Source organism: Jiangella sp. DSM 45060, from assembly GCF_900105175.1.
Lineage (GTDB): Bacteria > Actinomycetota > Actinomycetes > Jiangellales > Jiangellaceae > Jiangella.
Genome location: NZ_LT629771.1, coordinates 4,595,554 through 4,652,680 on the forward strand (window position 1 = coordinate 4,595,554; position 57,127 = coordinate 4,652,680).

Annotated in this window: 49 protein-coding genes, 1 tRNA gene, 1 pseudogene and 2 riboswitches (2 of these 53 running past the window's edge); of the genes and pseudogenes, 26 read left to right on the plus strand and 25 right to left on the minus strand. The window is 71.3% G+C overall.

Going from position 1 to position 57,127, the window contains the following annotated elements; genetic code table 11:
* Positions 1–185, minus strand: the beginning of a protein-coding gene (locus tag BLU82_RS20475; RefSeq protein ID WP_092622936.1) for a hypothetical protein. It extends 409 nt beyond the left edge of the window; the window shows 185 of its 594 coding nt (coding positions 1–185); the start codon lies at positions 183–185; its stop codon lies off the left edge, out of view.
* A gap of 51 nt (positions 186–236) precedes the next feature.
* The gene (locus tag BLU82_RS34295) at positions 237–410 is read right to left on the minus strand and encodes a hypothetical protein (RefSeq protein WP_157741154.1); all 174 of its coding nucleotides are present in this window, start codon (positions 408–410) and stop codon (positions 237–239) included.
* Between the two features lie 226 nt (positions 411–636).
* Here BLU82_RS34295 and BLU82_RS20480 point away from each other — a divergent pair, with 226 nt between their 5' ends.
* Positions 637–861, plus strand: coding sequence for a hypothetical protein (locus tag BLU82_RS20480; protein WP_092622937.1), 225 nt, complete (start codon positions 637–639; stop codon positions 859–861).
* A gap of 399 nt (positions 862–1,260) precedes the next feature.
* On the opposite strand, the gene BLU82_RS20485 is transcribed toward BLU82_RS20480, so the two are convergent.
* The gene (locus BLU82_RS20485; RefSeq protein WP_172885659.1) at positions 1,261–3,906 is read right to left on the minus strand and encodes a LuxR C-terminal-related transcriptional regulator; all 2,646 of its coding nucleotides are present in this window, start codon (positions 3,904–3,906) and stop codon (positions 1,261–1,263) included.
* A gap of 190 nt (positions 3,907–4,096) precedes the next feature.
* Positions 4,097–6,646: a LuxR C-terminal-related transcriptional regulator gene (locus BLU82_RS20490; RefSeq protein WP_092622939.1), complete on the minus strand. Its 2,550-nt coding sequence runs from the start codon at positions 6,644–6,646 to the stop codon at positions 4,097–4,099.
* Positions 6,647–6,864: 218 nt separating this feature from the next.
* On the opposite strand from BLU82_RS20490, the gene BLU82_RS20495 reads away from it, so the two are divergent.
* Positions 6,865–7,065 (plus strand): hypothetical protein, encoded by a 201-nt coding sequence (locus tag BLU82_RS20495; protein WP_092622940.1) that lies wholly within the window; start codon positions 6,865–6,867, stop codon positions 7,063–7,065.
* Between the two features lie 51 nt (positions 7,066–7,116).
* Here BLU82_RS20495 and BLU82_RS20500 read toward each other — a convergent pair whose 3' ends face one another.
* Positions 7,117–8,079: a TIGR03557 family F420-dependent LLM class oxidoreductase gene (locus BLU82_RS20500; RefSeq protein ID WP_092622941.1), complete on the minus strand. Its 963-nt coding sequence runs from the start codon at positions 8,077–8,079 to the stop codon at positions 7,117–7,119.
* Between the two features lie 398 nt (positions 8,080–8,477).
* Between BLU82_RS20500 and BLU82_RS20510 the strand changes: the two genes are divergently transcribed.
* The 3 genes from BLU82_RS20510 (at position 8,478) to BLU82_RS20520 (ending at position 11,512) form a co-directional block, all read left to right on the plus strand.
* Positions 8,478–9,107, plus strand: coding sequence for a methyltransferase (locus tag BLU82_RS20510; protein WP_197682354.1), 630 nt, complete (start codon positions 8,478–8,480; stop codon positions 9,105–9,107).
* Positions 9,104–10,501 carry a ferric reductase-like transmembrane domain-containing protein gene (locus BLU82_RS20515; RefSeq protein ID WP_197682355.1) on the plus strand — a complete coding sequence of 466 codons (1,398 nt, stop codon included), beginning with the start codon at positions 9,104–9,106 and terminating at the stop codon, positions 10,499–10,501. Before BLU82_RS20510 ends, BLU82_RS20515 begins: the two co-directional genes overlap by 4 nt.
* Before the next feature lie 117 nt (positions 10,502–10,618).
* Positions 10,619–11,512, plus strand: a complete 894-nt coding sequence (locus tag BLU82_RS20520; protein WP_197682356.1) for an aminoglycoside phosphotransferase family protein — start codon at positions 10,619–10,621, stop codon at positions 11,510–11,512.
* 65 nt (positions 11,513–11,577) lie between these two features.
* Here the strand turns inward: BLU82_RS20520 and cobF are convergent, their stop codons facing one another.
* The 6 genes from cobF to BLU82_RS20550 all read right to left on the minus strand — a co-directional run bounded on the left by cobF (position 11,578) and on the right by BLU82_RS20550 (position 19,474).
* Positions 11,578–12,360, minus strand: a complete 783-nt coding sequence (gene cobF / locus BLU82_RS20525) for a precorrin-6A synthase (deacetylating) (protein ID WP_092622944.1) — start codon at positions 12,358–12,360, stop codon at positions 11,578–11,580.
* Complete coding sequence (gene cobN, locus BLU82_RS20530; RefSeq protein ID WP_092622945.1) at positions 12,357–15,941, minus strand: cobaltochelatase subunit CobN; 3,585 nt, start codon at positions 15,939–15,941, stop codon at positions 12,357–12,359. Before cobN ends, cobF begins: the two co-directional genes overlap by 4 nt.
* Positions 15,938–16,663 carry a ferredoxin gene (locus BLU82_RS20535; protein WP_092622946.1) on the minus strand — a complete coding sequence of 242 codons (726 nt, stop codon included), beginning with the start codon at positions 16,661–16,663 and terminating at the stop codon, positions 15,938–15,940. Before BLU82_RS20535 ends, cobN begins: the two co-directional genes overlap by 4 nt.
* The gene (locus tag BLU82_RS20540) at positions 16,660–17,421 is read right to left on the minus strand and encodes an ABC transporter ATP-binding protein (RefSeq protein WP_092622947.1); all 762 of its coding nucleotides are present in this window, start codon (positions 17,419–17,421) and stop codon (positions 16,660–16,662) included. The genes BLU82_RS20535 and BLU82_RS20540 overlap by 4 nt, the downstream gene beginning before the upstream one ends.
* Positions 17,418–18,392: an iron chelate uptake ABC transporter family permease subunit gene (locus tag BLU82_RS20545; RefSeq protein ID WP_092626078.1), complete on the minus strand. Its 975-nt coding sequence runs from the start codon at positions 18,390–18,392 to the stop codon at positions 17,418–17,420. The genes BLU82_RS20540 and BLU82_RS20545 overlap by 4 nt, the downstream gene beginning before the upstream one ends.
* 86 nt (positions 18,393–18,478) lie before the next feature.
* Complete coding sequence (locus tag BLU82_RS20550; RefSeq protein WP_092622948.1) at positions 18,479–19,474, minus strand: ABC transporter substrate-binding protein; 996 nt, start codon at positions 19,472–19,474, stop codon at positions 18,479–18,481.
* Between the two features lie 56 nt (positions 19,475–19,530).
* A riboswitch (cobalamin riboswitch) is annotated at positions 19,531–19,710 on the minus strand.
* A gap of 77 nt (positions 19,711–19,787) precedes the next feature.
* Here BLU82_RS20550 and BLU82_RS20555 point away from each other — a divergent pair.
* Genes BLU82_RS20555 through BLU82_RS20565 form a run of 3 tightly spaced genes read left to right on the plus strand, consistent with a single transcriptional unit; the run spans position 19,788 to position 22,824 of the window.
* A complete protein-coding gene (locus BLU82_RS20555) occupies positions 19,788–20,666 on the plus strand; it encodes a sulfite reductase subunit beta (RefSeq protein ID WP_092622949.1) in 879 nt (292 codons plus the stop codon).
* Positions 20,663–21,313, plus strand: coding sequence for a precorrin-8X methylmutase (locus BLU82_RS20560; RefSeq protein ID WP_092622950.1), 651 nt, complete (start codon positions 20,663–20,665; stop codon positions 21,311–21,313). The genes BLU82_RS20555 and BLU82_RS20560 overlap by 4 nt, the downstream gene beginning before the upstream one ends.
* Positions 21,310–22,824 (plus strand): precorrin-2 C(20)-methyltransferase, encoded by a 1,515-nt coding sequence (locus BLU82_RS20565; protein ID WP_092622951.1) that lies wholly within the window; start codon positions 21,310–21,312, stop codon positions 22,822–22,824. The genes BLU82_RS20560 and BLU82_RS20565 overlap by 4 nt, the downstream gene beginning before the upstream one ends.
* On the opposite strand, the gene BLU82_RS20570 is transcribed toward BLU82_RS20565, so the two are convergent.
* Complete coding sequence (locus tag BLU82_RS20570) at positions 22,776–23,543, minus strand: cobalt-precorrin-4/precorrin-4 C(11)-methyltransferase (RefSeq protein WP_092622952.1); 768 nt, start codon at positions 23,541–23,543, stop codon at positions 22,776–22,778. The genes BLU82_RS20565 and BLU82_RS20570 overlap by 49 nt on opposite strands.
* Entirely contained in the window at positions 23,540–24,754 is a 1,215-nt protein-coding gene (gene cbiE / locus BLU82_RS20575) for a precorrin-6y C5,15-methyltransferase (decarboxylating) subunit CbiE (RefSeq protein ID WP_197682357.1), read from the minus strand. Before cbiE ends, BLU82_RS20570 begins: the two co-directional genes overlap by 4 nt.
* A 51-nt stretch (positions 24,755–24,805) precedes the next feature.
* Positions 24,806–24,940, plus strand: a riboswitch (cobalamin riboswitch).
* Positions 24,941–24,985: 45 nt separating this feature from the next.
* Between cbiE and BLU82_RS20580 the strand changes: the two genes are divergently transcribed.
* The 4 genes and pseudogenes from BLU82_RS20580 (at position 24,986) to cobA (ending at position 29,998) form a co-directional block, all read left to right on the plus strand.
* On the plus strand, positions 24,986–27,013 hold the full coding sequence (locus tag BLU82_RS20580) for a magnesium chelatase subunit D family protein (protein WP_092626080.1): 2,028 nt from the start codon (positions 24,986–24,988) through the stop codon (positions 27,011–27,013).
* On the plus strand, positions 27,013–27,627 hold the full coding sequence (gene cobO / locus BLU82_RS20585) for a cob(I)yrinic acid a,c-diamide adenosyltransferase (protein WP_092622954.1): 615 nt from the start codon (positions 27,013–27,015) through the stop codon (positions 27,625–27,627). Before BLU82_RS20580 ends, cobO begins: the two co-directional genes overlap by 1 nt.
* A pseudogene (locus BLU82_RS20590) lies at positions 27,621–28,970 on the plus strand (cobyrinate a,c-diamide synthase); the annotation flags it as partial. The gene cobO and the pseudogene BLU82_RS20590, both read left to right, overlap by 7 nt.
* Before the next feature lie 50 nt (positions 28,971–29,020).
* Positions 29,021–29,998, plus strand: a complete 978-nt coding sequence (gene cobA, locus BLU82_RS20595; protein ID WP_092622956.1) for a uroporphyrinogen-III C-methyltransferase — start codon at positions 29,021–29,023, stop codon at positions 29,996–29,998.
* A 3-nt stretch (positions 29,999–30,001) separates the two neighbouring features.
* On the opposite strand, the gene BLU82_RS20600 is transcribed toward cobA, so the two are convergent.
* Positions 30,002–30,748: a cobalt-precorrin-6A reductase gene (locus tag BLU82_RS20600; RefSeq protein ID WP_092626082.1), complete on the minus strand. Its 747-nt coding sequence runs from the start codon at positions 30,746–30,748 to the stop codon at positions 30,002–30,004.
* Positions 30,749–30,922: 174 nt separating this feature from the next.
* Here BLU82_RS20600 and BLU82_RS20605 point away from each other — a divergent pair, with 174 nt between their 5' ends.
* On the plus strand, positions 30,923–32,152 hold the full coding sequence (locus tag BLU82_RS20605) for an IS256 family transposase (RefSeq protein ID WP_092622249.1): 1,230 nt from the start codon (positions 30,923–30,925) through the stop codon (positions 32,150–32,152).
* 567 nt (positions 32,153–32,719) lie between these two features.
* On the opposite strand, the gene BLU82_RS20610 is transcribed toward BLU82_RS20605, so the two are convergent.
* Both BLU82_RS20610 and BLU82_RS20615 read right to left on the minus strand, forming a co-directional pair.
* Positions 32,720–33,499, minus strand: coding sequence for an IclR family transcriptional regulator (locus BLU82_RS20610; protein ID WP_157741155.1), 780 nt, complete (start codon positions 33,497–33,499; stop codon positions 32,720–32,722).
* Positions 33,500–33,619: 120 nt separating this feature from the next.
* Positions 33,620–35,884, minus strand: coding sequence for a BNR-4 repeat-containing protein (locus tag BLU82_RS20615; RefSeq protein WP_092622958.1), 2,265 nt, complete (start codon positions 35,882–35,884; stop codon positions 33,620–33,622).
* A gap of 192 nt (positions 35,885–36,076) precedes the next feature.
* Here BLU82_RS20615 and BLU82_RS20620 point away from each other — a divergent pair, with 192 nt between their 5' ends.
* The 10 genes from BLU82_RS20620 (at position 36,077) to BLU82_RS34300 (ending at position 44,860) form a co-directional block, all read left to right on the plus strand.
* Complete coding sequence (locus BLU82_RS20620; protein ID WP_092622959.1) at positions 36,077–37,387, plus strand: sugar ABC transporter substrate-binding protein; 1,311 nt, start codon at positions 36,077–36,079, stop codon at positions 37,385–37,387.
* On the plus strand, positions 37,384–38,340 hold the full coding sequence (locus BLU82_RS20625) for a carbohydrate ABC transporter permease (RefSeq protein WP_092622960.1): 957 nt from the start codon (positions 37,384–37,386) through the stop codon (positions 38,338–38,340). The genes BLU82_RS20620 and BLU82_RS20625 overlap by 4 nt, the downstream gene beginning before the upstream one ends.
* Positions 38,337–39,200, plus strand: a complete 864-nt coding sequence (locus BLU82_RS20630; protein WP_092622961.1) for a carbohydrate ABC transporter permease — start codon at positions 38,337–38,339, stop codon at positions 39,198–39,200. Before BLU82_RS20625 ends, BLU82_RS20630 begins: the two co-directional genes overlap by 4 nt.
* 5 nt (positions 39,201–39,205) lie before the next feature.
* The gene (locus BLU82_RS20635; RefSeq protein WP_092626084.1) at positions 39,206–40,303 is read left to right on the plus strand and encodes an ABC transporter ATP-binding protein; all 1,098 of its coding nucleotides are present in this window, start codon (positions 39,206–39,208) and stop codon (positions 40,301–40,303) included.
* Between the two features lie 61 nt (positions 40,304–40,364).
* Positions 40,365–41,117, plus strand: a complete 753-nt coding sequence (locus BLU82_RS20640) for an SDR family NAD(P)-dependent oxidoreductase (RefSeq protein WP_092622962.1) — start codon at positions 40,365–40,367, stop codon at positions 41,115–41,117.
* A gap of 4 nt (positions 41,118–41,121) precedes the next feature.
* Positions 41,122–42,267 (plus strand): mandelate racemase/muconate lactonizing enzyme family protein, encoded by a 1,146-nt coding sequence (locus BLU82_RS20645; RefSeq protein WP_092622963.1) that lies wholly within the window; start codon positions 41,122–41,124, stop codon positions 42,265–42,267.
* A gap of 2 nt (positions 42,268–42,269) precedes the next feature.
* On the plus strand, positions 42,270–43,223 hold the full coding sequence (locus BLU82_RS20650) for a 2-dehydropantoate 2-reductase (protein ID WP_092622964.1): 954 nt from the start codon (positions 42,270–42,272) through the stop codon (positions 43,221–43,223).
* The gene (locus BLU82_RS20655; RefSeq protein ID WP_092622965.1) at positions 43,220–43,672 is read left to right on the plus strand and encodes a heme-binding protein; all 453 of its coding nucleotides are present in this window, start codon (positions 43,220–43,222) and stop codon (positions 43,670–43,672) included. Before BLU82_RS20650 ends, BLU82_RS20655 begins: the two co-directional genes overlap by 4 nt.
* Before the next feature lie 44 nt (positions 43,673–43,716).
* Positions 43,717–44,478 carry an SDR family NAD(P)-dependent oxidoreductase gene (locus BLU82_RS20660; RefSeq protein WP_092622966.1) on the plus strand — a complete coding sequence of 254 codons (762 nt, stop codon included), beginning with the start codon at positions 43,717–43,719 and terminating at the stop codon, positions 44,476–44,478.
* 121 nt (positions 44,479–44,599) lie between these two features.
* Positions 44,600–44,860 carry a hypothetical protein gene (locus tag BLU82_RS34300; protein WP_157741156.1) on the plus strand — a complete coding sequence of 87 codons (261 nt, stop codon included), beginning with the start codon at positions 44,600–44,602 and terminating at the stop codon, positions 44,858–44,860.
* A gap of 76 nt (positions 44,861–44,936) precedes the next feature.
* Here the strand turns inward: BLU82_RS34300 and BLU82_RS34305 are convergent.
* Both BLU82_RS34305 and BLU82_RS20665 read right to left on the minus strand, forming a co-directional pair.
* Positions 44,937–45,007, minus strand: a tRNA-Glu gene (locus BLU82_RS34305).
* A 540-nt stretch (positions 45,008–45,547) separates the two neighbouring features.
* Positions 45,548–46,333, minus strand: coding sequence for a phytanoyl-CoA dioxygenase family protein (locus BLU82_RS20665; protein WP_092622967.1), 786 nt, complete (start codon positions 46,331–46,333; stop codon positions 45,548–45,550).
* Between the two features lie 104 nt (positions 46,334–46,437).
* Here BLU82_RS20665 and BLU82_RS20670 point away from each other — a divergent pair, with 104 nt between their 5' ends.
* Positions 46,438–47,331, plus strand: coding sequence for an AraC family transcriptional regulator (locus BLU82_RS20670; RefSeq protein ID WP_092622968.1), 894 nt, complete (start codon positions 46,438–46,440; stop codon positions 47,329–47,331).
* Here BLU82_RS20670 and BLU82_RS20675 read toward each other — a convergent pair.
* Positions 47,315–48,106 (minus strand): phytanoyl-CoA dioxygenase family protein, encoded by a 792-nt coding sequence (locus tag BLU82_RS20675; protein ID WP_157741157.1) that lies wholly within the window; start codon positions 48,104–48,106, stop codon positions 47,315–47,317. The genes BLU82_RS20670 and BLU82_RS20675 overlap by 17 nt on opposite strands.
* A gap of 108 nt (positions 48,107–48,214) precedes the next feature.
* Here BLU82_RS20675 and BLU82_RS20680 point away from each other — a divergent pair, with 108 nt between their 5' ends.
* Positions 48,215–49,423 carry a DUF4185 domain-containing protein gene (locus BLU82_RS20680; RefSeq protein ID WP_092622970.1) on the plus strand — a complete coding sequence of 403 codons (1,209 nt, stop codon included), beginning with the start codon at positions 48,215–48,217 and terminating at the stop codon, positions 49,421–49,423.
* Here the strand turns inward: BLU82_RS20680 and BLU82_RS20685 are convergent.
* From BLU82_RS20685 to BLU82_RS20710, 6 genes are read right to left on the minus strand one after another with little or no spacing between them, the layout of a single operon-like run.
* A complete protein-coding gene (locus BLU82_RS20685; protein ID WP_092626086.1) occupies positions 49,420–51,393 on the minus strand; it encodes a bifunctional aldolase/short-chain dehydrogenase in 1,974 nt (657 codons plus the stop codon). The two genes, BLU82_RS20680 and BLU82_RS20685, sit on opposite strands and share 4 nt — an antisense overlap.
* A complete protein-coding gene (locus tag BLU82_RS20690; RefSeq protein ID WP_092622971.1) occupies positions 51,393–52,505 on the minus strand; it encodes a 2-oxo acid dehydrogenase subunit E2 in 1,113 nt (370 codons plus the stop codon). The genes BLU82_RS20685 and BLU82_RS20690 overlap by 1 nt, the downstream gene beginning before the upstream one ends.
* Positions 52,506–52,517: 12 nt before the next feature.
* Positions 52,518–53,588, minus strand: a complete 1,071-nt coding sequence (locus BLU82_RS20695) for an alpha-ketoacid dehydrogenase subunit beta (RefSeq protein WP_092622972.1) — start codon at positions 53,586–53,588, stop codon at positions 52,518–52,520.
* Entirely contained in the window at positions 53,585–54,592 is a 1,008-nt protein-coding gene (locus BLU82_RS20700; RefSeq protein WP_092622973.1) for a thiamine pyrophosphate-dependent dehydrogenase E1 component subunit alpha, read from the minus strand. The genes BLU82_RS20695 and BLU82_RS20700 overlap by 4 nt, the downstream gene beginning before the upstream one ends.
* Positions 54,589–55,509 (minus strand): class II fructose-bisphosphate aldolase, encoded by a 921-nt coding sequence (locus BLU82_RS20705; protein ID WP_092622974.1) that lies wholly within the window; start codon positions 55,507–55,509, stop codon positions 54,589–54,591. Before BLU82_RS20705 ends, BLU82_RS20700 begins: the two co-directional genes overlap by 4 nt.
* Positions 55,510–55,525: 16 nt before the next feature.
* The gene (locus BLU82_RS20710; protein WP_092622975.1) at positions 55,526–56,509 is read right to left on the minus strand and encodes a carbohydrate kinase family protein; all 984 of its coding nucleotides are present in this window, start codon (positions 56,507–56,509) and stop codon (positions 55,526–55,528) included.
* Positions 56,510–56,637: 128 nt separating this feature from the next.
* Here BLU82_RS20710 and BLU82_RS20715 point away from each other — a divergent pair, with 128 nt between their 5' ends.
* A protein-coding gene (locus tag BLU82_RS20715) for a sugar-binding transcriptional regulator (RefSeq protein ID WP_157741158.1) crosses the window boundary here: on the plus strand, positions 56,638–57,127 show its 5' portion. The gene runs 485 nt beyond the window's last position; the window shows 490 of its 975 coding nt (coding positions 1–490); it begins with the start codon at positions 56,638–56,640; the stop codon falls past the right edge of the window.

Sequence of the window (57,127 nt, forward strand, 5' to 3'; positions counted from 1 at the left end):
AGCTGCGCCAGCTCGGGGCGGCTCTCGACGAGCTCGCCGGCCTGGCGCAGCATGCCGCGTGGATCGGTGGCCAGTCGCTTGCCGGCCAGCATGCTGCCGACCGCGATCGCCAGCTTCAGCCGCTTCCTGCGGCCGAGAATGTAGCCAGTGGCCGCCGCTAAGGCGACCCGGGTAGCCGTGTTCATCGCACCCTCCTTCGGGTGTGGGTTCGTGTCTTCGCCGGCGTTCGCCGCCAGTCAGGCGGCCAGCCGCAGCAGCCGCTGGAGCATCGGGATGCTCGGGTACAGGTCCTCCTCGACCCGCTCCATCAGCAGCTCCGCGTATTCGGCGATGTCGTCGTCCGTGAGCAGCGCCTCGATGTGGTCGAGCATCGTCGGCGAGGGGTACTGGTCCGCCCCGACCTTGCGCATCAGCGCAGCGAGAACCGCCTTCCGGACCGCTTCCTGATTCCGCGTCGGCATATGCCCTCCAGAGCCGATCGAATGTCTCGACGCTGGGCGATTACCACCCCACGACTGCGGCAAACGGGTCGATACGGACCTTCCGGGCGGACATCTCAGCGGCGCATGCGATGGGCGGCGACGGGGTACCCGGGCGGGCAACGCGCATCGACCGGATCGACCACGGGAGGTCGCCATGCCCAGCAAGTCGGCGAACGTCAAGAACGAGAAGCAGTACGAAGCCCTGAAGGACAAGGGCATGTCGAAGGAGCGGGCGGCACGCATCGCCAACTCCCCCGGCGCGTCGAAGCGCGGCGGGAAACAGAGCGGCTCCGGCGGCGACAGCTCGCAGGGCGGCACCACCGCGCAGAAGAAGAAGGCGGGCCGCAAGGGCGGGAAGGCGGCCGCCCGCAAGAGCTAGCCACGCGAGCCCACCCGGTTGCCCTGGACCACGTCCGGGTCACCGGCCCGCCGCCGGGCGGCACGACCCGCGGGTAGCCCAGGCGGTCGCGCCTATCGGCCACCTCGGACGTGCGCCGACAACTTGTCCGCGGCACGCGCGAAATGGCGCTCGTCCGGCCGGAGCGGCGTACGGCGAGCGGGCGACGAGGGCGCCGGCCGGCACGATGTATGACCTCACGGACTCCTGGACGACCGTCAGATCGTCGACAGGAAGGACTTCTGCTCGGGGGCTCATGGCACGCCACTTTCCTCTCGACACCTACTCCTTGAGTGTCTTCCCCGAGCTCAGCGCATGTCCGAGCGCGATAGGCGGCCTCTATCGTGCGCCGGCCGTGCCCCTCCGCTCGGCGGCGAGTGGTCAGAGCAGTCCGCGAGAGCGTGCCACCCGGATGGCGGCGAACCGCCCCGTGACCCCGAGCTTGCGGTACACGGCGCTGAGATGTGTCTTGGTCGTGTTGATGCTGACTCCGCGCGCTTCCGCGATCTCCCGCACGGAGAGCGGAGAGGGCAGATCCCGCAGCAACTCGAGTTCGCGGGGACTGAGCGTCCGGCTGGGCGACGAGGCGTCGACGGCTCGGCAGGTCCTCTGTGGCAGCTGGTCGCGCAGGTCGGCGGCGAACGAGTCCGCATGTCCGAAACGCCCCTGGTGCTCGACCAGGAGCGGCCCGACATCGCCCCAGGCTTCGATGAACGGCCGGCGGAAGTTCCGTGGCGCTGCCCAGTCGAGAGCCCGTCGCAGGGCTTCGAACGACAGCGCGTCGTTGCCTTGTGCGGCGTCGATGACGGCCGTCAGCACGTTGGCCACGACCACCGTTGTCGCCACGTGCACGGCGACCTCGCCGCGGACGACCGGTGCGAGAGCATGGTGCGCCTCACTGATGCGGCCCCGCGCGTATGACAACTGTGCCCGCATCGTGAGCGACTCCGCGCTGTCGGGGAGGTGCCGGGTCGCCCTCTCGACGGCGTCGACCGCCCACGCGGGCTCGCCCACCGCCAGGGCGAGCCGGATCTCCTGGGGTGTCGCATAGCCCATCAGTGCCGGCGACACCTCGTCGATGTGCCGTCCCTGCCAGATGGCCCGGAAGTCCGCCACCGCGCGGTGGCGTGCGGGACCGGTCGTGGCCTCGAAGGTGGCGAGGGCGTACATGCTGCGCACGCCGACCTCGACCTCGACGTTGCCCCGGCCGTCGAGGCAGTGCATGGCCTTGTCCGCGTAGTCGGCCTGAGCGCGGTCGTCGCCGGTCTGGAACGCCGTCCATGCGGCGAGTAGGTAGGCGTAGGCGAGCCGGGGCGAGTCCGCCCAGCCGCGCGACGTCGCGAACTCGATCGCCTGCCGCGTCCAGGACATCGTCGCCGGGAAGTCGCATGCGGCCCCGTTGATGCCGGACAACTGCGACAGCGCGGAGAGAACGAAGGGGTCGTACCGCCCGGCTCGTGCCAGCGCCAGCGCCTTTTCGAGATCGGCGATCGCACCGGCGTAGTCGCCGCCGCGCATCCGAGCGGGAGCACGGTGGACCAACATGATCAGGTCGACGTCGGCGTCGCCGGTGCGCTCCCGGTCGGTGAGTCCCGTCTCGCGCAGCGCGCCGGCGACATCGCCGCCCAGCAGCGCGCGTTGCACGACGGCTGAACCCTGCATGGCCGCCAGCAGGGGATCGCTGGGTGTCGTCTGCTTGTCCAGCACAGTGAACCATCGGTCGACGGCCGGAAGCTCTGCCAGGTCGAGCGCGGCGAGAACGGCGACGGTGGCGACGGCGGTGTCGTTGCGAACGGCCGGCGCGGCTCGCGCGAGCGCGTCACGCACGACTGGCGCGTGGCCGGACAGGATGAGCCGGAGCCCATGCGCACGGACCAGGTCGGTCAGGTAGCGGTCGTCGCCGGCCCGCACCGCGTGTTCGAGGGCGACCAGCGGCTGGTCCTGTGCGACGAACCACCGGGCGGTCGCGGCGTGCTGCGCGCGTGGAGCGTCGACGTCCTCTCGGGCCAGTGTCGCCATCAGGTAGCCGCGCATGAGGCTGTGGTAGCGATACCAGGACGTGTCGCCGGATTGAACGACCAGTGCGTTCGCCCTGCAGAGCTGGTCGAGCAGTCTGCCGGCATCGACCCGTCCGGACAGCTCGGCGGCCAGTTCGACGGACAGCTGCTCCGGAGCGCACGTCCTGAGCAGGAAGTCGTACTGATCCGCCGGCAGGTGCTGCACGATCTCCGCGAACAGGTAGTCGCCGACAGCGCCCTGGTTCCCTTCGAAGTCCGAGATGAAGGCGCCCGTGTCCGGCGCCGCGGCCAGCGAGACCGCCGCGAGCCGCAGACCTGCGGCCCAGCCCTCCGTACGCGCGACCAGACGGGTGATGTCCGCCTCGCCCAGCGGCCTGCCGAGCCCGGCGAACATCGCCGCCGCCTCGGGCTCGGTGAAGGCGAGGTCGGCCGAACCGACCTCATGGAGCGCCCCGTCGAGTCGCAGGCGATGCACGCTCAGGCCCGGTACGGATCGGCAGACCAGGACCATGCCGACATCGGGCGGGAGTTCGGCCAGGAACAGGTCCAGGCCTGCGGTGACGTCGGCATTCCGGATGCGCTGGAGATCGTCGAGCACAAGCCATCGCACCGGACGCACAGCGTGGAGCGCGTCGCTCAGCGCGGAGATGAACTGCGGCTCGACGCCTTGGCGCGGTGGGCTCAGGCCGTCCAGCCGACGCCGCGCCGCTCCGGACGAGGCCTCGATCAGGGCGTCGATCACCGCGGACCACAGCTCGTACGGGCGATCGTCACCGTCCTCGATGGACAGCCACGCCACGGGTTGGCCGCCTTCCTGGGCAGAGCGTGCCCAGTCGGCGACGAGCATGGTCTTGCCGGAACCGGCCGGGGCACACACCAACGACACCGGATGCGCGCCGAGACCGGTCTCGATCAAGCGTGACCGCTGGACCAGACCCTCGGGAACGCGCGGCACACGCAGGCGGGTGGGCGTCACGAAGGCTCGCGCACCCGCCTGCTCGTACGCCATGCGATCCCGCCCCTCCCGGTCGGTTCGCGTCGGGGCAGCGGAGCCGTGCGACCCAGGACGAACCTCATGACCTGCGGACATCCCGAGCCTAGCGTGATCGCTCAGCCGATGTGGCGAAGTACGGGCCCTGGTGATCGCCGCGGCCGGCCACCGCACGAAGGAACGCCGCGGGCCACGGCGCGGGCGCCGGTCACACCAGGCCGATCTCCCGGGCCAGGTAGACGGCTTCGCGTCGCGAGCCGACGCCGAGTTTCCGGTACACGGATTTCAAGTGCGACTTCACCGTGTTGATGCTCACGACGTGGGCGTCGGCGATCTCGCGCAGCGACAACATCGACGGGAGGTCGCGCAACATCTCGAGCTCCTTGTCGGTCAGCACGAAGCCCGTCCCGCCCTTGTCCTGCTGCTGGGCGTCGGCGCAGGCCAGGACGTCGGATGCGAACGACTCGTAGTGGCCGAAGCGCCCGCGGTTGCGGACGAGGAGTTGACGAATCGAGGGCGCGGCGTCGAGCACGCCGCGCATGAGGTGGCTCGACTCCGCCTGCCGCAGCAGGTTGAGCAGTGCGTCGAGTGTGCGGGCCGGTTCGCCGGCGGCATCGGCCAGATGCGCCGTGAGCGCCCAGGCGACCGCACTCGTCCATGGCGCCAGGCATTCGTCGGCGACGACCAGATCGAGTTCCTGCCGGGCTACGCCCTCGTGTCCCTGGTAGACGCGCTTCATCGCCTTGAACACCTGCACGTCCGGTGTGTCCGGGATGACCTCCTCGGCCCGGCGGATGATCGCGCCGGCCAGATCCAGCTCATGCGAACGGAGGCTGACCATCAGCTGGAAGCAGGCATCGGCGGCGACACCTGGCGACGGAAGCAGCGGCCACAGCTCGCTGGACGCCTGAAGGTGTCCGACGACGGTGAGATCCAGCCCCGCGCCGGGCGTCGTGGCGGTCAGGTCGTGGAGGCAGCGAGCGGCAGCGGCGCTGAGCGGATCGGTGTCCGCGTCGGCGACGTCGAGCGCCGACCGTGCGCACTCCGCGGCGACGGAATCGTGGCCGCTCTGCCATTCGGCGAACGCCAGCTGGGCGTGGAACTGCGCCAGGCGGGGATGCCGTCCCCAGCCACGCCGGTGGGCCAGCTCGATCGCCTCGGTTGCTCGTGCGCGGGCGGTAGCGAGATCGGACCTGAACGCGCTGACGGCGCACTGCGCACCGAGTGTCTGGAGCATCAGGAAGTCCAGCCCTCTGTTCCGGCTGATCTGTGCGATCGCGCAGGCCGCGTCGTCGGCCGAGGCCAGGTCACCGGTCATCGCCAGTGCCATGCTGGCCAGCGACCGCCCGAGGAGCGCGACGTCCGGGTCCTCACCTGCCACCAGGTCCAGCGCCGCGAGCGCCTCGTCCACCTCGTCGCGGCTGATCGCGCGGTTCCTGGCCGCCGCCAGCGCGATGATCGCGCGGAGCGCGAGGCGCCGTGCCGCGTCGTCGCCGGAAGCGTCCAGCAGGGCGAGGTCGAGTTCAGCGGCCGACAGTTGCTGATCGATCGCGGCGATCAGCGCCGCCACGCCCGTCACCGAAGGACGGGCCTGCAGCCAGGCCGGTAGCGAGCGCACGATGTCGCTCATCGCCTGGGGGCCGTCGGACATGACGATGCGCGAGCACGACCGCGTGATGGCCGACTCGACGCGTGGCCAGTCCGTCGCCGCTGCGGCGTGCTGGACGGCGTTGCGAACGTCGCCGGCCCGTTCGAACCAGTCGATCGCGACGGTGAGCCGGCGCCGGTGCCGGGACTCGTCGCGCCGGCGCGACTCGGCCCGGAGATAGCTGCGCAGGAGTGGATGGAGTTCATACCAGTCCGGTTCGTCGCGAACGGTGCCGACCAGTGCGTTGTTCTCGACCAGCTGCTCCAGCAGCAGACCGGCGTCCGGCCGTCCGGTCAGCAGGCGGGCGAGGTCGAGGTTGACGCGCGCGGCGACCGACACGTCGAGCAGGACGTCGATGCTGTCGGAGGGCAGCCTGGACAACACCTCCGCGACGAGGTAGTCGCTCACGGTTCGGTCCGTACCGGCGAAGTTCCGGACGAACGCGGGTCGATCATCGTGATGGGCCATGGCCAGCGCGGCCAGGCGCAGGCCCGCCGCCCATCCGCCGGTTCGTCGCAGCAGCGCGTCGAGGTCGTCGTCGGACAGCGTGACGTTCTCGACCGCCAGCAGTGCCTCAGCCTCGTCCCGATCGAAGACCAGGTCGGCGAGCCGGTACTCCTTCGCCGCGCCCTCCAGCAATCGCGTCGACAGCAGCCCGTGCGGCGTGTAGCGGGCGCCTACGGCGACGCGCAGCGACGGCTGGGCCGCGGCGAGCAGACGCTCGAGCTGCTCGCGGGTCTGCGCCTGCGACAACTCCTGGGCGTCGTCGACCAGCACCCAGATCGACTCCGGCCAGGGGCGCGGCGAAGCCAGCCGCTCGGGCACGGTGTCGTTCGCCGGCAGATGCACCACGTCGCTCAGGACCGTCGCGATCGCGCGGCTGCTCGCCGGCGGCGCGCCTGCCCGGATCGCGGCCAGCAGACCGGGCCAGAGGTCGCCCGTCGTGCCTGCGGGCAAGGCGAGCACGACGTCGCCCGAGGTGCGCCGCCGGCTGAGCCATTGCTCGAGCGTCGTGGTCTTACCGGCGCCGGGCGGCGCCGACAGGGCGATGATGTTCGCTCCCCCATCGACGTCGGCCGCGATGCGATCGAGCAGACGGCGTCGTTCCACTCGAGCGGTTGTCGTGTCTGCGGATGTCACGCTCGGTCACCTCCCACCAGGAATGACCTGTGCTCTGCCCGCATACAACCGTCCAGCGTGGGGCCGCCACCAGGAACTCGACCGATTCCGGCGCATTTCCAGAGCTCTTTCACCCGCCAGGGGTGAGGGAGAGCCACCGAACCTGGAGCACGGTGACGACACCGGCACTCGCTGCGGGGAGGTGGGCCGTGCGGTACGAGTTCCTGGTGGCCGGCACCGTCTCGGAGACCGTCGAGGCCGCGTTCCCCGAGCTGACCGTGGTCAGGGCCCGGGCCGGCGGCACCTCGCTGTACGGCCCGGTCGAGGACGACGCACGCGTCCGCGAGCTCCTGACGCGGTTCGAGGACCTCGGCATCACGGTCGTCGAGATGCGCCAGCTGCCCGACTGATCGTGAGCCACGTCTGAGGTGCCGGGGTCGATCGCCAGAACCTCACGCCCGTCAGCGGCCGGCCCTCAGCGCCGGAAGGATCTCCGCGCCGTAGAAGTCGAAGAAGGCGTCCTGGCCGGGCCCGATCTGATTGACGAACACGTCCTGGTATCCGGCGTCGACGTACTCGCTGATCGCCGAGATGTGGCGGTCGGCGTCGGGTCCGCAGGCGTGCGAAGCGGCGATCTGGTCGGGGGTCACCATGCTCGACGCCTGCATGATGTGCTCCGGTGTCCGCAGCACCTGGGCCAGCTCTCCTGGCAGTTCCTCGTTGGGCCAGAAGTGGTGTGCCGTCCGTGCCGCCTCGTCCGCGTCGGTTCCGTAGCACACCTTCACGCCACCCTGGGCCGGCTTGCCCGCTCCCCCGGCCGCCTCGAACGTGCTGATCAGCTCGGCGTCGGGCATGGTGCAGATCAGCCCGTCCCCGATGCGTCCGGCCAGGTCGGCGGCGCCCGGCGCGAAGGCCGAGACGTAGACCGGTGGCGGCGTCTCCGGCCGCGTGTACAGCCGGGCGTGTTCCACCCGGTAGTGCTCGCCCCTGCGGGTGACCACCTCGCCCTCCCACAGCGCGCGCATGACCTCGACGGCCTCCTCGAGCATGGCCAGTCGCGTCGCGGCGAGTGGCCACGATGCGCCGGTGACCTGCTCGTTCAGAGCTTCACCGGTGCCGACGCCGAGGACGAACCTCCCCTCCAGCAGCAGCGAGGCGGTGGCGGCCGCCTGCGCGATGATCACCGGATGGATGCGCGTGGTCGGGCAGGTGACCGCGGTGGTGATCGGAAGATCCGTCTCGCGCGACAGCGCACCGATCACTGACCAGACGAACGAACTCTGCCCTTGCCGATCCGTCCAGGGGTGGAAGTGATCGGAGATCCACAGCGCCTCGAAGCCCGCCTCCTGCGCCCGGGTCGCCTGCCGGATCAGCTCTGACGGCCCCCAGTCCTCGCTGGCCAGGAAGTAACCGAATCTCGTCATGTGCGGGCTGCCGTCAGTCGTCGGGTCACGTCGGGCACAGTGTGGGTGGTCATGTCCCCTCCTCGAGACGCACGGCTCACGAGCGGCCGGTACCCGACGCCGGCCACAGCATCCGTCCGCACGAGCACACCTTCACGCTGCGCACCAGCGACGGCGACGAGTTCGTCTTCGACAGCTTCGAGTGCGCCATCCACCGCTGTGCACCGACCTGCGCTCATTGCGGCTGCAGAGTCATCGGCCACGGCATCCAAGCCGGCGAGCGGGTGTACTGCTGCGCCAACTGCGCACAGGAGAGCGGCGTCGGCTCTGTCAGCGACAACGCCGAGCACGCACAGCTCTGACCCGGCAACCTCACCGCCCGGCCGAGTCGACGCCGGCCCGCTGGGTATCGGTGTGACGTGGACGGAGTGCGCGTCGAGCACATGGCCTTCGGATCGCTGTCGATCACCTTCGACGCGACGGTGTTGCGGCCGCGGCCGTGGACGGTCCACCAGGCCCGGTGGGCGGCCGACCTCATGCGCGACGCGCCACCCGGTCCGGTGCTGGAGTTGTGCGCCGGCGCCGGTCAGATCGGGCTCCTGGCCGTGGCCGGCAGCGACCGCCACCTGGTGCAGGTCGATGCCGACCCCGTGGCCTGCCGCTACGCCGGTGTCAACGCCGAACGGTCGGTTCACACGCGGCGCGGCGGCGTCGAGGTGCGCCGAGCCCGCGTCGACGACGCGTTGCGGCCCGGCGAGCGGTTCGCGCTGATCATCGCCGACCCTCCATGGGTGCCCACGGTCGCCGTCGGCCGGTATCCGGACGATCCGGTGCACGCCATCGACGGCGGCGCCGACGGTCTCGAGGTGATGCGACGCTGCCTGACGGCGATCGGCCGGCACCTCGCGCCGGGCGGATCGGCCGTCGTGCAACTGGGGACGCTTCAGCAAGCCGTGACGGCCGGGGAGGACGCGCAGCCGCTGCGGCTGCTCGCGCTGCGGTCGTACCGGCCACGCGGCGTGCTCGCGCTACTGCGACGATGTCGATGAACCCCGAGGAACGCCTCGGCTCGGTGGTGATCTCGCCTGCCACTTCGGATCTTCTGCGCGACAATGTAGCGATGCGGCGCCACTTTCAGTTGAGCGGCGTGTTCTGGGTGGCCGGATACCTGGTCTTCGTTCTGGCGCCGCTGTTTGCGCTGCTCACCGGGGCCGTGGGTCCGGCTCGAGATTTCTGGACCGAGTTCTCTGCCGCGATCGGCTATGCCGGGCTGGCCATGATGGGCCTGCAGTTCGGTCTCACCGCCCGGTTCCGGTGGGTGACCGAGCCGTGGGGCGAGGACGTGCTGTATCACCTGCACCGGCAGCTCTCCTTGGTCGCCGTCGCCCTGGTCATCGCCCATCCGGTCATCCTGTTCATCGTCCGGCCGGAACTGATCGAGCTACTGAACGTCGTCGATGCGCCCTGGCGCGCACGTTTCGCCGCGCTGTCCGTGGTGTCGCTGCTGGTGCTGCTTCTGACCTCACTGTGGCGGGCACGTCTGCGGATCCGCTACGAGACATGGCATCACCTGCATGTCGTCCTTGCGGTCACCGCCGTGGTCACCGGTCTGTTGCACATGGTGGGCTGGGGTTTCTACCTGACCGATCCGTGGAAGCGGGCGCTCTGGATCGCCCTGACGGCGCTCTGGATCGGTCTGCTGGTCCATGTGCGCGTCGTCAGACCGCTGTTCATGCTCCGCAAGCCGTACACGATCACCGAGGTGCGTCCCGAACGCGGCGACACGACGACGCTCGTGATGCGGCCCGCCGGGCACGACGGCTTCCGCTTCGAGCCCGGCCAGTTCGGCTGGCTCACGGTCTGGGGCCATCCGTTCGGCATCACCGGTCACCCGTTCTCCTTCTCCAGCAGCGCCGAGGCGCGCGACGGATCGGTCGAGATGTCGATCCGCGGACTGGGCGACTTCTCACGCACCGTCAGGGACATCCCCGCCGGGAAGCGGGTCTACCTGGACGGCCCCTATGGTGCGTTCACGATCGGCAACCCGGCGGACATGCACGTGCTCATCGCCGGTGGCGTCGGCATCACGCCGATGATGAGCATGATCCGTACACTGGCCGACCGACACGACGACTGGCCCGTCGTCCTGCTCTACGGGGCCACCGACCAGGAGTCGATCACGTTCCGTGAGCAGCTCGAGGAACTCGCCGGACGGCTGGCCCTGACCACCGTCTACGTGCTCACCGACCCGCCGTCGGACTGGACCGGCGAACAGGGCTTCATCACCCCGGACGTCCTGCGGCGGCACGTCCCGCCGCCGTACGACGAGCACGAGTACTTCATCTGCGGGCCACCGCCGATGATGGACGCGATGGAGGCAGCGCTCGCCCACCTGGGCGTACCGATGTCGAAGTACCACTCCGAGCGCTACAGCTTCGCCTGAGGGAGTCCCAGTGCGCCGCATACTCGCCGACCGGCTCGCCATGGCGACGGCCGTCGTCATCGTGCTGATGTCTGTGGTGTTCGCCCTGGTGCGCGTCGCGAGCTGACGCAGGCGCGCATGGGGCGGCTGCCCACGACGGGAGGGCACAAGCAGATGGAGGCAGCGGCGGCGCGGCGTGCGGTGGACGCAGCGATATCGACGGTCTCATCGCTCGACTTGACGGTCAACGACGCGGTCGTTCTCAGCGACTCCAATCGGCTCGTCGTTCACCTGACGCCATGCGACATCGTCGCTCGAGTCACACCCGTGACACATTTCGCGAGCGCAGAGCGAGAAGTCGAACTCGTGAAACGGCTCATGCAGACGGACAGCCCAGTTGCCGCGCTCGAGGCTCGCGTCCACCCACGCGTCTTCGTGCGTGGCGGCTTCAAAATCACCCTGTGGACCCACTACGAGCCAGTGCAGGCTCGAGTGCCCCCGCCGGCCGATTACGCGCAGGCGCTCGAGAGTCTTCACGCCGGCCTGCGGCAACTCGACCTCACGACACCGCACGTCATGGATCGCGTCGCCGCTACTCAACGAGACGTCGCGAGCCGTGACGTCACCCCCGATCTTGCCGATGCGGACCGGGTGCTGCTCGCCAACACGCTGCGCGATCTGCGCCAGTCGATCGTCGACCGGCGCCCTCCCGAGCAGCTACTCCACGGCGAGCCGCACCCGTGGAACGTGCTCAACACGAAGAACGGGCCACTCTTCATCGACTTCGAGAACACCGCCGAAGGGCCAGTCGAGTACGACATCGCGTGGGTGCCCGAAGAGGTCGGCGAGCGCTATCCGAACGCTGACGAAGACGTGGTGGGCGACTGCCGAGGCGTCGTCCTGGCGATCATCGCAACCCACCGCTGGAGCCGCGATGACCAACACCCCAGCGGGAGGCCATCAGGATTTGCGTTCCTCGACGCTCTGCGGGACGGTCCGCCCTGGCCGGCGCTCGACGATGTCACCTGGTAGCGCCCCGCCGTATGGATCGCGCTGTGGTCGCACCCGAGCGCCTCTGGGCCAATCCGAGGCGCTGGTCACGTGAGGGTGACGGACCGGTCGGCGGCGAGCGGCCCGCGGGCACCACGCAGCAGGTAGACGTCCATGAGCCAGCCGGCGGCGGACTTCACCGCGGCGCGTGCCTCGTGGATCTCGGCGAGGACGTCGCCGACGCGTCCGGCGACGAGCCGCTCGTGCGGCGTGCCGAGGTTGGCGCCCCACCAGATGTCCCAGTCGCGCAGGTCGTCCAGGTCGAGGCGCGCGCTCAGCATGACCAGGACGTTGTCCGCCCCCGCGGCGACGGCCTCGCACAGCCGGCGCGCGGTCGTGACGGTGACCGGCCGGCCGATGTCGTGGAGCACGATCCGGTGCCGCGCGGCCAGGAGCTGCAGGCTCGAGACACCCGGGATGACGTCCCACTCGAAGCCGGCGTTGCCGCGCGCGAGCACCTTCTCGACGATGCGGATGGTGGAGTCGTAGAAGGCCGGGTCGCCCCAGACGAGGAACCCCGCGTCGCCGTCGTGGTCGAGCAGCACCCGCTCGTACGCCGCCGCGCGGGCGTCGTGCCAGTCGGTGACGGCGCCGAGGTAGTCGCCGGTGGCCGCGACCGACCGGTCGCGTTCCGGGTCGGGCACCGCCACGACGCGGGCGGCGCCGACGTGGCGGTCGAGCAGCGCCTGCCGGGCGGCGAGCAGCGGGTCGTCCGGGCCCTTGTCGGCGACCACGAAGTACGCCACCGAGCGCATCGCCGCGACCGCCTCGAGCGTCACCTGCTCGGGGTCGCCCGGGCCGACGCCGATGACGCGGACCCGCCTCGTCACGCGCGGTCCTCCAGGTCGCCCTCGACGTCGAGGTAGACCTGCCGCATGGCGTCGAGCACCGCGGGATCCGGGTCGGCCCACAGCTCACGCTGGGCGGCCTCGTCGAGCCGCTCGATGATGCCGCGCAGCGCCCAGGGATTGGCCTCCTTCAGGAACGCCTGGTTCTGCTCGTCCAGCACGTACTCCTTGGCGAGGGCCTCGTACATCCAGTCGTGGACGACGCCGGTCGTGGCGTCGAAGCCGTAGAGGTAGTCGACGGTCGCGGCGAGCTCGAACGCGCCCTTGTAGCCGTGGCGCCGCATCGCGCCGATCCAGCGCGGGTTGACGACGCGAGCGCGGAACACCCGCGTGGTCTCCTCCTGCAGGCTCCGCGTGCGGACGGCGTCGGGCGTGGTGGAGTCGCCGACGTACGCCTTGGGGTCCGCGCCGCTCAGCGCGCGCACGGTCGCGACCATGCCGCCGTGGTACTGGAAGTAGTCGTCGGAGTCGGCGATGTCGTGTTCCCGGCTGTCGATGTTCTTGGCGGCGACGGCGATGCGCCGGTAGTTGGCCCGCATGTCGTCGGCGGCCGGGACGCCGTCGAGGTCGCGGCCGTAGGCGAAGCCGCCCCAGGCGGTGTAGACCTCGGCGAGGTCCTGGTCGTCGCGCCAGTTGCCGGCCTCGACGACCTGCAGGATGCCGGCGCCGTACGAGCCGGGCTTCGAGCCGAAGATGCGCGTCGTCGCGCGGCGCGCGTCGCCGTGGCCGGCCAGGTCCCGCTGCGCGTGAGCGCGGACGTAGTTGCGGTCGTCGGGCTCGTCAAGTTCGGCGACCTGCCGGATCGCGTCGTCGAGAATGCCGATGACGTGCGGGAACGCGTCGCGGAAGAAGCCGGAGATGCGCACGGTGACGTCGATGCGCGGGCGGCCGAGCTCGTCGAGCGGCACGACCCGCAGGCCGTCGACGCGGCGCGAGGCCTCGTCCCACGACGGTTCGACGCCGATCAGCGCCAGCACCTCGGCGATGTCGTCGCCCGACGTGCGCATCGCGGACGTGCCCCAGACGGACAGCCCGACCGATCGCGGGTACTCCCCCGTGTCGGCCAGGTGCCGCTCGATCAGCGAGTCGGCCATGGCCCGGCCGGTCTCCCACGCCAGCCGGGACGGCACCGCCTTGGGGTCGACGGTGTAGAAGTTGCGGCCGGTCGGCAGCACGTTGACCAGCCCGCGCAGCGGCGAGCCCGACGGCCCGGCCGGGACGAACCCGCCGTCGAGGGCGTGCAGGACGGCGCCGATCTCGTCGGTCGTCTGCGCGAGCCTCGGGACGACCTCGGTGGCCGCGAACTCGAGGATGCGCACGACTACGGGGTCGTCGTGCACCGTCACGGCCGCCGCGGGGTCCCAGCCGTGCTCCTCCATGGCCTGGACCAGGGCCGCCGCCTGTGCCTCGATCGCGTCGACGGCGCCCAGCCCGGCGCCGTCCTTCAGCCCGAGGGCCGCGCGCAGACCGGGCAGCGCTCCGGCGTCGCCGCCCCAGATCTGCGTCGCGCGCAGGATCGCGAGCACCAGGTCGACCCGCGTCTCGCCCTGCGGCGCCTGGCCGAGGATGTGCAGGCCGTCGCGGATCTGCGCGTCCTTGACCTCGCAGAGCCAGCCGTCGACGTGCAGGATGAAGTCGTCGAACTCCTCGTCGCCGGGACGTTCCTCCAGGCCGAGGTCCTGGTGCAGCTGGGCGGCGTGCATCAGCGTCCAGATCTGCGCACGGATGGCCGGCAGCTTGGCCGGGTCCATCGCGGCGATGTTCGCGTACTCGTCGAGCAGCTGCTCGAGCCTGGCGATGTCGCCGTACGACTCCGCGCGGGCCATCGGCGGGATCAAGTGGTCGACGATGGTCGCGTGGGCCCGGCGCTTGGCCTGGGCGCCCTCGCCCGGGTCGTTGACGAGGAACGGGTAGATCAACGGCAGGTCGCCGATCGCGGCGTCGGTCGCGCACGCCGCCGACAGCGCGGCGTTCTTCCCAGGCAGCCACTCCATCGAACCGTGCTTGCCGAGATGGACCACGGCATGGGCGCCGAACCCGTGCGCCAGCCACCGGTACGCGGCCAGATAGTGGTGCGACGGCGCCATGTCCGGGTCGTGGTAGATCGCGACCGGGTTCTCGCCGAAACCGCGCGGCGGCTGGATCAGCAGCACCACGTTGCCGGCCCGGATCGTGGCCAGCACGAGCTCGCAGTCGTCGTTGACGAACAGCTCACCAGGCGGCGCGCCCCACGTCTCGGTCACGGCGTCGCGCAGGTCGGGATGCAGCGCCGCGAACCACTCGGCGTACTGACCGGCGCCGATACGGACGTGGCTCTCGTTGAGCTGCGCACTGGTGAGCCACTCCTCGTCCTGACCGCCGGCGGCGATCAGCGCGTGGATCAGCGCGTTGCCGGCCTCGGTGTCGTCCTCGAGGTCCAGCCCAGGCACGTCGCCGGGAGCGCCGAGGTCGTAGCCCTGCTCGCGCATCGCGCGCAGCAGGCGCACGGCCGAGACCGGGGTGTCGAGGCCGACGGCGTTGCCGACGCGGGAGTGCTTCGTGGGGTAGGCCGAGAGCATCACCGCGATCCGGCGGCCGGACGGCGGCACGTGGCGCAGCCGGGCGTGTGCGACGGCGATGCCGGCCACCCGGGCGCAGCGTTCCTCGTCGGCGACGTAGCGCGGCAGCCCGTCCTCGTCGATCTCCTTGAACGAGAACGGCGCGGTGATGATCCGGCCGTCGAACTCCGGGATCGCGATCTGGCTGGCCGAGTCCAGCGGGGTGACGCCGTCGTCGGACGCCGCCCAGTCGGCCCGGCTGGAGGTGAGGCACAGCCCCTGCAGGATCGGGATGTCCAGCGCCTTCAGCCGCTCGACGTCCCACGACTCGTCGTCGCCGCCGGCGCTGACGGTGCCGGGCCGGGTCCCGCCGGCCGCGAGCACCGTGACGATCAGCGCGTCAAGGGTGCCGAGCTCGGCGAACAGGTCGTCGGGGGCGGCCCGCAGCGACGAGCTGAAGATCGGCACCCCCACCGCCTCGCCTGTGGCGTCGACGGCGTCGGCGAGGGCGTGCGCGAAGCCGCTGTTGCCGCTCGCCTCGTGGGCCCGGTAGTAGAGGATGCCGATGCGCGGCCGGTCGTCCGCGACCTCCGCCCGCTCCGCCACGCCCCACTCGGGCAGCACCATGGGCGGCTCGAAGCCGGTCCCGGTCAGCAGCACGGTGTCGGAGAGGAACGCGTGCAGCTGCGCGAGGTTCGCGGGCCCGCCCTCCGCGAGGTAGCGATGCGCGTCGGCCGCGATGCCCACCGGCACGGTCGAGTGGCTCATCAGCTCGGCGTCAGGGGGCTGCTCGCCGCCGAGGACGACGACCGGCGCACCGGCCGCCCGCACGGCGTCGAGTCCGTCGCGCCAGGAGTCCGCCGTGCCCAGGATGCGGACCACGACCAGGTCGGCGGTCTCGATCGCGGCCGGGAGATCGGCGACGACGTCGAGGCGCGCGGGGTTGGCCAGCGCGTAGTCGGCGCCGCTCGCACGGGCCGACAGCAGATCGGTGTCGGACGTGGACAGCAACGCGATGCGCGTCATCGTTCCTCCTCGGGTTTCACGGTTCTGGCCAGCCGCCGGTCCTGGACCGGCCGGCCGGCCAGCAGGTGCTGCTCGACGATGTCGCGGCAGGCCTCGGTGCCCACCCGCCCGTACCAGACGTCGTCGGGATGGACGACGAGCACCGGCGCGTGATTGCACGGGAAGAGACAGCCGGTCTGGGCGACCAGCACGTCGTCGTCGCCGAGCCCCGCCTCGTCCAGCGCGCCGCCGAAGGCGGCCGCCGTCTCGTCGGCGCCTCGGGCGGTGCATCGCGGGCCGCGGCACACCAGCACGTGGTGGCGGTGTCCCGGGACGTCCGCCCAGCCCGGCGACTCCAGCGGCGCCTCCGCGCCACCGACCCGCCCGTCCGCGGACGCACGCGCCTCCTCGACCAGGGCGTCGAGCCGGACGTGGTCGATCGCTCGCAGGACGCCGGGCGCGACGATCAACTCGGGCGCCGGCCCGGTCCGCTCACGCCGCCAGTGCGCGGCGACGCGGCGCAGCCACGACCGCGCGACCGCCCGGCGCGCCAGGCACACCCCGACGAGGACGACCGAGCGACAGCCCTGGTCGGCCAGCCGGCTGAGCTCGGCGGACAGCGACGGCTCGCCCAGCTGGAGGAACGCGAGGGTGCGGCCCTCGCGCGCTGCGGCGAGGGCAGCCAACTCGTCGCGGACCGCGTCCTCGCGGACCGACATCGCGACCAGGACGACGGCGCTCATCGTTCCCACACCACGTGCAGCCGGTCGGCGCCGGCGTGGTGCTCGACGTGAGCGGTGACCCCGTAGACGTCGGCCACCAGCTCGGACGTCAGGACGTCGGCCGCCGGCCCCTGCGCCACGACGCGTCCGGCGTCCAGCACCACGAGCCGGTCGCAGAAGGCCGCCGCGAGATCCAGGTCGTGCAGGGCCGCGATGGTGGTGAGGCCCAGGCCGCGCACGGTCCGCATGAAGTCGATCTGGTGACCCAGGTCGAGGTGGTTGGTCGGCTCGTCCAGGATCAGCGTCGCCGGCTCCTGCGCGAGCGCCCGCGCGAGCTGGACGCGTTGTCGTTCGCCGCCGGACAGCGTCTGCCAGCGGCGGCCCGCCAGGCCGGCGACGCGGCCGATGCGCATCGCCGCCGCGATCGCCGCCCCGCCCTCTGCGGTCCGGGCCGGCCAGCGACCCCGATGCGGGATCCGGCCCAGCTCGACGACCTCGCGGACGCTCAGGTCCAGGTCGGTCGAGGCGTGCTGTTCCACCAGTGCCACCCGGCGAGCCCTGGTCCGCGCGTCCATGGCGTGCAGGTTCCGGCCGTCGACCAGCACCGAGCCGTCCGCAGGGGCGCGCAGTCCGGACAGGACGTGCAACAGCGAGGTCTTGCCCGAGCCGTTGGGGCCGAGCAGCCCGGTGACGGTGCCCGGCTCGCAGGTCAGGCTCACCCCGTCGACGACGCGGCGGCCGGCGACGTCCCAGCTCACCGCGTGGACGACGATCCTCATGCGCGCCTCCTGGCCCGGCGCAGCAGGACGGCGAACACCGGCGCGCCGACGGCGGCCGTGACGACACCCACCGGGATCTCCTGGCTGCTCACCAGCGAACGGGCGGCGGTGTCGGCCCAGACGAGCAGCGTGGCGCCGCCGAGCGCGCTGGCCGGCAGCAGACGGTGGTGCCGGACGCCGATCAGCATGCGGGCGATGTGTGGCACGACCAGCCCGACGAAGCCGATCGCGCCGGTGTAGGACACCAGGCAGGCGGTGAGCAGCGCCGTCACCACCATCAGCAGCCAGCGCAGCCGGTGGACGTTCACCCCGAGGGAGCCAGCCGCGGACTCGCCGAAGGCGAACGCGTCGAGGTCCGACGCGAACGCCATGATCACCACGGCCGCCACCAGCGTCACGGCGACCAGGAAGATCGCCGAACCCCAGCGCACGCCCGCCAGCGACCCCAGCGTCCAGCTCAGCACCCGCCGCGCCGCGTCGCCGTCACCGTTCATGATCACGACGAAGGCCGTGTACGCAGCGCAGATCTGGCCGACCGCGACGCCGGCCAGGATCGTGCGCGCCGGTGGCAAGGCCCCGGTGCGATCGCTCGCGAGCAGCAGCACCACGAACAGAGCGGCCAGCGCACCGGCGAAGGCGCCGGCGGTCAGCATCGCCGAGCCCGTGACGCCGGCCACCGACACACCCAGCACGATCACCATCACGGCGCCGACCGAGGCGCCGCCGGAGATGCCCAGCAGGTAGGGATCGGCCAGGTCGTTGCGGGTCAGGGATTGCAGCACCGCACCGACCATGGCCAGACCCGCCCCGGTCGCGGCTGCGCCGAGGACGCGCGGCAGGCGCAACTGCCAGACGATCTGGTCGTCGAGCAGCGTGACGTCGACGTCGGCCAGGCCCAGGCGCCGGCCGACGACCTCCAGGACCGACCCCACCGGCATGGTCACCGCGCCCAGCGCGAGCGCGGCCACCATAGACGTCAGCAGCACGACCGTCAGCGCGACGATCACGCCGGACCGCCGGGCCCGGGCGACGACCGGCGAGGCGACGGCGGACACCGTCAGCCGATCGGCAGGTCGGCGAGCTGTTCGGAGACGCGGGCCGCGCCGTCGAGGACCCGGACGCCCGGCGTCGTCTCCGAGAACGGGATCGTGACGTAGCTCCCGGCTCGGACCGCGCGCAGCTGGCTCAGCACGCGGTCGTTCTCGAGATAGGCGATCTTCTCGTCCGCGGTCGACCACGAGGCGTCCGCGAGCACGATCACGTCGGGATCGGCGGCGATGACCTGCTCCCAGCTGACGTCGGCCCAGTTGCCCTTGATGGAGGCGAACGGGTTGGTCGCTGCGACGGTGTCGATGATGATCTGCGGCGCGCCGGTGCCGACGCCGGTGTAGGGCACCTTGTCGCCCGAGTCGTACCAGAAGATCGACAGTCCTTCGCCGGCCTGCTGGGCCTCGATCTCGAGCAGTTCGCTCTGCTGGCTCTCGATGAAGTCCTCGGCTCGGTCCTCGACATCGAACAGCGTCGCGATGTCGCGGACCTCCGCCCACACGTTCTCGAAGCTGGCGGGCCTGCTCGTCTCGGGCGTGCCGCAGCTGAACGGCGACACGTACGCCGCCACGCCCAGGTCGGCGAGTTCCTCCCGCGAACCGGCGGTCTTGTCCTCGAAGGCGCTGATGTAGGAGCCGTAGACGAAGTCCGCCCCGCGGCTCAGCAGCTCCTCGCGGGACGGCGCGCTGTCGCCCTCGATGACCGGGATCGCCTCGTAGGCGTCGGCCCATCGCTCGGCGACCGCGTCGTCGAGTCCGTACGTCGCCAGCAGGTGGTCCTGCAGGCCGAGCGCGAGCATCACCTCGGTCGCGCCCTGGTAGACGGTGACGACCTGCGCCGGCGCGGCCTCGACCGTGGTCGTGAAGTCACAACTGGTGACGCTGGCCGGGTAGTCGCCGCTCGCGGCGACGGCGTCGTCGTCCTCGGGTGCCCCGGCGCAGGCGCCCAGCAGGGCCACTCCGGCCACCAGGCCGGCCGCCGTCCGGGCAGGAAGGAACGAAGTCATGGCGGTTCTCTCGGTCCGGAGGCATATGTCGCGATGCCTGGTGGTCGGGTGTCGCGGACGCGAGGTCCACGGCCAGCAGGTCTTCGGACTCGGGATCGACCGGACGGAGCGCCTTCCCAGACTCGCGTCCAGTGGCGTCGTGCTCCGTCCGTCACCCTCACCGCTGCGCGTCAGTCCCGGATTCGCACCGGGTTCCCTGGCTCATTGCTGAGTTGACTGGCGAGACGAACCTAGCAGGGTGGGTCACATACGCAACAGGGCGGTGTGACCCTTCCCACTCAGCCGCCTGCGACGTGCGTGGCACCATCGTCGCGTGACGATCCGTTCCCGCCCCGACCGCTGCCCCGGGGTGCTGCGGCCGTGGATCGCCGACGACGGCGCCCTGGTCCGGCTGCGCCTCGTGGGCGGGGTGCTGCCGACGGACGCGCTGAGATCACTGCTGGTCATCGCGGCCGCACACGCCGACGGGACGGTGCAGCTGACCACGCGCGGCAACCTCCAGCTGCGCGGCATCGAGCACGCCGGCGGGTGCGTCGCGCCGTCGCTCGTGGACGCGCTGGAGGCCGCCGGGCTGGTGCCGTCGCGCAGCCACGAGCTCGTGCGCAACGTCATGGTCTCGCCGATGACCGGCCGGCTGGGCGGCCGCGCCGACCTGCGGCGCACGGCCCGCGAGCTCGACCGCCTGCTCTGCGCCGACCCCGCGTTCTCGGCGCTGGCGGGCCGGTTCCTGTTCGTGCTGGACGACGGGCGTGGCGACGTCGCCGCGCGGCCGCTCGACCTCGGGCTCGTGGCCGTCGACGCCCACACCGCGCAGATCCGGGCCGGCTCCGGCCACTGGGGGCCGCTGGTGACACTCGACCACGCCGCGGAGGCGCTGCTCGACCACGCCCGCGCGTTCCTCGCCCGCCGCGGCGAGGGCGGGACGGCGAGCTGGCACGTCGACGAACTGCCCGGGGGCGGGGCGGAGCTGCTGGAGCATCCGCCCGCCCGGGACCCGCGCACCCACGTCAGCGCGCTGCCGCCGCCGTACGGCATCATGACGCAGGACGACGGCCGTGGCGCCCACCATCTCGCGGTGCCCGATGGCCTGCTCACCCCCGAGCTCGCCGCGACCGTCCTCGAGCGCGCCGGCGCCGAGGTGATCGTCACGCCGTGGCGCAGCATCGTCGTCCCCGACCTGGAGATCCCGTGAGCGCCACCCGACCGACCCGTCGCTTCGACTACGCCGCCGACGGCGCGGCGATCTATGCCGAATCCTTCGCCACGATCCGGGCCGAGTCCGACCTGTCACGGCTGCCGGCCGACGCCGAGAAGGTCGCCGTCCGCATGGTGCACGCCTGCGGGCAGGTCGACCTGACGGACGACCTCGACGTCCACCCGCGCCTGGTCGGCGCCGCGCGCGACGCGCTGCGGGCGGGCGCCCCGATCCTGACCGACGCGACGATGGTCGCCGCGGGCGTCACCCGGGCCCGGCTCCCCAAGGACAACGACGTCCTGTGCCTGCTGCACGACGAGCGGGTGGCGGCCCTGGCGACGGCGTGGTCGACGACCCGTTCCGCGGCGGCGGTGTCGCTGTGGGCCGACCGGCTCGACGGCGCCGTCGTGGCCTTCGGCAACGCGCCCACGGCCCTGTTCCACCTGCTCGAGATGCTGCTGGACGGTGCGCCGCGGCCCGCGGCGATCATCGGCCTCCCGGTCGGCTTCGTCGGCGCGGCCGAGTCCAAGCAGGCGCTCGCTTCGTTCGAGCTCGACGTCCCCTTCCTCACGGTGCACGGACGCCGCGGCGGGTCGGCGATGGCGGCCTCCGCCCTCAACGCGCTGGCGCAGGAGCAGGAGTGACCGGCCGTCTCTACGGTGTCGGCCTCGGCCCCGGCGACCCCGAACTGATCACCCGCAAGGCGGCCCGCCTCATCGCCGAGGCCGACGTCGTCGCCTACCACGCCGGTGTCGGCAAGCAGTCCAACGCGCGCCGCATCGCCGCCGAGCTCATCCCGGCCGACGCGATCGAGGAAGAGCTGCGCTACCCCGTGACGACGGGGACGACGACGCATCCGGGTGGGTACGCCGGCGCGATCGCGGACTTCTACGAGGAGTCGGCGGCACGCCTCGCGGCGCACCTCGAGGCCGGCCGCACCGTCGTCGTCCTCGCGGAGGGCGACCCGCTGTTCTACGGCTCGTACATGTACATGCACGACCGCCTCTCCGGCCGCTTCGACACCGAGGTCGTCCCCGGCGTCACCTCGGTCGCGGCCGCCACCGCGGCCGTGGCGTCGCCCCTGGTGCGGCAGACCGACGTCCTGACGATCCTGCCCGGCACGCTGCCCGAGGCCGAGCTCGCGCGCCGGCTCGCCGACACCGACGGCGCGATCATCATGAAGCTCGGCCGCACGTTCCCCGCCGTCGTCTCGGCGCTGCGTCAGGCCGGCCGGCTCGACGGCGCGCTCTACGTCGAGCGCGCCTCGATGGCCGAGGAGCGCCGGCTGCCGGTCGCCGACGTCGACCCGTCCTCGGTTCCGTACTTCTCCCTGATCGTCGTGCCCGGCGACACCGTCCGGTTCCGACGTGCGCCGGCAGCGCGCATGGCGTCGCCGGCCGGCTCGATCGGCGAGCTCCTGGTCGTCGGCCTCGGCCCCGGCCCAGACCACTGGATCACTCCGGAGGTCACCGACGCGCTCGCCGGCGTCCGGCACATCGTGGGCTACGCGCCGTACGTCAATCGGGTCCCGCAGCGCGAGGGGCTGACTCGCCACGCGTCGGGCAACACCGTCGAGATCGACCGGGCCCGGCTGGCGCTCGACCTCGCGAAGAACGGCGAACGGGTCGCGGTGGTCTCCGGCGGCGACGCCGGGATCTTCGGCATGGCCGCCGCGGTCTTCGAGGCGGCCGAGGACGAGGCCTACGCCGACGTGCCGATCCGGGTGCTCCCCGGCGTCTCGGCGGTCCAGGCCGTGGCGGCCCGCGCGGGTGCGCCGATCGGCGGCGACTTCGCGGTCATGAGCCTGTCCGACCGCCTCAAGCCGTGGGAGCTGATCGAGCGGCGGCTGCGCGCCGTCGCGGCGGCCGACCTGGTGCTCGCGATCTACAACCCGGCATCGCGGACGCGCACTACCCAGGTCGCGGCGGCGAAGGCCGTCCTGCTCGAGCACCGTGACCCCGACACCCTGGTCGTCGTCGGCCGCGACGTCGGCCGGGCCGAGGAGTCGCTGACCGTCACGACCCTGGCCAAGCTCGACCCCGACGCGATCGACATGAAGTGCCTGCTGCTGGTCGGCGCGAGCGGCACTCGGACCACGGCTACGGGTCAGGTCTGGACGCCGCGCTTCACCGAGCGGTCGCGCGCCGGGTCGTAGAGGAACGACTCCGCACCGCGGACGTCCTCGGCCACCGCCGCGCCGACGAGGATCACCGCGGCCTTGCGCAGACCCGCGGCCTCGACCTGGTCCGCGATGTCGTCGAGCGTCCCCCGCAGCACGACCTGGGCCGGCTGACTGGCGTTGGCCACGACGGCGACGGGGCAGTCCGGCCCGTACGTCTGCGCGAGCTCGGCTGCGAGCACGCGGGTGCGGGTGATCGCCAGGTGCAGCACGAGCGACGCGCCGGTCGCGGCGAACCGGTCCAGCCGCTCCCCCGCGGGCATCGCCGTCGACCGCGCCTGAGTACGGGTGAGCACGACGGACTGGACGACCTCCGGCACCGTCAGCTCGACTCCGAGCAGGGCCGCCGCCGCGGCGTACGCGGGGACGCCGGGCGTGACGTCCCAGGGCACGCCGCGGGCGTCGAGGCGCCTGGTCTGCTCGTGCAGCGCCGAGTAGATCGACGGGTCTCCGGAGCAGAGCCGGACCACCTCGAGACCCGCGGCGTGGGCGTCGACGATCCGGTCGGTGATCTGGTCGAGGTCGAGATGCTGGGTGTCGACCAGCTGCGCACCGTCAGGGCAATGACCGAGGACCGCCTCGTCGATGTAGGTGCCCGGGTACAGGCAGACCCGCGCGGCGTTGAGCAGCGCGACGGCGCGCAGTGTCAGCAGGTCGGCCGCGCCGGGGCCGGCTCCGACATAGTGGACGGTCATGTCTCCTCCTTCGTCACGGCCCACTGGGTGATGGCGCGCGACGGGGTCCAGCCGGTGAAGGACCCGATCGGGGCGGCGTGTTCGACGTGGATCCGGGTGAGCTCGCCACCGTGCCGGGCGTACCGCTCGGCCAGGACGGTCTCCGTCTCGAGGGTCACGCCGTGGACCACGAGCCGTCCACCCGGTCGCAGCGCCGCCCAGCAGGCATCGAGGAGGCCGCCCTCGGTCGCCCCTCCCCCGACGAAGATCGCGTGCGGGCGGTCCAGGCCCTCGAGCGCCGCGGGCGCGCGTCCGGTCACCACCCGCAGGGCGGGGACGCCCAGCGACGCGGCGTTGCGGGCGATGCGGGCTGCGCGGTCGTCGCGCGACTCGATCGCGACCGCGCGGCAGGCCGAGTGCGCTCGCATCCACTCGATGGCCACCGCGCCGGAACCCGCACCGACGTCCCACAACAGCTGACGCGGCAGCGGCGCCAGCCTGGCCAGGGCCGACGCGCGCACGTCCCGCTTGGTGATCTGGCCGTCGTGCTCGAAGGCGTCCTCCGGTAGCCCGGCGGTGAACCCGCGGACCGCGGCGTCGGAGCCGGCCAACTCGACCGCGACGACGTTCAGGTCGGGCGCCGCGCGCTCGCCCCACGAGTCCGCGACGCCGTCGACACGCGACTCGGATTCGGAGCCGAGGTCGGCGAGCACGCTCATGCGGCTGGCGCCGTAGCCGGCCGCCGTCAGCAGCGCGGCGACGACGGCGGGTGTCGAGCCGTCCGACGACAGCACGATCAGCCGCAGGCCGGGCGCGAGCGATCGGGCGACGACGTGCGGGTCGCGCCCGACCAGCGTGACGACCTCCGTCGACTCCGCCGGCCACCGCAGCCGGGCGCGGGCCAGCGCGACGGACGACAGCGCGGGAACCACCTCGACCGCTTCGGCGCCGAGCAGCTCCACCAGCGTCGTCGCGATGCCCGAGACGAGCGGGTCACCGGAGGCGAGCGCGACGACGGGCCGTCCGGCGTACCGTTCCAGCAGCTCCGGCAGGCCGTCGCGCAGCGGCGACGGCCAGGTCTCGCGCCGCTGACCAGGCACGTCCGGGAGCATCTCGAGGTGCCGGCGGCCGCCGAGGACCACCTCGGCGTCCTCCAGGAGCGCGCGGGCGCCCGACGCGAGACCGGCCCAGCCGTCCGCGCCGATTCCGACCACCGTCACCCGGGTGCGCATGGGTCGAGACGATATCCGGCGCATCGACCCAAGACGATGGGCGCTATTGTGAGCCGCACACAGACTCGAGGTGCCCCTCGTGGGGAGAATCGGGAAGCCGGTGAGAATCCGGCACAGGGCCCGCTGCGGTGACCCGGGGAACGCACCCGGGAAGTCCGAAGACCGGCCTCGAGTCTGACCGGCGGACGCGACCGTGTCCGCCACCGTTGGCAGACCGAGCGGGAGCCCCAGATGCCACAGCACTATCCGTTCAGCGCCGTCGTCGGCTCCGACGACATGGCGTTGGCCCTCATTCTCTCGGCGATCTCGCCGTCCATCGGCGGCGTGCTCGTCCGCGGCGAGAAGGGCACGGCCAAGTCCACCATGGTGCGCGCGCTCGCCTCGGTGCTGCCGCCCATCGACGTCATCAGCGGCGACCGGTTCTCGACCGATCCGCGCGAGTCGAACCCGCTGTCGCCCGACGGCCCGTTCGAGGCCGGGGCCGACGTCGAGACCCGCCCGGTGCGCCTGGTCGAACTGCCCGTCGGCGCCACCGAGGACCGCGTGCTGGGCTCGCTGCACCTGGAGAAGGCGCTCACCGACGGCGTCACCGAGTACGAACCGGGGCTGCTCGCCCGCGCCCACCGCGGGGTCCTCTACGTCGACGAGGTCAACCTGCTGCACGACCACCTGGTCGACCTGCTGCTCGACGCCGCGGCGATGGGACGCTCGACGGTGGAGCGCGACGGCGTCTCGGTCGAGCACGCCGCGCGGTTCGTCCTCATCGGCACGATGAACCCCGAAGAGGGTGAGCTGCGGCCGCAGCTGCTCGACCGCTTCGGGTTGACGGTCGAGGTCGCCGCCCCGCGTGACCCGGCCACCCGCGTCGAGGTCGTGCGCCGGCGCCTGGCGTTCGAGGCCGACCCCGACGCCTTCGCCGCGCGGCACGCCGACGACGAGGCGCGGCTGACCGATCGCATCCAGGCCGCGCAGAAGCTCGCCGGCCAGGTCGAGCTCAGCGAGTGGGCGCTGCTCAAGGTCGCCGAGATCTGCGCCGCGTTCGAGGTCGACGGCATGCGCGCCGACATCGTCGCGGCGCGCGCCGCCGCCGCCCACGCGGCGTGGCACGGCCGCACCGGCGTGCTGCGCGAGGACATCCGGGCCGCTGCCCGGCTCGCCCTGCCGCACCGGCGGCGCCGCAACCCGTTCGACGCCCCCGGCATCGACGAGGACCTCCTCGACCAACTCCTGGGTGACGACGCACCGCCCCAGCCGCCGGATCCCGAGCCGGCACCGGACGACGACGACCGGACATCGCAGGACCACGACCCGGCCGGGCCGACCGGGCAGAGCTCCGGCCCCGGCGAGCCGGACGCCACCGACGGCGGCGGTCCGCCGGGCCCGTCCGGCCGGCAGGCCCACGGCGACCACGACCCCGAGCCGCGGGCCGGCGGATCATCGGAGGTCACGGTCGCCGCACCGCAGCAGCCGTACCGACCCAAGCTGTTCACCGTCGCCGGCATCGGCGCGGGCGAGTCGGGCCGGCGGTCGCGGGCCATCACCGAGGCCGGCCGCCGTGTCGGCGCTGAGCGCCGCACCGGCCGGGGCGGATCGATCCACCTCCTGGAGACCATCCGGGCCGCTGCGCCGCACCAGCGGGCCCGCGGCCACCACGGCCCGGGCCTCGCGTTCCGCTCGGGCGACCTGCGGCTCGCGGTCAGGGAGGGCCGCGAATCCAACCTGATCCTGTTCTGCGTCGACGCGTCGGGCTCGATGGCCGCGCGCAAGCGCATGGAGCAGGTCAAGACCGCGATCCTGTCCCTGCTGATGGACGCCTACCAGCGGCGCGACAAGGTCGGGCTGATCACGTTCCGCCAGGACGGCGCCGAGCTCGCGCTCCCGCCGACCGGCTCGGTCGACATCGCCGCCACGCGGCTCGCCGAGCTGCCCGCCGGCGGCCGCACGCCGCTGGCCGAAGGGCTGCTGCGAGCCGCGGACATCCTGCGGCGCGAACGCGTACGCGATCCCCGCCGGCGCCCGCTGCTGGTCGTCGTCACCGACGGACGTGCGACACACGGGCCGGACGCGCTCGGCCGGGCGCACCAGGTCGCCGCGCACCTCGCGGACACCGGCGTCGCATGCCTGGTCGTCGACTGCGAGACCGGGAGGTTCCGCCTGGACCTGGCCCACGAGCTCGCCACCCACCTGATGGCCGAGTACGTCGCGCTGGGTGACGTCAGCGCCGCGGACCTCACCGACATCGTGAGGAGGGCTGCCTGATGCCCCAGGGCCAGCCGCTCACCGCCCCCGACGACGGCCTCACCACCAGGCAGCGCCGCAACCGGCCGCTCGTCATGGTCCACACCGGCAACGGGAAGGGCAAGTCCACGGCCGCCTTCGGCCTCGCGATGCGCGCGTGGAACCAGGGCTGGAACATCGGCGTCTTCCAGTTCGTCAAGTCGGCCAAGTGGCGCATCGGCGAGCAGACCGTGCTCGAGCGCCTCGGCGAACTGCACACCGAGACCGGCGCCGGCGGGCCGGTCGAATGGCACAAGATGGGCTCGGGCTGGTCCTGGTCGCGCAAGAAGGGAACCGACGAGGACCACGCCGCCGACGCCGCCGAAGGATGGGCCGAGGTCAAGCGCCGCCTCGCCGCCGAGACCCACGACCTCTACGTCCTCGACGAGTTCACCTATCCGATGACCTGGGGCTGGGTCGACGTCGACGACGTCGTCGAGACGCTGGCCGGTCGTCCCGGCCGCCAGTACGTCGTCGTCACCGGGCGCAAGGCCGACCCGCGGCTGATCGACATCGCCGACCTCGTCACCGAGATGCAGCACGTCAAGCACCCGTTCGACAACGGCCAGAAGGGGCAGCGAGGCATCGAATGGTGACGCTGCCGCGGCTCATCGTGGCGGCGCCCGCGTCCGGCCACGGCAAGACCACGATCGCCACCGGCCTGATGGCCGCGCTGTCCCGGGCCGGCCACCGCGTCTCGGGCCACAAGGTCGGGCCCGACTACATCGACCCCGGCTACCACGCCCTCGCGACCGGCAGACCCGGCCGCAACCTCGACCCGCACCTCGTGGGCGAGGACCGCCTCGTCTCGCTGCTGCTGCACGGAGCCCGCGGCGCCGGCCTCGCGATCGTCGAAGGGGTCATGGGCCTGTACGACGGGCAGCTCGGCGGCGAAGGCTTCGCGTCGACGGCGCACGTCGCCACGCTCACGCGCACGCCCGTCGTCCTGGTGGTCGACATCTCGCACGCCGCGCGATCGATCGCCGCCGTCGTGCACGGCATGGTCGCCTTCGACCCGGCCGTCCGCATCGTCGGCGTCATCCTCAACAAGGCCGGATCGCCGCGGCACGCCGCTGAGGTGGTCGGCGCACTGGAGACGACCGGCCTGCCGGTACTCGGCGTGCTGCAGCGTGACGACGGCGTCGTGGCGCCCTCACGTCACCTCGGCCTCGTGCCCGCCGCCGAGCGCGACGACGCGGCCCGAGCCCTCGACCGGCTGGCCGGGCAGATCGCCGCGAGAGTCGACCTTCCGCTGCTGCTCGAGCTGGCCCGCTCGGCACCCGATCTCGACGGCGCGCCGTGGGATCCGGCGGCGGAGATCTCCGCCGCGTCCGCCCGGCGGCCCGTCGTGGCCATGGCGGGCGGGCGAGCGTTCACCTTCCGCTACGCCGAGACCGAGGAACTGCTCCGCGCCGCCGGCTGCGACGTCGTGACGTTCGACCCGCTGACCGACGACCGCCTGCCCGACGGCACGGCCGGGCTCTATCTCGGCGGCGGGTTCCCCGAGGTGCACGCGGCGGACCTCGCCGCCAACGAGCCGCTGCGTGCCGCCCTGCGATCCGCCGTCGAGTCGGGCGTGCCGACGGTCGCCGAGTGCGCCGGACTGCTCTATCTGTGCCGGTCGATCGACGGCCGGCCGATGGTCGGGGTCCTCGACGCCGAGGCGGCCATGACGCCGGGACTCACGCTGTCCTACCGGACCGCGGTCGTCCCCGCCGAGCAGCTCACCGGTGTCGCGGGCACCCGGGTCACCGGGCACGAGTTCCACCGCACCACCGTCGCACCGGCGTCCGCGGAGCCCGCCTGGCTGATCGACGGTGCACCGCACGGGTTCGGCTCTGCCACGCTGCACGCGTCGTATCTCCACACGCACTGGGCCGGCCACCCACGGGTGGCGCAGCGCTTCGCCGACGCCGTCCACGCCCACGTGCCCGAACCGGCCGCTGCGAAGGACGACGTGGTCCTGGCGACCTCGCGGAACGAGCGCCCGTGGACCTGACGCCTGGGACCCGCGCTCTCGTCATCGGCGGCGACGTCCGCGCGGCCGGCCAGGTCGCCCGGCTGCTCGCCGACGGCGCCGAGGTCACCGTGATCGCGCCGTCGGTCACCCCCGCGATCGAGGACCTCGCCGGGCGCGGACTGATCCGCTGGCAGGCCCGCGACCTGGACGGCGGCGACCTGGCGGGAGCGAGCGTCCTCCTGAGCGAACCCATCGGCACGACGCCGGATCCCGGCGTCCCCCGCGCCGGATCGGTGACCCTGGTGGGTGGCGGTCCCGGCGACCCGGGGCTGCTGACCGTGGCCGGTCGGGAGGCGATCGAGGCCGCCGACGTCATCGTCGCCGACCGCCTGGCCCCGCTGGCCGCCCTTACCTGGGCACGACCCGGCACGGAGATCGTCGACGTCGCCAAGATCCCGGGCGGCCGCTCGACGAGCCAGGAACGCATCAACGAACTCCTGGTCGAGCGGGCGAGGTCCGGCCGCCATGTCGTGCGGCTCAAGGGCGGCGACAACCACGTGTTCGGCCGCGGCGGCGAGGAACTGCTCGCCTGCCTCCGGGCCGGCGTCGAGGCGCGGGTGGTCCCCGGCGTCACCTCCGCGACCGCGGTACCGGCGCTCGCCGGCATCCCGGTGACCCACCGCGGCCTGGCGCAGGGCTTCACCGTCATCTCGGGTCACGTGCCGCCCGGACACCCCGACTCGACGATCGACTACGCCGCGCTCGCCACAGCCGGCACGACGATCGTGGTGCTCATGGGCGTCCGCACGTTGAGCGCGATCTGTGCCGCCCTCGCAGACGGCGGGCTCGCTACGGACACGCCCGCGGCCGTCGTCGCCGATGGCGCCATGCCCAGTCAGCGGGTCGTGCGCGCCACGCTCGCCACGATCGACGAGGCCGCCGCCGGCATCTCGCCGCCCGCCGTGGCGGTCATCGGCGGGGTCGCGGACGTCCCCGGTCTCGCCTGAGCCTCAGCGCGACGTTCGAGCGACGACCCACGCGGCCGCGGCCTCCGGGTCGTGGACGACGTCCAGCGCGGGAGGCGCGGCGGCCCTCCGCACGATCACGACCGGGATGCCACGCTCGCGGGCGACCTGCATCTTGGCCCACGTGTAGGACCCGCCCGAGTCCTTCGTCACCAGCACGTCCACATCGGCCATCACCGCACGCTCCGCGTCGAGCGGATACGGGCCCCGGCTCAGCAGCACGGTCCAGACGTCCGGCACCTCGATGTCAGGTGCGTCGACGACCCTGACCAGCGCGGCGAGACTCCCCAGGGGCCCGATGAACCGGCCGAGCGTCTGCCGCCCCACCGTCAGGAAGGGCCGCCGGCCGAGCCGAGCGGCCAACCCGGCCGCCTCGTCGTGGTCGTCGACCCAGTGCCACGTCGCGGCACCGGGAGCCCCGGACCAGCCCGGTCGCTCCAGCCGCAGCAGGGGCACCGCCTCGGCCGAGCACGCCGCCAGCGCGTTGGCGCTCATGCCCGTCGCGAACGGGTGGGTCGCGTCCACGACCGCCGAGATGCGCGACTCCCCGAGGTACGCGCGCAGCCCCGGCACTCCGCCGAACCCGCCGATCCGGACCGCTCCGACCGGCAGCCGCGGCCGGGCCACACGACCGGCCAACGACGAGACGAATCCGACACCGTGGTCGCGCAGCAAGACGGCCAACTCGCGTGCCTCGGCCGTGCCTCCGAGAACCAGGACCGTCGTGCGCATGAAGCGCATCTTCCACCATCCGCGATGCCACCCGTGCAGGTGGGTGACGTCCCTTGGCGTGGTGGAGTTCCCGGCCCGCTTGAGCGTCGTCGTGTCGACGGTGGCGTAGGGCGGCCATCGTGCGACGGTCAGTGAGACCTGACTAGGGATCTCACGAGAGGACACGAACGCACGATGGCCTTGGACCATGCTGCCCTACTTGAGGTGCTCGAGGCGATGCGGGCCGCTGACGTGGACGATCGGGTTCGCACCGCGGCGCAGGCGATGTATCAGGCGTTGATCGAGGCCGAGGCGACGGCGGTGATCGGCGCCGGTCCGTGGGAACGCAGCGCGGATCGGACCGCGCACCGCAACGGCTCGCGACCGCGGACCCTGTCGACCACGGCCGGGGATCTGGAGTTGCGCATTCCCAAGTTGCGCACCGGGTCGTTCTTCCCCTCCCTGTTGGAGCGGCGCCGCCGAGTCGACCAGGCGTTGTTCGCCGTGATCATGGAGGCCTACCTGCACGGGGTGTCGACCCGCAAGGTCGACGACCTGGTCAAGGCGCTGGGCGCGGACAGCGGGATCTCCAAGTCGGAGGTGTCGCGGATCTGCGCCGACCTCGACGCCGAGGTCTCCAGCTTCCGGGACCGGTCGCTGGCCGATCAGGCCTATCCGTACGTGTTCCTCGACGCCACCTACTGCAAGGCTCGGGTGAACCGCCGCGTGGTGTCCCAGGCGGTGGTCATCGCCACCGGCGTCACCGCCGACGGGCGCCGCGAGGTGCTCGGATTCGACGTCGGTGACAGCGAGGACGGCGCGTTCTGGACCGCGTTCCTGCGCTCGTTGAAGGCCCGCGGGCTGGGCGGTGTCCAGCTGGTCATCTCCGACGCCCACACCGGCCTCAAGCACGCCATCGCCTCGGTCCTGCTCGGGGCGGCCTGGCAGCGCTGCCGGGTGCACTTCCTACGCAACGTGCTCGCCCAGGTCCCCAAGGGCAACGCCGAGATGGTGGCCGCGGCGATCCGCACGATCTTCGCCCAGCCCGACGCCGAGCACGTGCACGAGCAGTTCGACGTCATCGCCACCATGCTCGGCCGGCAACTACCCAAGGTCGAACAGATGCTGCGCGACGCCAGTAACGATCTCCTCGCGTTCACCGCGTTCCCGATCAGTCACTGGAAGAAGATCTGGTCCACCAACCCGCTGGAACGGCTGAACAAGGAGGTCAAACGCCGCACCGACGTCGTCGGAGTGTTCCCCAACCCCGCCGCCCTGCTCCGCCTGGCCGGCGCTGTCCTGGTGGAGGCCCACGATGAATGGCAGGTCGCCGCCGAACGCCGCTACCTCTCCGAAGCCTCCATGGCGCTACTCACCACACCCACCACCAAGGAGGTGGCCAAACCCGAACTCATGACGGCATGATCTAACCCACTGACCCCGCACAGTGGTCGAAGAACTCCACCTCTCAGCGGGACGTCACCTGCAGGTGGTCGCGGAATCAGCCTGTTGTGCCGGAGAATCGTCGCCAGGTCCAGGTCCCGTCCTGGTCGAGATCGGCGGTAGCCGCATTGCTTGACGTTTGATCGCGCCGTAGGTGCCGATCTCACGGCCCACGCGGAAGCCGCGCGGTCCACGGCCTTCACCGCGTGGGTCGTGGAGCGGTCGCTCACCTTCGGACGAGCGGCGGGCTGCCATGCAGCTGCACCAGACGCACCGAGCGGCCATGTCGCCGGTCCTCGATGAGGATCCGACATGACCGCTGACCTGCGAATCGGGTGGAGCACCCGGTCACCCGACTGGACATGGACGCGACACAGTGGTGTTCAACGCCGCGGCCCGCCAAGCGAAGGGGCGTCACCTCCGGGCGACCCCACGGCGCCCATCAGTACGCTGCAGCGCTACTACACCGACGACTGAGCCGGCGTTAGGTCGGATGACGCTCAGTACTGGCCTCGAGCCACACCGCCGCCCGCGCTGGGCGCCGCGCCGCTACTCACGGTAGCCGAGCGCGGCCGAGAGCGCCTGGGCCTGCTCGTTCAGAGCCTGCAGCATGTCTGCCTTGGTGGATGCACCGATTCGGATGCTCGGCACCGAGCAGCTCATCGCGGCGGTCACCTGGCCGTCGTGCCCGAATACCGGGACGGCGACGCAGAACACCCCCGGCGTGTACTCACCGTCATCGGTGGCATAGCCGCTGGCTCGCACCTCCTTCAGCACCTCCATCAGAGTCGGCTGGTCGGCCACCGTGTTCTCGGTGAACTTCTCTAGCACCACCCCGGTCAGGAGCTCTTCCAGCTTGGCTGGATCCTGGTACGCCAGCAGGACCTTACCGAGGCCGGTCGTGTGCGCGGGCAGCCGGCTGCCCACCTTCGAGACCAGCTGCAGGACCTGGTCGGCCTCGACTTTGGCGATGTAGACGTTCTCCAGCCCGTCGAGAATCGACAGTTGAACGGTCTCGTTGAGCGCGTCCCGGACCGCCTCCAGGTACGGCTGGGCCACCCGCGACAGATCGGCACCGTGCATGAAGGCCTGACCGGCCTCCCAGTACCGGACGCCGAGCCGATACAGCCGGGTCGCCGGATCGAACACGAGGTGGCCCCTGCTGGTCATCACCCTGAGCAGGCCGTGCAGGCTGCTCTTCGGCACGTCGAGGGCCTCCCGGATCTCCGGGAAGGTCATGCCTTGCGGTTGCTCGGTCAGGAGCTCGACCAGCAGCATGACCCGCAACGCGGACTTGATCGTCGGCGTTGCGTCGTCGCCCGACGTCACGGTTGCCCCCACAGCGCTGTCGCCACGAGTTCACTATACAGAACCATCATCTATGGACATGACCTCCCGTGGGGTGGAGCGCGGCCACGAGCCACGCCCACCCATCGGCCGTCGATCACTTCATTGCACGGTGTGTTCAGGCAGCGTGCATCGCGAGCCTGGACTCACCCGGAGCGCGCCGAGATAGAGCGATCCACAAGGAACCCGGGTCGGATCGGAGAACCGCTCCTCATGCAGGACGGCGCCCCCAGCCCCTGTGATCACCAGGTTGTCGTAGCGCGCCAGGTCGCCGTCGGTCGAACCATGCCGGACGCCGACTGTCCCGCTCGCGTGGGTTCCGTCGGTGAGCTGATCGATCTGCGCCCCGTCGATCCAGGTGGTGATCTGGTCGCCGATGGCGCTGATCCGCAGATGATGAGTACTGCCGACGGTCACGCCGGCCGGCAGCGGAATCGGGTCCAGCCGCCGGATGGTGCCGCCGGAGAAGATCAGCCGGAGTAGCTGGCCACCGTCGCGGTCGGGCTGGATGGCCCACCAGTAGAAGTCTCCGTTGTCGAAGACGCTCGGCAGGTCCGAGGCCCGGAAGACCACCCCGGCCGACCAGGTCTCGATCCGGACATCGACATCGATCGTGTAGTCCGACCAACCACCCCCGATCGTGCCACTGACCTCGACCGGCCCGCTGTGCCCGGTCCCGTTGACCGCCTGCACACGGTAGGTGTACTCGGTGCCCGGAACCGCGGTCGCATCGACGTATCCGCGCCGCATGGTGCCCCGGCTGTAGTCCGCGTCCAGCACGGTGAAGCCTGGCTCGCCGGCCGCCCTGCGGGCGATCCGGAACGCCTCCGCGCCATGAGCACCGTCGATCACCAACTCGATTCCCTGCCCCCGCGCGGGCTGCAGGGACAGCACCGGAGCCGCCGGCGCCGCGGACGGCTGCAGGGTGAACTCCTCGGCATAGAAGTCGAGCTCACCGTCGGCCTGCACCCGGGACACCATCATCGAGATGACTCCGTCGCGCTGCCAGCGCACGCGGTCGAACTTCGGCCCCTGATCGAGCAGGCCGGCGGATCCCTCGGTCAGCCGGCGGACCGTCCACGACGACCAGCCGGATGCGCCGTCAGCGGTCGCCTCGTACAGCGCGCCACTGACGATCGCGTAGAAGTGCAGGACGTTCTGCTCGTCGACGAAGGCGTCGCCGCGCCGGATCGGCTCGCCATGAGTCAGTGTGGCGATCTTCGGCAGATCGACTCCGGTGTCGTCGATGTAGTCCTGCTGCCACTGCCCGCTCCCGTCCCGCCAGAAGTGCACGTAGTGCAGGTCCTTGGTGGCGTCCGTGGCCGGCACCACGGTCGAGACATAGGTGATGATGTGCGGCTCGTTCGCCGCGTCCAGCGTCATGACTCCCTGGTTCATCAGGAAGGACCAGACCGGGATGTCGACGACGACGGTGTCGTCGGCGAGCGCGATCGGGTCGCCCGCCGCGGTGTCCGCGACCTGCTGACCGTCGTTGTCGAACCAGGTCACGCCGTTGTCGTCGCTGTAGGCGTAGTGAACGCCGTGATTGGACGGCCAGGCCGGAGTCTCCCGCCAGATCCAGGAGACGTGCATCCGGCCGGCGTCGTCGAACAGCACGCCGTGTAGGTACGCGTTGCGGTCGGCGGAGTTCTCCCAGTCCGGGTATACCCCGTTCGGTGAGAACAGGGCGCCGTCGCGGCTCCAGGTACTCGCCGCCGCGTCGTAGCGGTGAATGTACGTCGTGCCGTTGCCCGACGAGCCGTGCCGGTAGATCAGCATCAGGTTCCCATGCGGGTCATTGACGAACCGTGGATAGGTGACGGCCTGCTCCAGCGGCCCGCCGTCGACCAGCGGCCCCTGGGCGTTGAAGTGTGCCGTGGTGATGGTCGCCGGCGGGGTGGTCAGCAAGCCGGCCACTGATGACCGGTAGTGCAGCGGCTGTCCGTGGTGGTCGTAGGCCAGGTGCAGGCGGCCGTCGGCGGCGCTGATACCGAGCACCGAGTTGTTGTGCGTGTCATCCGGCCTGGAGAGCTTCTCAGGGAAGGTGACCAGCTGGACGTCGTCGGTCTGCAGGTTCCGCCGGGAGAGGGTCAGCCGCAGGTCGTCGGCGTAGAACAGGGCGTATTGATAGTCGCCGTAGGTGATCACCTTGGACTGGTCGGGCGCGTAGTTGTTCCAGTCGTGGGTCGACTCGGCGACCAGCGTCGACGACGCCGGGGCCAGCCAGTCGACGCTCGCCGCGGCCGCGCGCGGTTGCGCCCGCGGCCGATCGTCGGGTGGTGGACCGGCGGCAGCCATGCTCCCGGCGGCGAGGGCGGACGCGGTCGCGAGAACGAGGAGAACCAGGCGTGGGGCAGGGACCATCATGGCAACCTCCGGTTCACAAATATGAACTTGTGTTCACATAGCGACGCTAGCAGGCGCGCGAATGTGTCAGCAACGGTCACCTTCTGTTTCCGGGGCGCTGTTGACACCCCGAAACCGGCGCCCTAGAGTTCACACCCACGATCAATAGTTCATGAATACGAACCACTCGCCCATGACGGACAGGAGTGAGCCGTGAACAGATCGAGGAATGCGCATCGTGCTCGTCTCTTCGGCGGTGCTGCGCTGGCGACCGTCGCCGTGCTGTCACTCGTCGCGTGCGGACGCTCCGACCAGGCCTCCGGCGACGGCACCCAGATCCGGGTGTGGACGTTCCTCAGCTCGGAAGGCACGTCGCCACGCGAGGTCGTGCTGAACGAGCTCATCAGCGAGTTCGAAGCCGACAACCCAGGCGTCGATGTCGTCATCGAGGCGCAGCCGTTCGAAGAGCTCGAATCCAAGTACATGTCCGCCTCCCAGCGCGGCCAGGCACCGGACGTGATCTGGGCCCGGGACACCTTCCTCTACCTGCTGGAGGACGCCGGCACCCTGCTCGACCTCGACGAACACCTCAGCACCGAGTTCACCGGCGAAGCGCTACCGGACATGTTCGAGGTCTTCACCGAGAAGGCGGTCTTCGACGGTTCCCGGGTGGCGCTGCCGATCTGGCCGACCCCGGCCCAGGTGCTCTTCTATCGTCAGGACGTCCTCGAGGCCGCCGGGTACGACACGCCCCCGCTGCGCTGGGACGAGTTCGGCACGGCGATGACCCAGCTGAGCACGGGCTCCCAGTACGGCCTGGGACTGCCGATGAACGACACCGGAGTCACGCCGTTCCTCATGCTGCTCAACGGCTTCGGCGACGACGTGCTCGACCCCACCACCGGCCGGTTCGACCTGCTCGGTCCGGAGTCGGTCATGGTGGCGCAGACGCTGCGCGAGCTCGCCACCAGCGGGGCCATCCCGTCCGACGTGATCACCTCGACCGGCCAGGACATCCAGGACCAGTTCGCTACCGGGCGCTTCTCCACCGCGATGGCCTTCGGCCCGCGCTTCTCCGCCTATGTCGAGTCGGCGGCCGGGTTCGATCCGGCGACGCTGCGGGTCAGCGCCTGGCCGAGCTTCGACTCCGACGCTCCCAGCGCACTGCTCGGCCCATACTGGAATGTCGGGGTGTCCGCCGACTCGGACAACCCGGCCGAAGCGACGGCGTTCGTGGAGTCGCTGTTCACCACCGAGGCCTCCCTGAAGTGGGCGCAGACCGCGGGACAGGTGCCGGACCGGCGCTCGGTACTGGACGATCCCTTCTTCAGCTCGGAGGAGAGCGGCCCGATCACCGACTTCGTCGAGATCATCGACTCCGAAGGCGCCCGTGTACTCCCGCAGGAGATGGAAGACGTCACCAGGGTCGCCAACGTGCTCAACGTCGCCGTGCAGCGGATCGTCGGTACCGAGGACGACATCAACTCGATCCTGGAGGACGCCAAGTCGGAGCTCGGCTGGTGACGGCCGTCGTCGTCCAGCCGTCCCCGAGCCCGGCCGGCCCGCCGGCCGGCACCGGGCCGGTCACCAGGAAGCGGGCCAGCCGCGCGCCGTATCTTCTGGTCGGCCCCGCGGCGCTGCTGATCATCGCCACCAACCTGATCCCTGGCCTCGCCGCGTTCTACACCAGCCTGCGCGACATGGTGTTCTTCACCGACAACGGCTACGTCGGGTTCGAGAACTACTCCAGCCTGTTCGCCAACTCCGGGACCTGGAAGGCCGTCGGCGTCTCGCTGCAGTTCACCTTCCTGGCGCTGCTGTTCGGCTCGCTGGCTGCGCTGCTCACAGCGCTTGCGGTCAACCGGATGGGCGCCCGAGGCCGGCTGATCATGACCCTGTTCCTGGTCCCGTGGGCGATGAGCCCGCTGGTGGTGGCCATCCTCTGGAAGTGGATCCTGGCCCCGTTCGACGGCGGGCTGCTGGTCGGCATCCTGCGCGTCGTTGGGCTTGGACCGGTCGCGCTGCTGTCGGACGACACCGGGGCGATGGCCAGTCTGGTCGGGGTCGCGGTGTGGCGCACCTTCGCTTTCGGCGCCATCCTGATGCTGGCCGGCCTGGCCCAGATTCCGTCCGACCTGTACCGGGCCGCGTCGGTGGACGGGCACAACCGCTGGGAGCAATTCACCCGCATCACGCTGCCGCTGCTCAAACCGTCGCTGCTGATCGTGTTCGCCACCCTGACCATCAGCTATTTCAACGAGGTCCAGGTGATCATCGGGCTGACCGAGGGCGGGCCGATCGGTCACACGACGACGCTGTCCTACCTGTTGTACGACGTCGGCTTCGAGGAGAGCAACCAGGGTTACGGCAACGCCATCGCGGTGCTGATGTTTGTGGTGAACATGCTGCTCATCCTGGCCTACGTGCGCATCCTCGGCGTCAACCGGCGGCCCCGCCGGATGGGAGCAACGGCATGAGCACCCTGACCGAACAGCCGAACCGCCGCGGACCAGCCGCACGGGTGAGCCGCAGGGCGCTGATCACCATCCTCACCGTGGTGGTGCTGGCGCTCGTCGTCGGCCCGCTGGTGTGGGCGATCTCCACGTCGCTCAAGCTGCCGAACGAGATCCTGTCCGCACCGCCGTCGCTGGTGCCTGACCCGTTCACGTTGACCCACTACAGCAGGCTGAGCCGGGAGGGCGTCACCTGGAACTTCCTCAACAGCCTGATCAACTCCGGGCTCACCGTGCTGCTCGCACTGGCCGGCGGCGCCGCCGCGGGCTACGCGATGTCCCGCTACAAGTTCCGTGGATCCCGCTTCCTGCTCGTCTTCTTCGTCGCGTCGATGACCATCCCGGCCTACTCGCTACTGCTGCCCACCCAGCTGCTCTTCAACGAGGTGGGTCTGCTGGACACCGCCGCCACACTGCCGATCCTCTACGTGGCGCACGTGATCCCGCTGGTGGTGTGGGTGACCAAGACCCAGTTCGACGCGCTGCCGATCGAGCTGGAGCAGGCGGCGACGGTCGACGGATACTCCCGGTGGGAGGCCGCCCGGAAGATCGTCATCCCCGGCGCAAAGCCCGCGCTGATCGCCGGCGGCGCCTACGCCTTCCTGGTGGCCTGGAACGACTACATCACGGCCGCCACCATGACCTCGGCGCCTGAGCTGCGCACCATGCCGGTGGCGCTGGTGTTCTTCCAGGGCTTCCACGGCCGCGAATGGGGGCCGCTGATGGCCGGCGTCGTGCTGGCCACCATCCCGCCGGTCGTCCTGTTCGTCGTCTTCCGGCGCTACCTCATCGGCGGCTTTCTCTCCGGCGCGATCAAAGGATGATGACCATGGCAGACACGACCACGGAGATCCGGCAGCGAGCGGCCGGCATCAGGCTGCGCGGGCTGACGAAGAAGTACGGCGACGTGACGGCGGTCCAAGGACTGGATCTCGCCATCGACGCCGGCCAGTTCGTTACCTTCCTCGGCCCGTCGGGCTGTGGAAAGAGCACGTCGCTGCACATGATCGCCGGCCTGGAGACCGCCACCAGCGGCACCATCACCATCGGCGACCGAGACGTCACCGCCGTTCCGCCGCAGGACCGGGACATCGCGATGGTGTTCCAGAGCTACGCGCTCTACCCGCACTACACCGTGTGGGACAACATCGCCTTCCCGCTCCGGGCCAAGCGGCGGAAGATGCCGAAGGCCGAGGTCGAGGCCCGGGTCCGATACGCCAGCGGCGTCCTCGGGCTGGACGAGCTACTGGACCGCTACCCACGGGAGCTCAGCGGCGGCCAGCGGCAGCGGGTTGCGCTGGGCCGGGCGACGGTCCGCCAGCCGGCCGCGTTCCTGCTCGACGAGCCGCTGTCCAACCTGGACCTGCAGCTCCGGCTCGACACCCGATCCGAGCTGAAGGACCTGCACGAGCGGCTCTCCGCGACCATGGTCTACGTCACTCACGACCAGGCCGAGGCGATGGTGCTCTCGGACACCATCGTGGTGCTGCGCTCGGGCGTCGTTCAGCAGGTCGGCACGCCGCTGGACTGCTACAACAACCCCGCCAACACGTTCGTCGCCCGATTCATCGGCGAGCCGGGGATGAACCTGCTGGACGGCAGGCATAGAGGCCGGGACGGCGCCGCCACGTTCGGCGTCCGCCCGGAGAACCTGACCTTGGCTCAGCCCGGCCAGCCGGGCATCACCGGAACCGTGAAGGCCGTCGAACTGCTCGGGTCGCGTGCGCTGCTGCGCGTCGTCGTCGGGGAGACCACGGTGGTTGCCAGTGTGCCGCCGCTGGTCGAGGCCAAGCCGGGCGACGAGGTGCGGCTGGCCGTCGTGGACCCGTCCTCCGTGCGGCTGTTCGACCCGGAGACCGGGCTGGCCCAGAGCCGGCCGGACCAGCGGGAGGAGGCAGCCGTGGGGATGCTCTACCAGGTCACCTAGCCGGTCCTGCGCTTCGCAGCCGATTCGAACCCTTCCGCCGTACTCAACGAAAGGCACCGACATGCCCGCACGCGTCACCTTGATCACCGGAGCCGCCGGCGACCTCGGCAGCGCCGTCGCCCGGCGGCTCGCCGCCAACGGCGACTCGCTCGTCCTGCTGGATCAGGACACCGATCGGCTCACCGCCCTGGAGAAGGACCTGAGCTCCGCGGGCACCACCGTCATCACCGCCACCACCGACGTCACCGACGAAGCCGCGGTGGCCGCCGTCGTCGAACGCGCCGTCGGTGAGCTGGGCCGGCTCGACGCGCTGTTCAACAACGCGGGCGTCTCCGGCGGTACCTATCCGATCGCGGAGCATCCGGTGGAGGACTTCCGGCGCACCGTCGACATCAATCTCACCGCGATGTTCATCGTGCTGAAGTACACGCTGCCGGTGCTGGCCCGGAACGAGGACGGCTGGGTGGTCAACACCGCGTCCGAGGCCGGCCTCAAGGCCAATGAGCGGCGCGGCGCGTACGCGGCGTCCAAGGCCGGAGTAATCCAGCTGTCCCGGGCCTGCGCCCTGGAGTACAGCTCGCAGGGGGTTCGCGTGAACACGCTGTGTCCGGGGCCGCTGGAGGGCAAGCTCATGCGGGTCTCGGAGTCAGGCATGGACGACCCAGAAGCCTTCCGGCAGAAGCTGGCCGCGGCGTCCGCGGTCGGCCGCTACGGGGACCCCGACGAGGTGGCCGGGTTCGTCACCTACCTGCTGACCGACGCACCGGGCTACCTCACCGGGGCCACTCTCTCCGCCGACGGCTGCCGGCGCTGAGCCCATGACGGTCATCACCCGGCTGCGCACCCGCGGGCTGCGCTACCCGTCCGGCCCGCTGCACCGCGAACGGTGGGGACCACACGAGCAGGCCTGCCAAGTGACCGTGCAGTCCGACGCCGGGCACCTGGGCAGCGTGATCGCGCGGGCGCACTGCGGGATGTCGTACCAGGCCCTGGCCGAGAGCGTGCAGCTCGCGCTCGGACCCGCCGTGCTCGGCCGGCGCGTGGACTCCGTCGACGACATCCAAGGCGTCTGGCAGCGGATGATGCACGCCTACCTCGCCCAGTACGTGCCGATCTTCGCCGTCAGCGCCATCGACGTGGCGTTGTGGGACCTGCTGGGACGCACCCGGGGCACGCCGGTGGCGGCGCTGCTGAACACCGCCGCCACGGCGGCCCACGTGCCCGTCTATGCCAGCCTGCCGCACGCTGACTCCGGCGCCGCGGTAGTGGATACCGCGGAGCAGACGCTGGCCGCCGGGTTCGCCTCGGTCAAGGTGCACGGCACCGCCGACGGCGACCTCGACCGCCAGATCTGCCGGGCGTTACGGGAGAAGTTCGGCGACGGCACGGGGCTGATGTACGACGGCGGCCGCCTGCTGACGCGGGACGGCGCCCGGGACCTGGGCGGGCTGCTCGACGGGCTGGGCTACGCCTGGCTGGAGGAGCCGTTCGGCCCGTTCGACCACGAGTCGTATCGGTGGCTGGCCCGTGAGTGCCCGATCCCGGTGGCCGCGTTCGAGACCGCTCCCGGCGGCCCCGGTGCGACGGCCTGGGCGATCGGCCACCGGCTGGCCACCTACCTGCTCGTGGACTGCTACTGGAAGGGCGGCCTGACCGGCGCCCGGCAGGTCGTCCACAATGCCGCGGCCGCCGGCCAATCGCTGATCATGCACCACGGCGCCAGCTCGACGATGAACGTGGCCAACCTGCATCTGGTGGCCGCCTACCCGGAGCTGGGCCAGGCCGAGTTCCTGGTGCCCTATGGGTTGTACGACGTCGGCAGCACAGTGCTCCCGATCACCCCGGGCGCCGGCGTGCGGGTGCCCACCGGGCCGGGCCTCGGCATCGAACTGGACGAGGGCTTCCTAGACCGGCACGCCATCCCCGGCTCGGCGGAAACCACGAGCGCGACGGTCAGCGGGTAGCCGTGGCCGAGACGACGGACGTAGCGGTGATCGGCGGCGGCGCCATCGGCGGCTACCTGGCGGCCGCCGCCGCGGCGGCGGGACATCGTGTCACGCTCTGCGTGCGCACCCCGATCGAGACCCTTCGCGCCGAGTCCAGCGGACAGACACGCCTCGTTTCGGTCCGGATCGCCACCGACCCGGACCAGGTGGCCGCAGCCAAGCTGATCCTGCTGGCCGCCAAGACGCACCAGACCGGCGGGACGCTGCCCTGGCTGCGCCGGCTGATCGGCCCGGGCAGCACCGTCGTCGCTGTCCAGAACGGCGTGGACGACCGGCCGGTGACGGACGCCGTCCACGCCGCCGCCCCGGCTGGCACTCGCCCTGCTGTGGTTCCCACCACCGTCTATCTGAGCTCCACGCTGTGCTCACCCGGTCATATCGTCTACCGGCCCGGCGGCCTGCTCTACCTGCCCGATGACGACGACGGCCGCCGGGTGGCGTCGCTGCTGACCGGCGCGGACCTCACCGTCGTGAGCACGCCGGAGTTCGAGACCCTGCGGTGGCGGAAGTTCTGCCTCAACGTCGCCGCAGGGGCAGTCACGGCTCTCTTCCGGCAGCCACTCGGGATCGTCCGGCAGTCACCCATCGACCTGTTCGCACACACGCTGGCCGCGGAGGCCGCCGCCGTCGGCGCCCGGCTGGGGCATGACCTCGGCGCCGACCTGCCCGCCGAGATCGTCGCGGACCTCCAGTCCCGGCCGCCCGGCCACGGCACCTCGATGCTCCGGGACCGGCTGGCCGGACGGCCGCTGGAGATCGGCGCGCTCAACCAGACCGTGGTGGACCGCGGCGCCGCGATCGGTGTTCCAACACCGCTGAACCGCACCGTCGTGCAGGCCCTCACCGGTCCCGAAGCCAACGCTGAGCCCACCGCTGTGCTCCAGACCACCACTAAGGGAGACACCAGCCCATGACCGACCTGCTCACTGCCCGCGCCCAACTTACCTCCGCCGCGTGCGACGCCATCCTCGCCGCCGTGCGCGAGGCCGCCGCCCGGCAAGGACTGGCCGTGACCGTCGCCGTCGTCGACGAGTCTGCCGTGCTCCGCGCGTCCCACCGGATGGACGGGACTCCACTGGTCAGCGTGGAGCTGGCGATGAAGAAGGCCAAGACGGCGGCCCGCACCCGGCGGTCGACCGCCGACTGGTGGGCGCTGCTCGCCGGGAACGACGAGCTCCGCTGGGCAGCCACTACTGCCATCGCCGACCTGGCGATCTTCGGTGGCGGCGTGGTGCTGACCGATGACGACGGAACCGTTGTTGGCGGCCTCGGGGTGAGCGGAGCCACCCAGGAGCAGGACACCCAGCTGGCCGACGCCGGGCGAGCCGTCCTCGAGTCCCAGCCACGAGCCGACCCGGCCTGACGGCCGGACAACCAGCCCAACCCTTGCGACGAGCGGAGACACACGTGACGACGAACGCCTACGCTGGCCTGGACCTCACCGGTCAACGAGTCCTGGTGATCGGCGCAGCCTCAGGTATCGGACGCGCTGCGGCGCTGCTGCTTGGGGGCCGGGGAGCCGAGGTGGTCTGCGCCGACCGGAACGGTCCCGGCGCCGCCGAGACCGCTGCCGAGCTGCCCGGCGCTGTGGCCGTCGAGGTCGACGTGACCGACGACCGACAGGTCCACGAACGGCTCGCCACCGTGATGGGTCCCGACCGGCCGCTGCACGCGATGGTCAACTGCGCAGGCATCACCGGCACTACCGCGCTGGTCAGTCACGAGATCGATGTGAAGGACTTCGAGCACGTCTTCGATGTGAATCTGCGTGGCGCGTTCGTCCTCTCGCAGGCGGTGTTGCCGCACATGACCACCAACGGCTACGGGCGGATCCTGCACGTCGCGTCCATCGCCGGCAAAGAGGGGAACGCCGGGATGGTGTCCTACTCAGCGTCCAAGGCCGGATTGATCGGCATGGTCAAGTCGATGGGTAAGGAGTATGCCGAGTCCGGGGTCACGATCAACGCGATCGCCCCTGCGGTGATCCGCACCCAGATGGTCGAGGAGATGCCGGAGAGCCAGGTGGAGTACATGGTGGCCCGGATCCCGATGCGCCGCTGCGGCACGCTGGGCGAGGTCGCCGAGGCGATCGCCTGGGCGGTCTCCCCCGCGGCCAGCTACACGACAGGGTTCGTCTACGACCTCACCGGTGGCCGCGCGGTCTACTAGCCAGCTGGTACCGAACGGGCTCTGTGCGGTGGCCATTCCTTTGCATGGCGGCTGATGCGGCGTCGTTTCCAGGTCATGGCGGCGTGCCGAAGTCGTTCGGCGACGGTCAGACGACCGGCCGTTGAGACGGCGCGAGATCGACGATCTCGCCGTTGGTCACCTGCTGCATCAGGTCGACACTCGACGGGCACCTGCTCGTTGGCCAACTCGCATCGTCCGCCTCCTCTCGTTCACCGGATTCCGCGCCTGGAACGCGCCCGAGGAAACGGTGTCCGACGCCAACGCGAAACGATCTCTGGTCGCTGCGTCCTACGATCTTGATCATGCCCGCGTCGCCATCTGGCCGACTCAGGGCATCCCACCCACCGAGCTCGCATCCTGAACAGGGCGCGCCGTCGGCTGCTGGGCAGACGACAGCGCCTCTCACCTTGCGTTCGCAGGCGAGGGGCGCTGCTCTGTAGCCCCGACGGGACTCGAACCCGCGCTACCGCCTTGAGAGGGCGGCGCACCAGCCGCAGTAGCACTTGCTCTGACCTGCAGTAACGCTTTGCTATGCGGCGGCAGGAAGGCGAACTTGAGCACGTATTCGCCAGATCAGAGTCGTAGACGGCCGGACGCCGTCGTTCACGGTCGGACGCGTTGAGGCGTCGCCAACGGCGGCGCAACACAGACTGGGCGCTGTGCCCGTGGACCACGAACGACGACGTCCGCGAGATCGCACGGCGCTCAATCAAGCTGGCGCCGGTCGAGACGCCTGAGACAAGCGTCAGAGTTTTCATATCGGTGGAACGCCGAAGGCTTCCGCCTCATCGTGACCTCGGAGCCAACGGCGCTGACGGTCGATCTGCACATGCTGGCTGCCGCAGTCCTGTATTCCACAGCCGGCTTTGCCAGCGGGCGACCTCGTAACGTCATCACCTTCCAGGACAGCCCTCGCTCGATGACGGGGAGGCACGGAGCGGGCTCCCCGTCGCCGACGCAGCCGACACGTCCTATGAATTGGTGGCACGCCGCAGAACCCGCTCCATCTGCATCCCCGGCGACCTGTGCGGGAGCGGACGTGCGGGGGTCAGACCCAGGCCTTCCAGTCGCGGAAGGGGAAGTGCCGACCCGCCTCATAAGCGGGCACGGGCAGCCAGGCATTGACCCCACGATCGCCCCGGAACCAGAAGGCGCTCTGCTGGAGCAGTTCAGGGCTCGTGATCCGGGTCGAGGTGGGAATGTAGCGAATGGTCAAACCGGCTCGCCTCTTCGGCGACGTGTTGGCGTTCGAGGCGTGGTAGATCATCGGATGGTGGACCTCGACGTCGCCGGGCTGCAGCACGATGTCGACGGCGTCGTTCTCGTCGACCTCGACGGAGATCTCCGCGCCGAGGACGTCCTCCGTGCCGGTGGCGTGCATGTCCTTGATCTCGTTCTTGTGGCTCCCGGGAACCAGCCGCACGCAGCCGTTCTCCGGCGTCGACTCGTCGATCGCGAGCCACAGCGTGACGACCTCCATGGGCTCGAGCGGCCAGAAGGCCGCGTCCTGGTGCCAGCGGACCTCCTTGCCCGTGAACGGCGGCTTCACCAGGTAGTGCGAGGCGAACAGACCGATGTCGGGCCCGAGGAACAGTTCGGCGATGTCGACCAGGCGGTCGTCGCTGACGAGACGCACCCAGAACGGATCGTCGGTGACGAGGTCCTGAGCGAGCATCTCCGGGGTGCGCTCCGGGTTGTGCTCGAGCAGCCAGGCGATGTGCCCGCTCACCTCCTCGATGAGGTCGCGGTCGAGCACGTTCCGGAAGATCGCGTACCCGTCACGGTCGTAGGTGGCGAGCATCGCTGCCCGCTCAGGGGTCGTCGTGGTGTTCATGTCCTGGTCCTCTCCGCGGCCAAGGTTTGTCGATGACCATCACCCTGACAGCATCGGATCGGCGCCGCGCCTACCTGAGCGCCGAATACTTGTAATCTGTTGATGTGCAGCTGGAGGTCGTCCGACTCGGAACACTGCTCGACGGCGCGCCGTTCTACGCGAACTCGATCGTGTTGCGGAAGCACGCCCCGCACCGGCACCACGACTACGTCGAGGTCATGGCGATCACCGCCGGGGAGGGCGAGCACGCGATCATCTCCGGCGGACGTGTGGTGGAGCGCAGTCCGATGACTCCCGGGCAGCTCTACCTGTTCCGGCCCCGCGACGTGCACAGCTTCGAGGCCACGACGGAGTCCGGTCTCGGCCTCATCAACGTCGCCATGCCCGTGTCGGTCTGGCAGCGGTTCGCGAGCCTCACCGGTCTCGATCCGTCCTGGTCGCACTCGTCGAGGCCACCGATGGTGACGTTCGAACCGGGGAGTCCGCTCGTCATGGGGCCGCTCGAATCGGCCGTCGAGCGCTTCCACAGCGGCCAGGCGAGCATGCTCGATCTGCTGCGGTTCTGGGGCGACATCATCCCGTTGCTGCTTCCGGCCCCGCAGCAGGATCAGCCCGGGTTCGGGGCGCCGGCCTGGCTGCTCGACGGCGTCGACGCGATGCTGGAGGAGGAGAACCTGCGCGAGGGCGTCCCACGCCTGCTCCAACTGGCACACGTCAGCCCCGCTCACCTGTCCCGGGTCACGCGGCAGTACTTCGGGATGACGCCGACCGACCTCGTGGCGAACCTCCGCATCCGGCACGCGACGATGCTGCTCAGCACCAGCCTGGACAGCGTGAGCAGGATCGCCGAGCGGTGCGGCTTCTCGAGCCCGTCGTACTTCAGCAACTGCTTCCGGCAAGCGACGCTCATGTCGCCGCGCGAGTACCGGAGCAGACTGCTCGGAGGCTACTTCGGCACACCGCGTCAGCCTCCGCCGGAGCTCACCGGCGGAAGATGACGGGGCAGACGTCTTCGCGGTCCAGGTGGGCGACGAGGGCAGACGCACGATCCACCGGCACCGACCGCTCGGTGCGCAGATGCACCGCAAGGCTGAGCCGCGGCGACGACGACACGTTCTGGTGGCTGCCGTGCACCAGCCAGCGATGGTGGAAACTGACGCCTCCCGCGGGAAGGACGTCGGCGACCTCGCTCCATTCGTCTCCGGACGGTACGGCGACGGCCGCCTTGATCGCCTCCTGGTCCTGGTTGAAGAAGTCGCCGTCCACCTCACCCCACCGGTGCGATCCGGGGACGAACCGCACGGGCCCGCTTGCGGCCGTCACGTCGCTGAGTGCCAGCCACGCCGTGAACAGCCCGTCACCCGTACCCCACGTCGACTGCCAGTAGGGGTGGTCCTGGTGCCAGCCGATGTTGGTGTCGTTCGTGCGACCCGGTGTCGGTGGCTTGTAGAGACCCTGGACCTGCCAGACCTGCACCAGGTTGGCGCCGGTCACGTCGGCGGCGAGGCGCCCGAGGCCGGAGCGGGTGAGCGCCTCGACGAGCCTCTGGTCCGCGAGTTGCGGCATGTCGATCTTCGCCAGCCGGTGCGGGTCGTCGCCCGGGCGCCAGCTCGACACCACCGGCGAGACGCCGGTCGCGTAATGACCGTTGCGAACATCGGCGAGCGCCCGGGCCGCGTGCGCCAGCAGCTCCGGCTCCAGCACCGGCTGGTCGTGGATGTAGAAGCCGTCGGCCTGGAACTGCTCGTACGGGGTTCTGGTCGCCGCGCTCATGGTGGCCCTCCGCGTGGACATTTGCTCACTGGCTGAGCGTTGGTGCACCATTGAAGTTGCCCGCCCTGGCACTGTCAAGGGCAGCTTCGGCGCGGAAGGACGGACGACATGACGGACCGAGCGGTGTTGCGCGACGAGACGATCCTGCGGCTGGGCGGGAACGGCGACAACTGGCACCTGACGTGGTGCGCCGACGACACCCAGGTGACGGCGTTGTGCGACGGCGCGGGGTGGCGGGAGAACCGGGAGACCTTCCACAACGCGCGGCTCTGGCGGGTGATCGGAGACCCATACGACGCGCGATTCGAGGACGTCCCCGGATATCCGGCGCTGACCGACGACTGGACGGTGCCGCCCCCGCCGCGGGCCCGGTACTACGGGTTCGGCACGCTCGCGGTCGACGGGCAGCTCTACCAGTACCTGAGCACGTTCAACACGCCGATGATGACCGGCCCGGACACGTTCGCCGACGACCTGCGCTTCGTCGGGGCGAAGCTGATCCACTCGCCGGACGGCGGCGCCACCTGGCGCGATCAGGACGGCACGACGCCGGTGCGCTGGCCGGCCTACGCCGAGCGGTCCCGGGACTCGATGGTGTTCTTCGAGGAGGACCAGGACGCGTTCTCGCTGCTGTCCGTCGTGCAGATGGGCCGCGACTACCGCGCGAACACCGACGGCCACGTGTACGTCTACGCGCCCAACGGCAGCACCGACGGCACGATGAACGAGCTCGTGCTGTTCCGCGTCCCGAAGGACCGGATCCTCGACCGCGGCGCCTACCGCTACTACGCGGGCAGCGCGCCGAACAGCGGTGCACGGTGGTCCCCCGCCATCGACGACCGCGCCGTCGTGCACACCTTCCCCCGCGGCTGGGTCAACACCGACGTCCACCCCTACGCCTGGCACCCGTCCATCACCTACAACGAGCCGCTGGGCGTCTACCTCATGGCCAACTGGGGCATGGGCACGACGCCCGCGGGCCTCTGGTTCGGCCGGCCGAGCTACCTCGGCCTCTACACGTCATCCACCCCCTGGGGCCCGTGGACGCAGATCCACGAGGACACCGCCTGGACCCCCGGCGGCGACGCGGCCGCCCGCTGCTACCAGCCGCAGATCGCGCCCAAGTGGATCTCCCCGGACGGCGCCTCGTTCTGGCTGGTCTGGACCGACTTCCAGTCCACCCGCACCGAGGAGGAGGCGAAGCGGGAACAGCGCCGCCTGGACGACGACGGCGCCGGCATGGCCGCCCGCATCGACAGCATGGTCGCGACGATGCCGTACTACTCCTTCAACGCCCAGCGCGTCGACCTGCGCTAGATGACGCGGTCGTTGCCGCCGTCGACGGGGACCTGAGCGCCGGTCGTCTTCGCGAACGCCGGGCCGGCCAGCGCCAGGCACATCTCCGCGACGTCGGCGCTGCTCACCTCGGTCTTGAGCAGGTTGCGCCGCTTGTACTCGTCGACGGTGAGGCCGTAGTGCGCGGCCCGCGACGCCAGGACGTCGTCGCTCCAGAGGCCGGTGTCGAAGACGGCGTCGGGGTGGACGACGTTGACCCGGATGCCGTCGCCCGCCCACTCCAGCGCGATGACCCGGGCCAGCTGGGTGAGCGCGGCCTTGGACGCCGAGTACGCGGCCACCCCTTGCCCGGGCGCGGCGACGTTCTTCGAGCCGACGACGATCACCCGCCCGCCGCCCGGCGCCAGTCGCAGCATCGGGTACGCCTCGCGCAGCAGGGTCACCGCCGAGTCGGCGTTGACGCCCATGACGCGCCGCCAGTACTCCAGGCTCAGCCCACTCACCGGGACCGCCGGCGGGAACACCCCGGCGTTGAGTATGACGACGTCGATCCCGCCGTAGGCGCGTACGGCCGCGTCGACGGCGGCGGCCAGGTCGTCCTCCCGGGTCACGTCGCAGCGCACGCCGAGGAACGCGGCGCCGCCGAACGCCTCGGTCACGGCGGCGTCGATGTCCAGCCCGACCACGGCCGCGCCCTGGTCGAGGAAGCGGGCCGCGCAGGTCCGGCCGATGCCGCTGGCCGCGCCGGTGACCAGCGCGATCTGCCCCTCCAGCGGCGGCCGCGCCCCGGCGCGGCGCAGCTTCGCCTGCTCGAGGTCCCAGTACTCGACGTCGAAGAGGTCCTGCGGGCTGAGCGTACGGTAGCCGCCGAGCGACTCCGCCCGGCCGATGATGTCGATCGTGTGGCGGTAGATGTCCTCGGCCACCCGTGCGTCGGCGGCGGTCCGGCCGGCGCAGGACATGCCGAGCTCGGGGTCGAGGACGACACGCGGGGCCGGGTCGAGCATCGTCACCTCGGCGCGGCCCCGGGCCCGGCCCTGCTCGACGTAGCGCGCGTACGCGTCGCGGTAGGCCGCGACGTCCCGGCCGAGCTGCGGTGTCGGCTTGGTTCGCAGCACATGGTCCGGGGTGGCCGGCCCCTGCTGGGAGATCGTCGCCACGTCGGGATGCTGCGCGAACGCGAGCGCTGCCGCGTCGTCGTGGGTACTCATGATCATGGGCTGCCCGGCGGCGGCGCAGATGTCCGCACGGAGGCGCGCCGTCGCGACGCGACGATCGGCGGACGACGAACGAGCGGGCCGCAGCGCCGGCGGCGACACGTGCCGCTCGACCACCCGCTCGGCCGTGGCGACCAGGTCGATCATCCGCTCGTAGGACTCCCGGGCGGTGTCGCCGAAGGTGAACACGCCGTGGTTGAGCAGGATCATCCCCATGGTCCGTGGGCCGGCCTCCTTCGGGAACCGCTCGGCGCAGAGCCGGGCCAGCTCGAAGCCCGGCATGACGTACGGGATGACGACGACGGAGTCGCCGTACACCTCGCGCACCAGTTCCTCGCCGCGCGCTGTGTTGGTCAGCGTGACGACGGCGTCGGCGTGCGTGTGGTCGACGAACCGGTACGGCAGGATCGCGTGCGTGATCGCCTCGACGGACGGCATCGGCGCCGCCGCGTCGAGCCGGAAGTCCGCGAGCGCCCGCGCCATGTCGACGTCGCTGAGCCGGTCCAGCCGGCTCAGTTCCAGCAGCGACGCGAGCCGCACCGGCGCGAAACCCTCCCGCTCGATCGAGGCCAGGTCCCAGCCGCTGCCCTTGACGAACAGCGCCTCCTCGGCCGCGCCGACGACCGGCCGCACGACCGACTTGACCGACGTGTTCCCGCCACCGTGCAGAACCAGCGACGGGTCCTGGCCGAGCAGGCGTGAGCTGTAGGCGCGCAGCCTGAGGTCGTCGCCCGCGAAGGCGGCGGCGTCATCGTCGTTCCAGCGGCTGGAGATCATCGGGTTCCGCCCATCGGGTCGGTGGCGAAGTGCGTCCGGAGCGTCGTGAGGAACCGCGCGGCGTCGACGCCGTCGACGGTGCGGTGGTCGCAGGTCAGGCACACGGTGAGCTGCGGCACGATGGCGAAGCCGCCGCCGGTGGCGACCACCTGGTCCCGGACGGACGCGACGGCCAGGATCGCGGTCTGGCTCGGGTCGACGATGGCCTGGAAGCTGTCGACGTCGTGCATCCCGAGGTTGCTGACGGTGATGGCGGCGGGCCGCTGGTCGTCCTTGCCCAGCGCCGCCGCACGGGCCCGGCTCGCGGCGGCGGCGACCGTCTCGACCAGCGCCGGCACCGGCGTCGCGTCTGGCTCGGGGATCGTGACGACGTGCAGCGACTCGTCGCCGGCGACGGCGAGGCCGACGTCGGGCGACGTCAGCACGTTGTAGCGAGGCCCGTCGTCGGACCAGACCCGCAGCATCCGCGGATGTTCGCGCAGCGCCCGGGCGAGGGCGCGCAGCAGCAGATGGGTGTACGTCAGCGTGCCGCCGTCGCCCGCCCCATACGCGCCGATCGCCTGCCGCGCCGCCCGGGCGTCCAGCCGCGCGGTGACGCTGAACTGCGGGATGGTCTGCACGGACTGGGTGAGCCGGCGCGCGATCGCCCGCCGGATCGGCGACATCTCCTGGCCGGCGTCGGCGGGCTCGGTTGCGACGGGCGCGGCGGGCTCCGCGGGCGCCGCGCGTTCCACGTCACCCCGCTCGACCCGGCCACCCGGCCCGGTGCCCGCCACCCCGGCCAGGTCGACGCCCAGCTCGGCGGCCAGCTTCCGCACCGCGGGCAGCGCCTGCACCCGGCCCGGCGGCTGCGGTGACGGCGCCGCGTCGCCCGGCGACCCGACGTAAGCGAGCAGCGCGCCGGAGGCCAGCCGGTCCCCCGGTTGCGCGACGATCCGCAGCACGACGCCCTCTTCCGCCGACTCCACCTCGACCTGCGACTTGTCGGTCTCGACGCACAGCAGCGGCTCGGCGATCTCGACGGGATCGCCCTCGGACTTGTACCACTCCAGGATCGTCATCTCGTCGGAGGTCTGCCCCAGGTTCGGCAGCCGGATCTCAATGGCCATGAACGCGCGCCCTCACAGTTCGCACAGCGATCGGATCTCGGCAGCGATGCGTTCCGTGCTGGGCACGACCGCCTGCTCCAGCACGGGAGCGACCGGCAGCGGGACGTCGTGGGCGGCCACCCGCCGGATCGGCGCCGCCAGCGAGAACAGCCGTTCCTCGGCCGTCCGGGCGGCCAGCTCGGCACCCCAGCCGCCGGTGAGGGTGTCCTCGTGGGCGATGAGCAGGCGGCCGGTCTTGTCGACGGAGGCGAAGATCGTCTCGGTGTCCATCGGGAGCAGCGAGACTGGGTCGATCACCTCGCACTCGATGCCCTCGGCCGCGAGCTGATCCGCCGCGGCCAGGCACCGGTACAGCGTCAGGTGGGTCGCGACGACGGTCACCGCGGTCCCGGGCCGCTTCACCACGGCCCGGCCGATCGGGAACAGGTACTCCTCCTCCGGCACGTGTGCGGTGAGGTCCATGCCGCCGGCCTGCTCGCGGCCCTTGCTGCCGTAGAGCAGCTTGTGCTCGAAGACCAGCACCGGGTCGTCGTCGCGCACGGCGCTCTTGAGGATCCCCTTGGCGTGGTAAGCGTCGGATGGGCAGACCACCTTGAGCCCGGGCACGTGGGTGAAGAAGCTCTCCGGGCACTGCCCGTGCTGGGCGCCCCGGTTCGACGTGCCGACCGGGCAGCGCATGACCAGCGGCACCGAGAGCCGGCCGCCGGACATGTAGCGCAGCTTCGCGGCCTGGTTGACCAGCTCGTCCATGCACTCGAAGAGGAAGTCGGCGTACTGCATGTCCGGGATCGGGCGCATGCCCATGAGCGCGGCGCCGACGGCGGCCCCGGCGATCGCCTTCTCACTGATCGGAGTGTCGATGATCCGGTCGCGGCCGAACCGCTCCGGCAGACCGAGGTAGACGCCGAACGCGCCGCCGAAGCCGCCGGGGATGCCGACGTCCTCGCCGATCAGGAAGACCCGGTCGTCGCGCTCCATCTCCTCGGCGATGGCTTCCCGGATCGCCTCGGCGATGGTGAGCCGGCGCTCCGGGCCGGACGGCCCTGGCTCCAGCGTGGCGGCCTGCCCAGCGGGGGTGGTCATCGGGGTGCTCCGATCGTGATCGGGGTGGCGTACGCGTCGGTCAGCGCCTCGGCGGCGTCGGGAGCCGGGGAGTTCCTCGCATACTCGACCGCGTCGTCGAGCTCGCCGGTCACGTCGGCGACGATCGCGGCCAGCGCCGCGTCGTCGGCGATCCCGGCCGTGGTCAGCGCGAGCCCGAGCCGGTCGATCGGGTCACGCTCCTTCCACTCCTTCTCCTCGTCGCGGCTGCGGTAGCCGCGTGCGTCGCCGCGGCTGTGGCCGGCGAAGCGGTAGGTCTTCGCCTCGATCAGCGTCGGCCCGCCGCCCGTGGCCGCCCGGGCCCGCGCCGTCTCGACCGCCGCACGGACGGCGACGACGTCCATGCCGTCGACGATCTGGGCGGGGACGCCGTAGCCGGCGGCCCGGTCGGCGACGTCGGTGACCAGGCTGGTCAGGTGGAACGGCGTCGACGCGCCGTAGATGTTGTTCTCGCAGACGAACACGATCGGCAGCTTCTGCACGGCGGCGAAGTTGAGGCCCTCGTGGAACGCGCCCTCGTTGGTCGCGCCCTCGCCGAAGAAGCAGGCCGCGACCTGCCCGGTCGCCCGGAGCTTGAACGCGAGCCCGAGACCGGTCACGACGCTGTTGCCCCCGGCCACGATCGCGATCGCCGGAACCATCCCGGCGTCCGGATCGCCGAGGTGCATGGAGCCGCCCTTGCCGCCGCAGCAGCCGGTGGCCTTGCCGTACAGCTCGGCCATCGCGCCGCGCATGGTGACGCCCTTGGCGAGCGCGTGCCCGTGCGGCCGGTGCGTCGAGGTGATCCAGTCGTCCGGGCCCAGCGCGTCGCAGGTCCCGACCGCGACCGCCTCCTGGCCCTGGTACTGGTGCAGCGTGCCCGGCAGCTCACCGCGCAGGAACAGCTGGTAGACGCGGTCCTCGAAGCGGCGGATCCGGACGAGTCCCCGGTACAGCCGCAGCGCCTGCTCGGCGGGGAGGCCGCCGAGGTCGACCGGCCGGGTCACGACGCCACCGCCGTGGTGACCTGCTCGGCGCGACCTGAGGCGCCGTAGAGCCGCAGGAAAGAACGGACGGTCTCGGTCACCGCGCGCTTGCCTGCGACCAGCAGGTCGGTGTCCTTGTGCGACCCGACGAGGTCGTGCACCGACTCGGCACCGGTCCACGACCTGGTCCGGTCGACGACGGCGTCCAGGAACCGGCGCTTGAGCCGGGTGCCGACGTTGAACTTCGTCGCGCCCGCGGCGATCGCCGCAGCGACCGAGGCGTCCGGGAACCCGGTGCCGCCGTGGATCGCCAGCGGCGTCGGCACCGCGGACCGGATGGCCTGCAGCCGGTCCAGGTCGACGTCCGCGCTGCCGGAGGTGAGCAGGTGGACGTTGCCCACCGATACCGCCAGGCAGTCGACACCGGTGGTCGCGACGAACGCCGCGGCCTCGTCCGGGTCGGTGAGGCTGGCGTGGCTGCCGTCGATGCCGCCGTGGTACGCGTCGGGCAGACTGCCCAGCTCGGCCTCGACGGCCACCTCTGCCGCGTGCGCGGCGGCGACCAGCCTGGTGATGGCCGTCGTGGCCTGCTCCACTGGCCAGCGATGGCTGTCGATCATGACGGCGGTGAACCCGGCGTCGACGCCGGCCAGCGCCTGGTCCAGCGTGTGCGTCTCGTTGAGCAGGAACGCGGCCGTCACGTTCCGGCGCTCCAGCAGCGCCCGTCCGGTGGCGGCCAGCATCTCGATCCCGCCGGTGTCCAGCCAGGTGTCGGCGAGCATCGTGGCGCCGAAGCCGACGATGACCGGGGCGTCCTCCGCCTCGGCGGCGTCCAGGACCGCCTCGAAGGAGTAGCTGTCCCAGCTCTCGAAGTAGCCCAGCGCGTAACCACGAGCCCGCGCGTCGGCGAGCAGTGTGGGCAGCGGCACGAGTGGCATGTGATCTCCCTACGCGTCAGTGGCGGGTGTGTCCGGCCACGAGTTCGGTCCCGTGGAGCGCGGCGAGCGCCTCGTCCCGGGTGGCGATGGTGGTGTGGCAGCCCAGCCCGCGGCAGGCGGAGGCACCCACCGCGGCGGCGAAGCGCACCTGCCGTTCGGCATCCCAGCCCGCGAGCATCCCGGCGACCAGCCCGGCGGTGAACGCGTCGCCGGAGCCGGATGCGTCTACCACGTCGACGGCGGGCGGCCGGACCTGGAACGAGCCGCGGGCGTTGGCGAACAGCGCGCCGGCCGCGCCGCGGGTGATGACCAACGAGGCGCAGCCCCAGCCGAGCAGCACCTCGGCCTGCCGGGCCGGCGCGTCCTCGCCGGTGAGCGCGGCCGCCTCGTCCTGGTTGGGCAGGAAGCAGTCGACGTGCGGCAGCACGGGCCGCAGGTCGCGGGCGGGGTCCGCGGCGCCGCTCGGCACGACGACGTCGAGGATCGTGCGGACGCCCGCGGCGCGCGCCGTGGCGAACAGCTCGGCCAGCTCCGGCGAGCGCACGCCCGGCAGTGCGAGGAAGCCGCCCACGACGAGCGCGCGTGCGCCTCCGGCCGCGGCGGCGATGTCAGCGACGGACAGCTCCGCGTTCGCGCCCGCGGTGTGGACGTAGCGGCGGTCCTCGCCGGTCACCGGCAGGATCACCGTCTGGGAGGTGGCCAGCCGCGACGAGGCCGCCACCCGCGTGACGTCCACGCCGCGCGCCGCGAGGTCGGCGCGCAGCCAGTCCCCCAGCCGGTCGGCGCCCGCCGTCGCCACGAGCGCGACCGGCACGTCCAGCCGGGCCAGGGTCGCCGCGGTGTTGGCCGCGCAGCCACCGGCGCCGAGCAGGAAGTCGTCCGTCGCCAGCAGCTCGCCGGGGACCGGCAGCCGCGGGAGCGGCGGGACGAACGTGTCGGCGACGATCAGCCCTGCGCAGACGACGGCCGGACGACGGCCGGCGGGATCGCTGCCGATCATCCACACTCCCTATCTTCTGCTCAGTTGTTGAGCGTATGCTCAACGTACGGTCGCCGCAGACAGTCCGTCAAGGGCCCGGCGGACGCGGCTACGATTGGGCCCAGCCCAGACCCTCGGAGATGACTCCCGTGACCGAATCGCCGCCCGACGCGCTGACGCCGTCCGTGGAGCTGCTGACCCGCGTCGCGTCGCTCTACCACCTGGAGGGGATGACCCAAGAGGAGATCGCCGCGAAGCTGGGGCTGTCCCGGCCCAAGGTGGGACGGCTGCTCAAGCAGGCGCGCGACATCGGCATCGTCGAGATCACCGTCCACGTGCACCCCTCGCTGGCGATGCCGCTGGAGAGCGAGCTGAGCGCGCGGTTCGGCCTGCGCGTCATCGTCGCCGGAGACCAGCCCGACGAGACCGCACAGCGCGCGCAGGTGGGCAAGGCGGCCGCGACTGCGCTCGATCGTCTGCTCATCGACGGCGCAACCGTCACGGTCGGCATGGGCCGCAACGTCAAGGCGGTCAGCGAGCAGGCCGCCGGGCTACGTCAGCGCCCCTGCACCGTGATCAGCGGCATCGGCGGATCGGCGCAGGTCGGCGACGGCCTGAACTCCAACGACATCGCCACCC

Excerpts from the sequence above, each read along its gene's own strand:
- BLU82_RS20550 (WP_092622948.1), bottom strand. The coding sequence starts at position 19,474 with ATGACTTCGTTCCTTCCTGCCCGGACGGCGGCCGGCCTGGTGGCCGGA.
- BLU82_RS20480 (WP_092622937.1), top strand. The coding sequence starts at position 637 with ATGCCCAGCAAGTCGGCGAACGTCAAGAACGAGAAGCAGTACGAAGCC.
- BLU82_RS20500 (WP_092622941.1), bottom strand. The coding sequence starts at position 8,079 with ATGACGAGATTCGGTTACTTCCTGGCCAGCGAGGACTGGGGGCCGTCA.
- cobO (WP_092622954.1), top strand. The coding sequence starts at position 27,013 with ATGCCCCAGGGCCAGCCGCTCACCGCCCCCGACGACGGCCTCACCACC.
- BLU82_RS20680 (WP_092622970.1), top strand. The coding sequence starts at position 48,215 with ATGACGGACCGAGCGGTGTTGCGCGACGAGACGATCCTGCGGCTGGGC.
- BLU82_RS20705 (WP_092622974.1), bottom strand. The coding sequence starts at position 55,509 with ATGCCACTCGTGCCGCTGCCCACACTGCTCGCCGACGCGCGGGCTCGT.
- BLU82_RS20615 (WP_092622958.1), bottom strand. The coding sequence starts at position 35,884 with ATGATGGTCCCTGCCCCACGCCTGGTTCTCCTCGTTCTCGCGACCGCG.
- BLU82_RS20515 (WP_197682355.1), top strand. The coding sequence starts at position 9,104 with ATGAACCCCGAGGAACGCCTCGGCTCGGTGGTGATCTCGCCTGCCACT.
- cobN (WP_092622945.1), bottom strand. The coding sequence starts at position 15,941 with ATGACGCGCATCGCGTTGCTGTCCACGTCCGACACCGATCTGCTGTCG.
- BLU82_RS20605 (WP_092622249.1), top strand. The coding sequence starts at position 30,923 with ATGGCCTTGGACCATGCTGCCCTACTTGAGGTGCTCGAGGCGATGCGG.
- BLU82_RS20485 (WP_172885659.1), bottom strand. The coding sequence starts at position 3,906 with ATGGCGTACGAGCAGGCGGGTGCGCGAGCCTTCGTGACGCCCACCCGC.
- BLU82_RS20710 (WP_092622975.1), bottom strand. The coding sequence starts at position 56,509 with ATGATCGGCAGCGATCCCGCCGGCCGTCGTCCGGCCGTCGTCTGCGCA.
- BLU82_RS20640 (WP_092622962.1), top strand. The coding sequence starts at position 40,365 with ATGCCCGCACGCGTCACCTTGATCACCGGAGCCGCCGGCGACCTCGGC.
- BLU82_RS20540 (WP_092622947.1), bottom strand. The coding sequence starts at position 17,421 with ATGAGGATCGTCGTCCACGCGGTGAGCTGGGACGTCGCCGGCCGCCGC.
- cbiE (WP_197682357.1), bottom strand. The coding sequence starts at position 24,754 with ATGCGCACCCGGGTGACGGTGGTCGGAATCGGCGCGGACGGCTGGGCC.
- BLU82_RS20545 (WP_092626078.1), bottom strand. The coding sequence starts at position 18,392 with ATGGTGGCCGCGCTCGCGCTGGGCGCGGTGACCATGCCGGTGGGGTCG.
- BLU82_RS20665 (WP_092622967.1), bottom strand. The coding sequence starts at position 46,333 with ATGAACACCACGACGACCCCTGAGCGGGCAGCGATGCTCGCCACCTAC.
- BLU82_RS20630 (WP_092622961.1), top strand. The coding sequence starts at position 38,337 with ATGAGCACCCTGACCGAACAGCCGAACCGCCGCGGACCAGCCGCACGG.
- BLU82_RS20655 (WP_092622965.1), top strand. The coding sequence starts at position 43,220 with ATGACCGACCTGCTCACTGCCCGCGCCCAACTTACCTCCGCCGCGTGC.
- BLU82_RS20520 (WP_197682356.1), top strand. The coding sequence starts at position 10,619 with ATGGGGCGGCTGCCCACGACGGGAGGGCACAAGCAGATGGAGGCAGCG.
- BLU82_RS20635 (WP_092626084.1), top strand. The coding sequence starts at position 39,206 with ATGGCAGACACGACCACGGAGATCCGGCAGCGAGCGGCCGGCATCAGG.
- BLU82_RS20600 (WP_092626082.1), bottom strand. The coding sequence starts at position 30,748 with ATGCGCACGACGGTCCTGGTTCTCGGAGGCACGGCCGAGGCACGCGAG.
- BLU82_RS20570 (WP_092622952.1), bottom strand. The coding sequence starts at position 23,543 with ATGACCGTCCACTATGTCGGAGCCGGCCCCGGCGCGGCCGACCTGCTG.
- BLU82_RS20675 (WP_157741157.1), bottom strand. The coding sequence starts at position 48,106 with ATGAGCGCGGCGACCAGAACCCCGTACGAGCAGTTCCAGGCCGACGGC.
- BLU82_RS34295 (WP_157741154.1), bottom strand. The coding sequence starts at position 410 with ATGCGCAAGGTCGGGGCGGACCAGTACCCCTCGCCGACGATGCTCGAC.
- BLU82_RS20580 (WP_092626080.1), top strand. The coding sequence starts at position 24,986 with ATGCCACAGCACTATCCGTTCAGCGCCGTCGTCGGCTCCGACGACATG.
- BLU82_RS20535 (WP_092622946.1), bottom strand. The coding sequence starts at position 16,663 with ATGAGCGCCGTCGTCCTGGTCGCGATGTCGGTCCGCGAGGACGCGGTC.
- BLU82_RS20690 (WP_092622971.1), bottom strand. The coding sequence starts at position 52,505 with ATGGCCATTGAGATCCGGCTGCCGAACCTGGGGCAGACCTCCGACGAG.
- BLU82_RS20645 (WP_092622963.1), top strand. The coding sequence starts at position 41,122 with ATGACGGTCATCACCCGGCTGCGCACCCGCGGGCTGCGCTACCCGTCC.
- BLU82_RS20695 (WP_092622972.1), bottom strand. The coding sequence starts at position 53,588 with ATGACCACCCCCGCTGGGCAGGCCGCCACGCTGGAGCCAGGGCCGTCC.